Raw genomic sequence first — 57,250 nt, 5'->3', positions numbered from 1 at the left:
GTAGCGTTTGGCAATGAACATGCTGCTCGCGACCGTGAGCACAAGTGTCACGCCCATCAGGATGAAGGAGAGCGTCGCGCCGAACGGCCAGTTGGCCTTGCCGAGAACCTCGTCGACCACCATCGGCGCCATCATGTGGAAGGACGGACCGCCAAGCAGGACGGGCGTCGCATAGGCGTTCATTGTCAGGATGAAGGAAAGCACGAAAGCGGCAAGGATGCCGGGCATGGCCAGCGGGACCGTGACCAGTCGGAAGGTCTCGAACGGGCCGGCGCCGAGGCTGAGCGATGCGTCCTTGGTATTCTGGTCAAGGCCCTCGAGCACGCTCTGGAGGGTGAGGACAACATAGGGAAGATTGACGGAGATGATGCCGACGAAAACTGCCGTCGGCGTGTACATCAAGGTCAGCGGGGCATTGATCAGCCCGGTGCTGGTGAGGAAATAGTTGACGACGCCGTTCTGGCCGAACGCGACCATCCAGCCGGCAGCGCGTACGGCATTGCTGACGAAGAGCGGCAGGATGATCATCATCAGCAGGAGCGTCTTCATATGCCCTTTCTGGCGGGCGATGAACCCGGCGAGCGGCAGGCCGAGCAGGATGCAGGCGACCGTGACGCCGAAGGCCATCAGGATCGTCGTCTGCAGGCCGGAAAGATAGTAACTGTCCGACAGAAGAGAGGTGTAGTTCTCGGTCGTCATGCCCGGCACCATGAATTCGCCGGGGACATAGCGGTTGAAGCTGTAGCGCAGCAGCAGCAGCATGGGCAGCACGAGGAAGACCACCACCATCAGCGTGGCGGGCGTCAGCAATGCGGCTGCCGTCGTACCCTTCTTGATCATCTTGTCTGCCGCTCCCTTAAGGCGCCCGAACGGGGCGTCGGATTGAAGTGCCGGCCGGGATAACCCGGCCGGTATCGATCGGTTATATGCCGTGCCCCGGCATCAGCCCTTGAAGGACTTGTTCCACCAGTCCTGCAGCGAGGCGTCCGTCTTGGCCAGATATTCCATGTTCTGGGTCAGGAAGCCCTTCTGCTGCTCTTCCGTGTAGTCGACCAGCTTGGCGAGATCCGGATCAAGCTTCACCGTCGTGTTGGTCGGGGCGTAGCCCATCGTCGCGGCAAAGGCCTTCTGCGGGCCGGGTTCCATCATGGCGTTCAGATAGGCGTAGGCGGCTTCCTTGTTGGGCGCATTCTTCGGCACGCACATGTCGGAAACATAGAGAACCAGGCCTTCCTTCGGCACGGCGATCTCGACCGGAATACCGGCCTTCTTCCACATGTAGCCGCGGGCGTTCCACATGATGCACATGACGCATTCTTCCGTCTGCATCGCCTGTGCCATGGCTTCGTTGGTCGGATAGATCTTGACGCCCTGCTTCTTCAGTTCCAGCAGCTTTTCCTTGCCGGGCTCGTAATTGTCGAGGCCGCCGCCGGAGATCATCGCAGCCGATTCGATCGTGGTCTGGTACTGGATGTCGATCACGCCGATCTTGCCGGCATATTGCGGGTCCCAGAGGTCTGCATAGGAGGTCGGCGGCGTTTTGACGAATTTCGGATTATAGAGGATCACGCGGCCGGTATAGATATGCGGCGCGCTGTAATTGTTGCGTAGCGCTTCGGGAACGAACTTGAGGTTCGGGACCTTTTTCTCGTCCAGTTCCTCGAGAAGGCCGTTCTTGTTCATTTCATATGCGCCCTGGCCGGTCAGGCAGGCAATGTCCATCGATCCGCGCGGCAGACGGCGTTCGGCAAGCATCTTGGTCTTGCGCACCGTGTCGTTGGCAGTGTCGAAGACGACGTTGATGCCGCTATCCTTCAGAAGCGCATCGACGATGAACTGCTGCTGCAGGTTCTGGTAGTCGCCGCCCCAGGTGCCGACGACGACGCGGCCGGTGGCTGCTGCGCGGGCGGTGGTCGAAAGCGCGGTGCTTGCCACCAGCGCGCCGGCCATCAGGCCGAACTGTCTTCTGTTGATGCCATTCGTCATGTTGTTCCCTTTCTCGATTGTTTCGTCATTCACATCAGGACTGCGGATTCAGGCGTGAAGGAGAGGTGGAGGCGACTGCCGGCTTCCGCCGAAAGGCCTTTGTCCTTCAGGTGCTTGACGGTGGTAATCACGGTGACGGTGTCGCCGCCGGGAAGTGTCGCGACAATCTCGATATTGCCGCCGAGGAAGACGCTGCTGGCAATCTCGGCGTCGAAGCAGTTGGCTTCGCCGGTCGGCGCAGACGACAGCTCGATCATTTCCGGCCGTACCATCAGTTCGGTATGGCTCTGCGATGCGATCTCGGTCTTGATCGCCAGCCCGGTCTTCGTGGTGAAGGTGTTTTGGCCGGCCGCGATTTCGCCCTCGACAAAATTGGTGCGGCCGATGAAGGAGGCTACGAAGCGGTTGGCGGGATGGTTATAGAGTTCGGTCGGGCTGCCGATCTGCTGGATCTTGCCTTCCTGCATCACGACCAGCCGATCGCCGACATACATCGCCTCGTCCTGGTCGTGGGTGACCATGACCGTGGTGATCCCGAGCTTCTGCTGCAGTGCCTTCAACTCGTCGCGCACCTGCAGGCGCAGCTTGGCGTCGAGGTTGGAAAGCGGCTCGTCGAGCAGCAGGATATCCGGGCGGATGGCAAGCGCGCGGGCAATCGCGACGCGCTGCTGCTGGCCGCCAGACATCTGCTTGGGATAGCGATCCTCCAGATGGCCGAGGCGTACCAGTTCCAGCGCTTCGGCCACCCGCGTCTTGATCTCTGCCTCCGGCAGCTTGCGGCGGCGAAGGCCGAAGGCGACGTTTTCATAGATCGTCAGATGCGGGAAGAGCGCGTAGTTCTGGAATACGAGGCCGATATTGCGGCGATAGGGCGGCTCGGTGGTGATGTCGCGCCCACCTATCCCGAGCTTGCCACTGTTGGGTTCGACGAAGCCGGCAAGCATGCGCAGCGTCGTCGTCTTGCCGCAGCCGGAGGGCCCGAGCAGGATCAGGAACTCGCCGTCCTTGACGTCCAGGTTCATGTTGTCGACGGCAACAAAATCACCATAGACCTTGCGCAGGTTTTCGATCGTGACTGTTGCCATATTCAGATCATCCTGGAGAGATTGACGAAACGATTTGTGATAACGAGCGCGAGCCCGATGATCGCGACCTGCATGACCGAGGCCGCGGCAATGGTTGGGTCGATCTTCCATTGCAGATATTGGAGGATCGCGACCGGAAGAGTGACCTCACCGGGCGTCGACAGGAACATCGACACTTCGAGATTGCCGAAGGACACGACGAAGCTGAAGATTGCGGCCGCAACGATGCCGGGACGGATCAGCGGCAGCGTGACCTTCCAGATGACGGTGAAGGGGGCGGCACCAAGGCTTGCTGCGGCCTCTTCGACGACTTCGTTGAGGCCGGCGAGGTTGGCCGTGAGCAACCTCACGCACCACGGGATGGTGAGAAGCACGTGGCCGGCAACGAAGCCGATGGTGGAGCCCGTCGCCGGAATGCCGGTCCTGATCTCAAGCTCGACCAGCGACATGTAGAGCGATGCCCCAATGACGATGGCCGGCACGATCAGCGGCGACATCAGCAACTGCATGATTGCCTTGCGTCCGATGAAGCGCTTGCGCACCAGAACGATCGACGCCGGAATGGTCACCAGCATGCCGATGACCGTGGCGCCGATCGCCACCATGGCGCTCAGGTAAAAGCCGTCGATGAACTGCGGCTGGCGCCAGACCTCAGCAAACCAGCGCAGCGAATATCCTTCCGCCGGAAGCGAAAGGATGTTGTTGGAGATGACCGACAGCCAGAACACCAGGATCAGAGGCAGGACGGTGACCGCCAGCGCGACGAAGTTGAGAAAGCCGACCGAGAACCGGCCCAGGCGTTCGGAAAAAGTCTTGCCCTCGACCATGGCGCGTTCCTCCGCGATCAGGCCGCCAGTTCGTTCTTGTAGAACTGGCCGCCCTTCATGATTGCCTTCAGCTTGCTGTGATCCTCAAGCACGCCGATATTGTCGAGCGGGTTGCCGTCGACGACGATCAGGTCGGCGAACGCGCCCGGCGAAAGCTCGCCGATCTTGCCTTCCATGCGGCACAGCTTTGCCGAAATCAGCGTGGCGGACTGAATGATGTCGGCGGCCGGCAGCACCTTATTGCGGGTGGTGAATTCGATCGACTGGTATTTGTGAAGCTGGCCGAGAAGGTCGGAACCGTAAGCCATCGGTACGCCCGCGTCGTGCAGGATCTTCAGCGAGCGCAGGCCGCCGGTGCGAACCGTTTCGATCTTGGCAACGGAATCGGGCTTCAGGCCGAAGGCTTCGCCTTCCATGGCAAGGCCTTCATAGGCCGCAAGCGTCGGGCAGGCGATGGCGCCGGACTTGGCGGCGAGTTCTGCCGTTTCCTTTTCGATCAGGTTGCAGTGTTCCAGCGAATGGACACCGCATTCGACCGCACGCCGGATCGCAGCATCCGTATAGACGTGAGCCGAGACATAGGTGCCGACATTGTTGGCCTCCTCGACCACGGCGATGATCTCTTCGCGAGAGAATTGCAGCACATGGATCGGATCGGTCGGCGAGGCAACACCTCCATTGGCCATGATCTTGATGAATTCCGCGCCGTTGCGGATTTCTTCGCGGGCGGCTGTGCGGACTTCATCGATGCCGTTGCAGATGCGGCCAAGAGCGCCGAGGCTTGCTTCATGCAGCGGGCGGTTGTCGAAACGGGTGCGGTAGTCAGTATGACCGCCGGTCTGGCCAAGGGCCTTGCCGCAGATGACGAGGCGCGGGCCGTCGATCAGGCCTTCCTCGACGGCGAGCTTGAGGCCGAGATCGGCGCCGGCAAGGTCACGCACGGTGGTGAAGCCGCGCATCAGCATGCCGTTCATGATCTTCGACGTTCGTAGCGCTACAAGAGAAGACGGCAGTTCGGCGTTGGCGGCGAGGTCGACGAGGGTTGCGACGACATGCACATGGGCATCGACGAGGCCCGGCATCAGGGTCTTGCCCTTCAGATCGATCCTTTCGGCCGACGATGCGGTGATCGGCTTGTCGGAAACTTCACGCACGACGTCATCCTCGATCAGAACCTCGACGCCGCCGATAAGCGCCTTCTTCTTCACATCGAGAAATTGGCCGCCGGTGAAAATAGTCTGTGTCATCGAAAACTCCCAGGTCAAAAGCGTTGTAGCCACCGCCGGACCGGCGGAAAGCAAGAGTGGGCAAAGCTCCGCCTTTGCCGGAATCCGCCATTTGCGGCCGCCAGCCTCAATCGGTGCCTTGTCGATTTGCGATGCCGTTGACCGTACCAGTTAGCGTGCGGTTCGACCTCGTTCCCCTGCTTATTATTGGGTTGATAATACAAACTGTCGACATGACCGCAATAGGCTTTTTCACGATCATGAATTTTCGTTTGGAGATTGCAGGCAGACAAGTCTGTCTACCCTGGCGGATATCGGCCGGTAAGCAATCCATTGCCGCTTGGGTAAGTGGCGCTACCAGACCGAGCTCGGAAGCGCATCGAGCGGGATCTTCAGATAGCGTCGGCCATGGTCATCGGCGGGCGGCAGTTCGCCGCCGCGAATATTGACCTGTAAAGCAAAAAGGATCAGCCGAGGCATGGGCAAGGTCCTGTCCCGCGTCTCCCTCAGATGGATGAACTCTGCACGGGACTTCCCGCTGACATGCGGGTTGAGTGCCTTCTGCTCGGCGACCGTGCTTTGCCAAAGTGCTTCTCGGCCGTCAGGCCGGTAGTCGTGGCCGGTAAAGAGGCGGGTCTCGGCCGGTAGCGCAAGGATTGCCTCGATCGAAGTGCAAAGATCGGACGCGCTGCCTCCGGGAAAATCCGCCCGTGCCGACCCGCTGTCGGGCATGAACAGCGTGTCGTGAATGAAGGCTGCGTCACCGACCACATAGGTGATGGAGGCAAGCGTGTGGCCGGGCGAATGCATCACGCGGGCTTCAAGCTCGCCGATGCGGAACGTCTCGCCATCGGAAAACAGCCGATCCCATTGGGAGCCGTCACAGGCGAAGTCAGGCCAGTCGTAAATTTCCTTCCAGATTTTCTGGACATCCCGCACATGTTCGCCGATCGCTGTCGGCGCACCCGTCTTCGCTTTAAGATAGCGCGCGGCGGAAAAATGGTCCGCATGCGGGTGGGTATCAAGGATCCACTCAATCGTCAGATCGCGTTCGCGAATGTAGTCGAGGATGGCATCCGCATTCACCGTAGATGTCGAGCCTGACTTTTCGTCAAAATCGAGAACCGGGTCGATGATGCCGCATTTGCCCGTGGCAGGGTCGGAAACGACATATTGGATGCTGCCCGTACGGGCGTCGTAAAAACCTTTGACCTCAGGCAGGTTCATGGACAGCGTTTTCCGTTTTGCTGCGGGGTGAAAAGATGGCGCGCGCCGTGTCGGCTTCGTAGTCTGGCTCATATTCTACGGCATCCGCTGCGAGCTGGGCAATGGATGCGATGATAAACTCCACCTTCTCGTCGGTCAGCAGGACGCTGAAATTGAGGCGTGTGAAACCGGGCTTCCGGATCTCGTCTCCGGCCAGGATTGCCTGTCGCATGGCTTCCGACTGTTCTTCATCGATATCGAGAAGGCGATGGACGTAAGGACCGGCACAGGCACAGCCGCCGCGGGCCTGAATGCCGAACCGGTCGCTCAGCATGCGGGTGACGAGCTGCTGGTGGACGTAGCCGCCTTTTCCGTTGCGAATACGGAAAGAGAAGATCGGCAGGCGCTCCACATCACAGAGGCCGAGAAGCTCCAGTCGGGGGACATTCTTCCAGGCCGCGAACGCTCGTTGGGCAAGCGCACGGTTGCGACTTGCCATCTCATCTAGCCCAATCGCATGCTTGACGATAAAGGCGAGCGCAGCGCGGATGTCGCCGACCACATTCGGAGTGCCGGCTTCTTCGCGCGATTCGATGCTGGCGCTGTAATCATGGGTCGAAGGCGAGACGAATTTCACCGTGCCGCCGCCCGGCCAGGACGGCTTGTTCGTGGCGAGGCTGTCCTTGCGGACGATCATGATGCCGGAAGCGCCGGGGCCGCCGATGAACTTGTGTGGGGAAGCGACGATCGCATCGATCTGCGCATCGATGCCGGGAGACATGCTGATGGGCAGATAGGGGCCGGCGCCGGCATAGTCCCATATCATCTTTGCCCCCGCAGCCTTGGCCATCCGGGTGATTTGGGCGACGTCGCTGCCGATGCCGGTGATGTTGGAGGCGGCGGAAAAACTGCAGATGACGAGATCCGCATCGGTCTTCTCAAGGGCAGCAGCAAGGTCGGCAAGATTAGGGCCGCCGCAGCCGGCTTCGGCGATCTCGATGATCTCCGCACCGCTTTCGCGCCAGGGGAGGATGTTGGAATGATGCTCATAGGGGCCGATGATGACGCGCACTCTGCCGCCGCGGGCAATCGTCTCTGCCACGCCGAAAAGCTTGACAAGCCGGTTGATGCCCGACGTGGCGCCCGAACCGGTGAAGACAACGGCATGCCGATCGTCGGCACCGCAATATTCGGCAGTGAGGGCGCGGGCCTCGCGGCGCATGCGCGTCATGTAGCCGCCGCAGAACGAGGCCTCCGTGTGGCTGTTGGCATAATAGGGAAGCACTTCTTCGAGAATAAAGTCCTCGATCTGTCGGAGCGCGCGGCCCGAGGCGACGTAATCTGCATAAACCAATGTCTTGACCCCGTAAGGTCCCGAAAGCGTGGCGCGAGAACCGATCAAGCCCTCCCGCAGCGTGGCAATGACATCGCCCATTTCAAGGTTTGCCCGGAAACGGGAAAGCGGTGTTATGGCCTGTTGATCGAGCGTCCGGGCGGCTTGCAAGGCGGGGTCTCCTGTCGAATGGGGTGTTGACAGAGATTCTAGTTGGATTAGAGGCTGAGTTTCTCACCTTTATTTTGATTTATCAGGAGCGTGATGGATCGTATGATCGATAAAACGGAAAAAATCGATGATTTTGATATAAAGATCCTGACTGCGTTGCAACGCGACGCCGGCCTGTCGCAGCGCGATCTCGCCGAAAAGGTTGGCCTATCCCAGAATGCCTGCTGGCGGCGATTGCAACGGCTTCATGCCATCGGCATGATCCGCGGTTCGCAGAGCCATATCGACCTTTCTGCGCTGGGCCTTGATCTGACGGTTTTCGTGATGATCCGCACACGGTCTCATTCGAAGGAATGGAGCGAGGCATTTCGCGATCATGTCGAACGGTTGCCGGAAGTCATCGATTTCTATCGGATCGGCGGCGAATGGGACTATCTGATCAAGGTCGTCACCCGTGGCATGTCGGGCTATGACGCCTTCTACCGCAAGCTGATCACCAATTTCGATCTGGCAACCGTAACCGGCTATTTCTCCATGGAAACGATGATCGACAATCGCCCTCTGGATCTCGGCAGACTTAGATAGGGCCGAAGTATTTAAAAGAGGCGCGGCAGAGACGATCTAACGGCTATCTGCCCATCGTCAGCGGCGGCCGTGCCTGTGCGATTTGTGATGGGCGATGGGCGATGGAAGCGATTGGCAAACGCCTCAAGATCGTTCATCAGGAGGATCGATCGGGCCATATGATCGGATATCCGGAAAGCTTGGCCATTGATGCATTGAGGACCATCGAGAATGACGAAGCCAACTCCCGAAGAAGCCATCCATCTACGGGACCTCTTTGAAGATATTGTCGGGGCCGCATGGTTCAACCGCAACGCCATGACGGAAAGAGAGTTGCTTATTCTCATCCTCGAAAGGCATCGCGATAGCGGCGGTGACATCGAAAAGCTGAAGGATGGATGTGTCGCCACTGCGCGTGAGCGGTTTTCGCGGCTTCGATAGGCGGGAATTCTCGCCACTCATCAACCGAACGGCGGCACTGCTTCGCGCCTCGCTCTCCTCCCTTTTGCGATTTGCGAATTATTCAATTTAGACAAATTCTAAAACATCGACATTGACCCATAAGGCCCTCTCTCGGAAATAGATGACTTAATTAGTCAGGTATTTGCGGGGGCAAAATGCGATACAATGGAACCGCCGTTCGACATCAGAGAGCGATCGGATATTTCTCGGCGACTGCTTTGGGACTGCTTGTCAGCCTTGGGGCGACCTCCGTCGGGGCACAGGATGCAAGCGTTACGACAACCGACGAAACGGAGCTGAAGCCGATCGTCCTGACGGCCGACCAGCAGTTGAAGCAGGCGCCCGGGGTCTCTACCATCACCGCGGATGACATTGCCAAGACGCCACCCGCAAACGACATTTCCGATATTATCCGGCGCATGCCGGGTGCCAATCTCACCGGCACGACGGCATCGGGCCAGCGTGGCAACCAGCGGCAGATCGAGCTGCGTGGCATGGGGCCTGAAAACACGCTGATTCTGATCGATGGCAAGCCGGTATTGTCACGTAACTCCGTACGCATGGGGCGTGCGGGCGAGCGCGATTCGCGCGGCGACACGAACTGGGTTCCAGCCGATGCGATCGAGCGCATCGAGGTGATACGCGGCCCGGCGGCGGCCAGATACGGTTCCGGGGCTGCGGGCGGCGTGGTCAACATCATCACCAAGCGACCGGAAAAGCTGTCGGGGTCGGTGACGACCTATCTCAGTGTCCCACAGCATTCCGCCGAAGGCGGCACGCGACGCGGCAGCTTTATCGTCGGCGGCCCGATCACAGACACGATGTCCTTCCGTCTCACGGGCGGCATTGCCCGCACCGATCCGGATGATTCCGACATCAATGCTGAAGCGAATGTCGACCCGACCAGTGTTGCTGCTGCTGGCCACGAAGGGGTCGTCAACAAGGATATCCGCGGGCTTCTAACTTTCGAGCCGACCGGTGATCATGCTATTGATCTGGAGGCAGCCTTCAGCCGTCAGGGCAACATCTTTGCCGGCGATCGTCAGCTGTCGCAGACCAACGATGTGCTGGACTCGATGATTGGCAAGGAAACCAACATCATGAAGCGTGGTACCCTGTCGCTGACGCATCGGGGAACCTACGACTTCGGCGACTCGATGAGCTACATCCAGTGGGAGCGGACCCTCAACAAGCGCCTTCTCGAAGGGCTTGCCGGCAGCCCAGAAGGCTCGATCAACTCGACGGAATTCGGCACGATCCGGCTCGACAACCTGACGGCCAAGAGCGAATGGGACCTGCCGCTCGACGTCATAGTACCGCAAACCATGACGCTGGGCGCCGAATTCCGCGGAGAATGGATGGACGACGCGGTCTCGAACCGGCAGGTGCTGAACGGCGGCGCAGTCATTCCCGGAACCGAAGCCGATCCGGCAAGCCGCGATCCCAAGACCGACGCGTGGATGATCGGTCTCTATGCCGAAGACAATATCGAGGTCACCGATCGGCTGATGCTGACGCCGGGTGTTCGTTTCGATCACCACAGCGAGTTTGGTCCCAACTGGAGCCCGAGCCTCAACGCGTCATATGACTTGACAGAGACCGTCTCGGTAAAAGCCGGCATTGCGCGCGCCTTCAAGGCGCCGAACCTCTATCAGCTGAACCCGAACTACGTGTATTACACCAGAGGCAACGGCTGCCCGATCGATTATCCGAACATGGGAGGCGGCTGCTACGTCGTCGGCAATCCGGATCTGAAGCCGGAAGTCTCGATCAACAAGGAAATCGGCGTCAATTATCACGACGACCTAGGCTGGAATGCCGGCCTGACTTATTTCCACAACGATTACAAGGATCGGATTGCTTCCGGCCTGGTGCCTGAAGGATCGTCAACCGTAACGGGTGGAACCGCCCAGTATTTCCAATGGTACAACGTTCCCGAGGCGGTCGTTTCCGGCCTGGAGGCCAACCTCACCGTTCCGATCAACGATGTTCTGACCTGGACGACCAACGCGACCTATATGATTGAATCGAAAGACAAGCGGAACGGCCAGCCGCTGTCACTGGTACCCGAATATACGGTCAATACATGGCTCGAATGGCAGGCCAAGGAAGATCTATCCTTCATCCTGTCGGCAACCCGCTATGGGAAGACTGAGAGCCCGACCGTGACCGCGACGACCGGCGGGACGGTTGAAAACCCCGAAACGCGAGCGGCTTATACGCTGGTGAACGTGGCGGTGAATTACGAGCTCAACGAGCATTTCCATCTCGGTGCCGGCGTCAATAACGTCTTCGACAAGCGACTGTTCCGCGAGGGCAGCGGCAACGCGGCCGGCGCCAACACCTATAATGAACCCGGCCGAACATTCTATGTGTCGCTGACGGCCAAGTTCTGAAGCATCACCATCGTATTACTTGAGGCCGCCCTTCCGGGCGGTTTCTTCGTTTCAGGCAAAGCCTGCTCTAGCTAGATGCCACATCGATGGGTAGTGTGGGTGTTCGCTACTGCAGCAGCTTCAGCGCCCGATCCGATGAGGCGGCAAAGCCCTCGAGATCCGCATGGAAGACGATCTCGTCCCTGGCGTCGGCGCTTGCGGTGATCAGGTGCACCTTACTGCCAGTCCGCATCCCGTTCAGAAAGGCATTCTGTATGACCGCGACGGCGTGGCAACCGTACTCGCTGCATCCCTGGAGCGGAAGAGGCGCACTGGGCTTCCCATCATCGACCGCCAGCCTGACACCTCGAGCAAGGTCCACCGTGAACGGCAATGTGATGATCGCCTGAGACCGGCCGCCATCTATCGGGGTGATTTCGATCGATGCATCGCCATGGCCGGCATTCTCCCGCGCCAAAGGCTGGGCCATCACGCAGAGTTTGCGCATGTTGTTGACACCACAGGTCAAACGCCAGCCACCATGCATTTCGCTCAGCGCATTGCTTCCGTCGAAGGCGCCAAGCCCCTTCGGCCGATCGCCCTTCTGTTGCGCATCGGCGAGATCGGGCAGTGCGCCGAGCAGCAGGATGGAGAGCGCGATGACGAACGGCCTGATACGGTTGCCGGATGCATTCCGGGTTGCCGTTCGAGACATGCGGGTGGGGTTCCGCCTTGCCCAGAGATCGGCTGCTCTGGCCAGGCAATCCTCGAAACGGGCCTCGACGCGCCCGCTCAGGGCAAGCAGCGCTGTCGCCGCGGTATGAAGGATGACCGCCTCGGCCTTGCGATCGCGGGCGGCTCCCGACCATACGGCTCGCCAGTATTCGCGTTGGCTCAGCATGCCTGTCGTATCGGCTCGGCCCGTACGGCACGCGGGTACCACTGTGTCCACGGCTTCTCCGCCGGCAAGGCGGAAGATCTTCACCGGCTTGTCCGGGGTCAACTCGGCGATGTCGCGGGTTGAGCCGATCACCGCGATGTTTTCGATGTCGAGTTCCTTCGCTGCGTCACGGTAGAGGTCGCGCCGAGACGCTTGCGCAGCACCGACGATCGATGCCGGAGCCGAGAGCGGATTGATAAGGTTGACCGCGGCATTGACCGGATTGCGCATTTCAAACAGCGGGTAAAGCCCAAGCAGGCTCTGCGCCTGCGGCGCGATTGCTCCAATCGGCATATAGGCGACATTGCCGTCCTGGAAGGCAGCCTCGACCTCATCGATGGAAAGGCATGTCGGGATGTCGGCATCTCGTGCAGCGGCCTCCAGCTTGCCACTGTCTGCGCCGCCACCGAAATGTCCGTGCATCAGCACCTTGTAACCGGCCATGCCGACCAGCCTTGCCGAGTGGATGAACCATGGCAATGTCTGCACGCGCGGCGAGACATAGGCCGGCCAGTCTAGATCAGGACGAATCGTGTGCCTTGAAGCGCCGCGCATCGAGTTTCGGATGGCGTCGGCAAAACCAGCCAGCTCTCCCGCTGTTGGGCCACGATAATGCATGGCTGTGAGGAGCGCACCGACCTGGATCGGATCGGCCTGAGATTCGATGATGATGGTCAGGGCATCGCGTGCCTCGCTGACAGTCAGTGGCCTGCTTCGACCGGGACCGGGAGCCGTTGTCGCGATATAGCGGGCAAGCCTTCGGTGCGGGTCTGCATTGTCGCCTATGGCGGCAAGCCGCCTTGCTGTGCCGTTGGGCGTCGGTGCCGCATCCAACTGATCGGCGCGTGAGACCGCGAGCGGCAGCGGCATGGCGCGAGCCTTGCCATGCCAGTCGTCGTGGCCCGATGATACAGGCGTGATCTTGCCGTCTTGCGCAGAAGAGAGCAGCGCCTCGGTCTCGACGCTGAAGGCGCGCACCCTGAGGCGAAGGGTTTCAGCAAACGGTGTCGGCCTCATGCCGCGGCCGGTGCGCACAAGGATCGGGTCACCATAGTGGTCCCGCAACTCCCCGAGCATACGGCTGACCGCAGATACCTGAAGGCCGAGGCTCGCTGCGGCGGCGCTGACGCTTCCTTCGCGCAACAAGGCATCGAGGGCGAGCAGCAATTTTATCTGCGCCATGCTGGATGTGGTCCCGATATCCCTCTGCTCCCGGGTAACGTCACCCTTCATGCCCATTGCCCGCCCTTCGCATTCGAGGTCCATTTTGCTCAAAAAGCAAAATGGAATTGTTCTAAAATAACCTCGTTGACCGCTAAGACCTGTCTACATAACTGTACTATAACGCTCAACTTAAATAAGCAGATCACGACATTTGTGAATGTCGCAATCTGACAAAGGATCCAATATGCCTGTGTTTTCTCGCCGGGTCGCTGTCACGACCTTTCTGGCCGGTGTTGCGTCGCTCATGGTTCTTGCAGGACCGGCCGATGCCGCAGATATCACCTTCAGGCATGCCAGCGGCGAAACGACGTTCAGCAAGCAGCCGGTCAAGGTACTCACCTTCGACATTGCGACCCTCGATACGCTGACCGCGCTTGGTGTGGATGTCGCTGGCGTGCCCAAGGGACACAAGCCTGACTACCTGTCCAAATACGATGGCGGAAATGTACTGACGATCGGTACGGTGTTCGAGCCCGACTACGAGGCTGTCGCCGCTGCCCACCCGGACCTGATCGTCGTCGCCGGCCGCTCGCGCGCCAAATATGCAGACCTTGCCAAGATCGCACCAACGATTGACATGACCGTCAACTCCGAGAAATTCCTTTCCGAGGCGGAAGAGAATGTCCGCAAGCTCGGCACGCTGTTCGGCAAACAGGACCAGGCTGAAGCGTTAATCGCCAAGCTCAACGCTTCGACGGCAGAGCTGAAGCAGAAGTCGGCCCATGCGGGCAAGTCCATGCTGATCCTCACCACGGGCGGCAAGATGAGCAGCTTCGGGCCCGGTTCACGGTTCGGCATGCTGTTCTCCGACTATGGTTTCCAGCCGGCAGAATCCACGGGTGCCAAAGGTATGCACGGCAATCCCGCATCCTACGAATACATCCTGAAGGAAAATCCCGATTGGCTGTTCGTCATCGACCGCGATGCCGCGATCGGCCGTGAAGGTGCAGCAAAGAAAATGCTCGACAACGAACTCGTAGCCCAGACGACCGCAGCGAAGGCAGGCCATATCGTCTATCTCGATCCGACATCCTGGTATGTCGTCGGCGGCGGCATCACCGCGATGCAGAAGACCGTCGACCAGTTGACTGCCGCCGTCGATAAGAAGTGATCTGCAGCGTCAATATCCTGCTTATCGATAGGACCGCGCGAAAGCGCGGTTCTTGCTGTTGATAGAGTCATCGTCTCGTGAAGTATCTGATCTCCGCATCGCTGCTGATCATCTGTCTGGCCGCCGTCAGCCTGTTCGTCGGGGTCAGTGACGTATCGCTGGCGCGTATTATCGACGGTACGGCGGATCAGCGGCAGATCATGGTCCTTGCGGTAAGCCGCATCCCGCGGACGATCGCTCTATTGCTCGCCGGCTCCGGCATGGCCATTGCCGGCACGATCCTGCAAATGCTGGCACGCAACCGGTTTGTTGAGCCATCGACGACCGGAACGGTGGAATCGGCCGGGCTCGGCATGCTGGTCGTGCTTCTGGTGGCGCCAGACCTGCCGGTCATGGCCAAGATGCTGGTAGCCGCGGTCTTCGCGCTGGCAGGCACTGGCCTGTTTCTTGCGGTTTTGCGCGCCATGCCTCTGCGCTCGATCCTGATGGTGCCTCTGGTCGGCATCATGCTGGGGGGGATGATCAGTGCCGTCACGACATTTTTCGCCTATCGTTTCGATCTCCTGCAATCGATGGGCGCCTGGGCCAATGGTGACTTTTCAGCCGTCCTGCGTGGCCGTTACGAAACACTGTGGGTAGCATTCGCCTTGACGATCGCAGCCTATATCGCCGCCGACCGCTTCACTGTCGCCGGCATGGGTGAGGAATTCTCCACCAATCTGGGGCTCAACTATCAGCGTATCATGGCGATCGGGCTGGTCATCGTCTCGATGGTGACGGCCAGCGTTGTCGTCACGGCGGGCGTCGTGCCCTTTCTCGGGCTGATCGTACCCAATCTGGTGAGCATGGCGATGGGCGACAATCTGCGGCGCAGCCTGCCGTGGATCGGCCTGTGCGGTGCCGGCCTTATCCTTGTCTGTGACATTATCGGGCGTACGATAAACGCGCCTTTCGAGATTCCGGTCGGTACGGTTCTCGGCGTTATCGGCAGCCTGTTCTTCCTCTACCTTCTACTGAGGAGGCCGAGCCGTGTCGCCTGAAGACGTACGCCGGCGATCTCTGATTGTCCTGGCTCTGCTCACCGCCCTTGCATTGGCTTGCATGGTATCTTTCATGACGATTGGTGCGAAGGGAAGCTGGTCCTTCGTCTTCAGCTTTCGCGGCACCCGGCTTGCCTCCATGCTGATCGTTGCCTATGCGATCGCGGTGTCGACGGTGCTTTTCCAGACCATTACGGGTAACCGCATCCTGACCCCGGCGCTGATGGGTTTCGATGCGCTTTATATCCTGCTGCAGACGGCTATCGTGTTTCTGTTCGGCGCTTCGACATTGACGGGGCTCGATCCGAGGCTGATGTTCGTGGTGGAGGTCGGCCTGATGGTCGCCTTTTCGCTTGCCCTCTACCGTTTCCTGTTCAGTTCGGGACGACACAACGTGCATCTCGTCGTCCTGATAGGAATTGTGCTGGGTGGCCTGTTCCGCAGTCTTTCCGGTTTCCTGCAGCGGATCATCAATCCGGATGACTTCGTCGTGTTGCAGGACCGGCTCTTCGCCAGTTTCAATGTCACGGATTTAACGCTGGTCGGCGTGTGTGTAATCCTGATCGCCCTTGTCACGTTCGCCATCTGGCGGATGTTTCACACATTCGACGTGGTGATGCTCGGACGGGACACGGCCATATCGCTCGGTCTTGACCACAAGGCGGTCACGATGAAGATCCTCGTCGCCATCTCGGTTCTGGTCTCGATCTCGACTGCCCTCGTCGGTCCGGTGACCTTTTTCGGACTGCTGGTTGCAAACCTTGCCTATGTCCTCATGCCGGCAGCCAAGCATCGCTTCACGCTGCCCGCCGCGGTGCTGGTGGCGATCATCTGCCTCGTCGGCGGCCAAACCGTTCTGGAGCGTGTCTTTGCTTTCGATACGGCGCTTTCGATCATCATCGAATTTGCCGGTGGCTTGTTCTTCATTCTTTTCCTGCTCAAGGGGCGCGTGCGATGATCGATGTTACCGGTGTCAGCAAATCCTATGGCCAGGCGATCGTCGTCAATAATGTCAGCCTCTCCCTGCCGAAGGGGGGCCTCACATCCATCATCGGGCCAAACGGCGCCGGCAAATCGACGCTGATGTCGATGATCGCAAGGCTCGTGCCGATCGATCAGGGTACGATCATGATCGACGGGCTAGATGTCACACATACGCCCGGTGATCTACTGGCAACGCGCCTGTCTATCCTCCGGCAGGACAATCATCTTGCAGCGCGGCTGAGCGTTCTCGATCTCGTATCCTTTGGCCGCTACCCCTATACCAAAGGGCGTCTTACCCTTGAAGACCGAGGTCATATCGAGCGGTCGCTCGACTATCTCGGGCTCGATGATCTTAAGCACCGGTTTCTTGATGAACTCTCCGGAGGCCAGCGCCAGCGTGCTTTCGTTGCCATGGTACTGTCTCAGGACACCGACTACATGCTGTTCGACGAGCCGCTCAACAATCTCGACATTCGTCATTCGGTGGCGATGATGAAACTCCTGCGCAGCGCTGCCAGGGACCTGGGCAAAACCGTGGTGGTGGTCCTGCACGACATCAACTTCGCCTCCTGCTATTCCGACCATATCGTGGTGATGCGGGATGGCAGGCTGTTCAGGCAGGGGAGCCCGGAGGAAATCATCCGGGAAGACGTGTTGGCCGAGACATATGAGACGGCTTTCAAGGTACGCGAAATGGACGGCAACCGGATCGCCACATTTTACTGATCGGGAACGGACTCACCGATTTCTGCTTGCGGGGGACGCGGTAGATCGGCGAATGATCAGCGGCGATTCGACGACGCGAAACTCCCTGGCGCCGTCCGGCTCGGCGAGCAGACCATCCATCAGTTCGACGGCTGCGGCCGCATGAGATCCCGCATCCTGCCGAACCGTGGTCAGGGATATGGTTTCTGTGCCCGAGGCTGGGATATCGTCGAAGCCGATAACCGAGATGTCCTGCGGGACGCTTGTTCCTCGACGTCTCAGTTCGTTGATTGCTCCGATCGCGGTGAGGTCGTTATCGGCAAAGATGGCAGTCGGCAGATCGCCGTTGTCCAGCAGCGCGGCGACGCCACGGCGGCCTGAATCGATGTCATGCTCGCCCGAAACCTCGATGATTGGCAGATCTGCTTGTGCCATGGCACGCTGATAGCCGCGCTTTCGTTCGATCGCACCCGGCTTGCTGCCGCCTTCGATATGGGCGATGCGGCGATGGCCCAAATCTATCAGGTGCTCGATGGCGCGAGCGCTCGCATCCTCGTCATCGGCGCTGACGGATGAGACGTTGAGATCCTGCAACTGCCGGCCCATGAAGACGCTCGGAAGCGCATTGGCCAGCGCCGCTATCGCCTCATCGCTTTCCGGCGTCGAGATCAGGAACACTCCCTGAGCTCGCATGGAAAGAAGCCTGTCGCTTTCACGCAGCACCGCTTGGTCATTGATCGCCCGCAGCGACACGATCGAATCGAAACCGTTTGCCGCCAGCCGCTCATCGAGTGCCTGGGCAAGAAGCATATGAAACGGATTGAGCGGCTCACCGATGACGATGCCGACACTTCTTGACTGTGCCGATGCCAGCGTCCGGGCGGCCAAATTAGGCCGATAGCCAAGTCGACGGGCAGCCGTCTCGGCCATTTCCCGTGTTGCCGGAGTGACACCGGGATCGCCTCGGAGCGCACGCGAGACTTGCGCGCGCGAAAGGCCGGCCGCGCGGGCGACATCCTCAAGGGTGACCGAGCCCTTTTTCATCGATACCTCCATATCCCCTTATCTTTCTTAGGGAAAATCGTCGGTTCGGGCAATGTGGCCGATCATGCGACGACACTAATTGACGCTGCGGCGAAACGTCTCTATATCGAGTAATGAGAGCGCTCTCATTATTCTCCGATTTTCGCCTTGGCAAGCATGCACAGCTTTCGAACGGCGATACGGCCCCGCCAACTCGTTCCCAACCCTGGGAAATTACCTGGATCTTAAAATGGCCCACTGTCCCAAAGTCGAAGCCTCTCCGGGCGCTGCCGTCAGCAGACGCAGCTTGTTGAAGACTCTTTCCTTTTCCGTGCCGGCCGCATGGTTGTTGACTGGCAGCATGTCGGCATCGGGTGCGCTTGCGCAGGTTGTGCCGACGGCCAAGGCACCTGCCGATTTCATGCAGGTTTCGCGCCTTCTCACCGGGCATCCGGAAATCGAGGATACGCTGGCGGATATGGCGTGGTCCGCCTTGACCCGTCGGGAGGAGCATTTCGAAGCCGGCTACAAGGCGCTCGTCGATGCAATCAAGTCCAGCGGGTTGTCCGACTTTGCCGCACTCGAACAATCTCCCGTAATGACGGATGCCGCACTCAAGGCAACCGCCGTCTCGCTTGTTTCCGCCTGGTATCTTGGGCGCGTCGGCGAAGTGCTCGACCGCGGCGAGCCCGGCCCGGACTTCATCACCTATACCGGCGCCCTGATGTGGCGCCCGACCATCGACGTTACCGTCTTGCCCACCTATGCGCGCGGCGGCCCCGGTTACTGGGCAACGCCCCCGGCAACGCTCGCGACCGACTGATTTTCCCCATCCTCCCCATCAGGTAATCCAATGGCCAACACAGAATTTGACGCCGACGTCATCGTCGTCGGCTCTGGAGCCATGGGCGGTCTTGCCGCCCAGAAGCTCGCAGAAGCCGGAAAATCCGTAATCATCCTGGAAGCCGGTCCGCGCGTCCCGCGCTGGAAGATCGTCGACAGTTTCCGCTCCAGCGGCAACGTTTCGTCGAACGGTGGCAACCGCAACCAGCCCTATCCGAACGAGCCCTGGGCGCCGACTTCCTTCGTGCCGGGCTATGTCGAGAATACCGGACCGGTTTCCTATGTCGCCGGCATGCTGAAGCTCGTCGGCGGCACCACTTGGCACTGGGGTGGCGCCTGCTGGCGCAACCTGCCGAACGATTTCAAGCTGAAATCCACCTATGGCGTAGGTCGCGACTGGCCGATCGGTTACGACGATCTCGAGCCCTTCTACTATGAAGCCGAGACGCGGATGGGTGTTTCGGGCGACGATCATGCGGACTATTCCGGCAAGGGCGGCCAGCCTTATCCGCCGCGCAAGCAACCTTTCCCCATTCGTCCGCAGGAACTGTCCTATTTTTCCAAGCGCTTCGCCGAAAAGGTCGCGCCCGGCGGCTATAATTACACCTACCAGCCAAACGGCCGCGCAACCGACCCCTATGGCGGACGTCCCGCCTGCGTCGGCAACAATAACTGTTCGCCGATCTGTCCGATTGGTGCACAATATTCCGGCGACCGGAACGTGACGTTTGCAGAGCAGGCCGGCGCCAAGCTGATTGAGAATGCGGCCGTCTACAAGCTGGAAAAGTCTCCCGACGGCAAGAAGATCGCTGCGGTTCACTATCACGACAGCCAGGGCAACAGTCACGCGCTCACCTCGCGATATGTCATCGTCGCAGCGCATGCGATCGAGACGCCGCGTCTGCTCCTGCTGTCCGATGTGGCGAATTCCTCCGACATGGTTGGCCGCAACCTGATGGACCATAATGCTTTCGGCGCCTCCTTCCTCTCGGACGAGCCGATGTGGTCGGGACGCGGACCGGTCCAGCAGGGCGATATCCTGAATTGGCGCGATGGGCCGTGGCGCTCCGAGCATGGCTGCATTCGTTACGAGATCGGCAATTTCGTCGGCAACGTGCCGATCACCGAATATCTGATGAGCCAGGGCGTCATCGGACCGGAGCTCGACAAGCAGCTCCGCCACATGGCCGCCCGCTTCACGCCGGTCTCGTCGAATATCGAATCGCTGCCGCATCCGACCAACCGGGTGACACTATCGTCGACCAACAAGGACAAGTTCGGCCTGCCGCTGAATTCCATTCATTACGATGTCGATGACTATGTCCGCCGTGCCGGCGAAGTGGTGAAGCAGGACTTCGACAAGTTCCAGTCTCTGCTCGGCGCCACCGTGTTCAGCAAGAACACGACAGTCTGGGAAAACCGCGACCACCCGATGGGCACGGTCATCATGGGCGAAGATCCGAAGGATTCGGTCGTGAACGGCGAATGCCGCACCCACGATCACGAGAACCTTTTCCTCGCGACGTCCGGCGTCATGCCCGCTTCGGCAGCCAACAACCCGACCATGACCGGATGCGCGCTATCGCTGCGGTCCGCCGGCATTATCGCAAGGGAGATCTGAACATGATGCGTCTTGCGACAATTGCCGCGATTGCCCTGTCAGCCTCTGCCATCGGTGGAGCCGCCATGGCCCAGGACAATGACAGTGATCTGGTGAAACGCGGCCAGTATCTGGCGACGGCAGGCGATTGTGCCGCCTGCCATACAGCCCCGAAAGGCGGCAAGCCCTTTGCCGGTGGTTATCCGATTGCGTCGCCGATGGGAACGATCTGGTCGACGAACATCACGCCATCGAAACAGAACGGTATCGGCAACTGGACTGAAGAACAGTTCGCCCGTGCCGTCCGCGAGGGCGTGGCACCGTCCGGCAATCTCTATCCGGCGATGCCATACGATTCCTACTCCTTGATGACCGATGACGACATCAAGGCGCTTTACGCCTATTTCCAGAAAGGGGTCACCCCGGTTGACAACGCTCCGGCCCACAAGACCGAGCTCGCGTTTCCGTTCAACCAGCGTTTCCTGATGGCCGGCTGGAATCTCCTCAATCTCAGTTCCGCACGGTTTGCGCCGAAGCCCGGCGAGAGCGCGCAGGTCGCACGCGGCCGTTACCTCTCCGAAGGTCTCGCCCACTGCGCCACCTGCCACACGCCGCGCGACGTGACCATGGCCATGGACCGTGGCGCCAATCTGAGTGGTGGCTTTGTCGGGGCATGGGAGGCGCCGAACATCACCTCGGACAAGGTCTCCGGTATTGGCGACTGGACGGATGCAGAAATAGCCCAATACCTGAAGCAGGGCCATGTTCCCGGCAAGGGCGTTGCTGCAGGCCCTATGGCGGAAGCCGTAGAGCTTAGTCTCTCGAAGCTGAGCGACGACGATATCGCTGCGATCACGGCCTATCTTCGTACGGTTCCGGCCGTGAAGGACAAGGCGGAAGCAGGTTCGCCAGCTGGCTTCGGCACGCCGGTGAAGGATCATTACGATTTCGACAGCGACCAGTCCCGCAAGGTGTTGCAGGCTGCCGATGCCGGGCGCGCTGCCAATTCCGAGATCTACAAGGATGCCACGCGAGGCAACTTCCTTGGGCTCAACGATGGTGCCGTGCTTTACGATTCGGCCTGTGCGAGCTGCCATCAGCCGAACGGCTCCGGCAGCAGCGATGGCTATTATCCGTCGCTCTATCACAGCACGGCAACCGGCTCCGCACGTCCGAACAATCTGGTCATGACGATCCTCGAAGGCGTACACCGCACGGGCACGAGCGGCCCGACGCTCATGCCGCCCTTCGAGCGCGACATGAGCGACCGTCAGGTTGCCGCCGTCGCCAATTTCGTCGCCCAGAACTTCGGCAATCCGGCGATGAAGGTCACTCCGGAACAGGTTGCCGAACTGCGCGCCGGTGGCTCGACACCGCTGCTCGCCAGGCTCGGTGCATGGCTTGTGGTGATACCGGCGATTATTGGAGTGGTGATCATCGTATTGATTGCGGCCCTGCTTGTCTCGCGACGTAATCGCCGAACGCTGGCTACCGCCTGACGGATACGTCTTCGATGGATACTCTCGTCGCCAAGCCGTGGCGACGAGAGGTTGGACGCAGGATATGCAGCCACTGATTCAGACCGAACGCGGCCTAATCAGTCGAAGCGCGAAAGAAATTCCGAGACGGTCTTCAGGCAGAGCGCCTTTTCTTCAACATGCGGCATGTGGCTCGAATTTTCGAAGAGCACCCACTCGCAGTTCTTCACATGGTCGACATAGGGTTTGACGACGAGCGGTGTCGCTTCGTCGTACTTGCCCGAGATTTTAAGGGTCGGTGCTTGGATGAGATGCAGGCGCTCTTCGATCGTCCAGTCCTTCATCGTGCCGATGACATGGAATTCGGTCGGGCCGTTCATGTTGCGATAGACGGTGTTGTCCTCGTCCATGATCGCAAAGGTACGGGCGACCTCCGGCGGCCAGGGCGAAACCCGGCAGACATGGCGATCATAGAACACGCGCGATGCGGCAATGTAATCGGGATCGGTGATGGTGCCCGCCTGCTCGTGTTTCAGCAGTGTGTCCTGCACATCCTGAGGAAGCTCCTCGCGCAGGCGGTTTGCCTCCGAGACCCAGGTATGCATGTTGGCCGGTGAGTTGGCGATGACCAGCGCCTTCAGGCCCTGCGGCTGGCGTACCGCGTGCTCAGCGCCGAGCATACCACCCCAGGATTGGCCGAGAAACGCGTAGCGTTCCTGGATGCCGAGATGGTTGAGAAGCGCATCCAGTTCTTCGAGGAACAGCGCGGGGGTCCAGAAATCCGGCCCTTTTTCGGGCAGGCGGGTGGAATTGCCATTTCCGAGCTGGTCGTAATGGATCACGGCACGGCCGTCGATCTCTGTTATACCCTTGAAGCTGTCGACATAGTCATGGGTGCAGCCCGGCCCGCCATGAGCGACGACGAGAGGCAGCTTGCCGGTGTCGAGAGAACCTGTGATCCGATACCATGTCTGGTATTCGCGAAACGGCAGAAAGGCTTCTTTCGACGCAATTGCGGGCACGTTCATCTCCATGTCGTGACGATCCATGGAAAAGCATAACGTGGCCGCGGGACGCGCGGCAGCTATCACAAGTTATAGGATGGGCGGTCGTCGAGAAGCCGGTAATGGGTGGCGCGCACCACGGCCTGCGTCCGGTTCTTGGCGCCGAGTTTCTTGGCCGCTGCATTGAGGTGCATGACGACGGTCGGTACCGATCGGTCGATGATGCGCGAGATCTCCTTGGCGGAAAGCCCCTCGGCGGAATAGCGCAGGCATTCGCGCTCGCGCTCGGTCAGCCTAGCCGTTCCCGAACGGAATGTCTGCGCATCAAACAGCGAATAGGCCGTCTCGTGAAAGACATGGGCGAGCAGATTGAAGTCGGCGATATAGCGCAATGCATGGCGCTCGAATTCCTGGTTGCCGCCGAAGCGTATGCCGGTCACCGTCGCATAATCACCGCGCGGCATGTGCACGGGCACTGTGACGCCCGTCGACATGTCCCTCTCGCTGAGGTAGCGCGCGACAGGCGCGGTATCCTCCGTCATGAAGCGGCGGATAAGGGTGTCCGCGTCCGCATCGTAATTCCAGAAAAACGGTGCCGACGTGCGCAGGGCGACCTGTTGCACGGGATCGATGCGGAAATAGCCGCGGTCGAACCAGTAATCATGCATATCCTCTGAAATATTGCGCAGTTTCAGAAGCGACGGGACCATGATTTCGCCGTCCAGATCGTAGGGAACAGGCGTGTAGTCATATATCAGGGCTTCGAAACCGATCGTTTTCATTGCGTCGAAGATCTGGTCGATCCGGCCGTCCAGCGTCGTGCGGTCCATGAACTGTCGTCTGATCGTGCCGATCTCGTCAATCATCACTGGCTCCCAGCCCCCCTGTACCACCGATCCTATCACTTCTTATAGCTGGCGCCTAATGGGGTTTGCGGTAAAAATTAGCCCTGCTCAAATATTGAGCAAGCGATTTTTTTACCGGAGTAGTCAATGTGGCGTGAGATCGAGCCCGATGCCCGACATGAGGTCGATGTCGATGGCCACAAGGTCATCGCCTACAGCTTCGGTGACGGTGCCGAGACCGTGTTCTGCCTGAATGGCGGACCGGGCCTGCCCTGCGACTACCTGCGCGAGGCGCATTCTTGTCTCATCGACAAAGGGTTTCGGGTCGTCGCCTTCGACCAGCTTGGAACCGGCGCATCGGACAGGCCGACGGACAACTCTCTGTGGACGATCGGCCGTTATGTCGAGGAAACGGAAACGGTGCGCAAAGCGCTCGGCCTCGGCAAGGTCCATATGCTTGGCCATTCCTGGGGTGGGTGGCTGGCGATCGACTACGCGCTGACCTATCCGGAAAACCTGCAGACGCTGATCCTCGAAGACACCGTTGCAGATATGCCGCACCTGATCTCGGAGCTGGAACGGCTGCGCGCGGCGCTCGGGCCGGAGACGGTTGCGATGATGCAGAGGCACGAGGCGCAGGGTACCTACGATCACCCCGAATATCTCGCTGCCGTCACTATCCTGAATTATCGCCATGTCTGCCGGCTTGCGGAATGGCCGGCTCCGGTCAATCGTTCTCTCTGCGATTGGAACATGGGGCCATACGGCACGATGCAGGGACCGAACGAATTTCTCTATATCGGCAACCTGAAGGACTGGAACCGCATTCCCGATCTGCCGCGCATGACGGTGCCGACGCTGATCACCTGCGGTGAGCATGACGAGTTGACGCCCGCCTGTGCCCTTAAGATGAAGCTCGCTATTCCGAATGCCGAACTAAAGGTCTTCGCCAATGCGAGCCACATGCCCTTCTACGAAAACCCCGCGGATTATTATCCGGCCCTTCTCGATTTTCTGGCACGCAACAGGGCGAATTGATGCATAGACCCGCACACCAGATGATCGAACGAGGGGAGATCCATGCATCGCTATAGGTTCGTCTTGCTGCGGCCGCTGCAGTTCCTGCCGGTCATTTTCGGGATCAGCGTCATCACCTTCATCCTGGTCAGGTTGATTCCGGGCGATCCGGCACGCGTGCTTCTCGGTACGCGGGCGACCCCGACAGCAATCGCCAATATTCGTGCGCAATTCGGCCTCGATGAACCGATCTGGCTGCAATATCTGTATTTCCTGAAGAACCTGGGCAACGGTGAGATGGGCAAGTCGCTCCTCTACAAGATCGACGTCCTCAATCTGATATCGACCCGCATCGAACCGACTGTCGCGCTGGTTTTGTCGAGCGTGATCCTGTCGATCCTGATTGCCGTGCCGATGGCGTCGGTTGCTGCCCGCAATGCGGGCAGGGCACCGGATCATGCGGTGCGTATCGTCTCCACTTTCGGCATCGGCTTCCCGCCCTTCTGGCTAGGCCTAATGCTGATCATCCTGTTCAGCGTCAAGCTCGATCTTCTGCCGGTTTCCGGCTACGGCTCGACGCTTGGCGAGAAGGCTTCGCATCTGATTCTGCCCAGTCTCACCATCGCCCTGTCGCTCTCCACCGTATTGACGCGAAGCCTGAGGGCGGCGATGGTCGAGGGGCTGAAGTCCGACATCGCGACCGCCGCCCGTGCGCGCGGCATGCCGGAGGGAATTGTCTTCTGGCGCCATGTCCTACCGAACTCGCTGGTGCCGACCATCAATCTCCTCGCCGTCAACATGGGCTGGCTGATCGGCGGCACGGTGGTGATCGAGAGCGTGTTTGCGCTCCCGGGCATGGGCCAACTGCTGGTGCGCGCCATTTTCTCGCGCGACTATATGGTCGTACAGGGGGTCGCCATGGTGTTTGCCTGCGCCACCGTCATGATCAATTTCCTTGCCGACATCGCCACCGTCGCGGTCGATCCGAGGGTGAAGCTATGAGCGCCGGAACCCTCGCCCTTCCCGTCGCAGGGTGGAAGACATTCCTTGGCAGGCGCACGATGCTGGCGGCCGGCGCTTCCGTTCTGCTGTTCTTCCTGCTTATGGCGATCGCAGCCCCGCTGATCGCGCCTTACGATCCGATCCTGCAGGATGGGACGGTCAGATTGCTGCCGCCGTCGCTTTTGCACCCGTTCGGCACCGACAATTTCGGCCGCGATGTCCTCTCGCGCATCATCTGGGGCGCGCGTATCGACCTGCAGATCGCAGTGATCGGCGTCGTCTTCCCGTTCCTGATCGGCACGGTCGTCGGCACGATCGCTGGCTTCTTCGGCGGTATCGTCGATGCCGTCTTCATGCGGATCGTCGATATCATTCTCGCATTCCCGTTCCTGGTGCTGATGCTGTCGATCATCACCATCCTGGGGCCGGGACTTGGCAGCTTCTACATTGCCATGGCCCTCGTCGGATGGGTTTCCTATGCGCGGCTGATCCGGGCGCAGATCCTGGTTCTGAAAAACAGCGACTATGCCGTCGCCGCCGTCAGCCTCGGCTTTGGCAGGCTCCGGATCATGTTTCGCCACCTCTTGCCCAATGCGATTGCCGGATCGATCGTGTTTTCGATGTCCGACGCAGTATTGGTGCTGCTCAGCGGTGCGGCGGTCAGCTATCTGGGCCTGGGCGTCCAGCCGCCCCTGGCCGAATGGGGTGTGATGGTTGCCGAAGGGCAGAGCTTCATTACCACGGCCTGGTGGATCACCCTGTTTCCCGGCCTGTCCATCGTCCTGCTAGCCTTCGGCTTCAGCCTGTTGGGCGATGCGCTCGGCGAACTGCTCGGAGTGCACGAATGAGCGCTCCAATCCTTTCTGTCCGCAATCTCACGGTCAAGGCGCATCTCGATGTCGGAACGCGCACCTTGCTGGACGACGTTTCGCTGGATCTCAACAAGGGCGAAATCCTCGGCCTCGTCGGTGAAAGCGGCTCCGGCAAGAGCCTGTTTTGCCGGTCCCTGATCCGTCTTCTGCCGTCCTCAAGGCTGGCGATCGAGGATGGCGTGGTGCTTCTCGAAGGACGTGACCTGATATCGGTCAGCGATGACGAGATGCTGAAGGTGAGGGGAGGCGAGATCGGCATGATCTTCCAGAATCCCACCAGCCATCTCGATCCCGTCATGCGTATCGGCGATCAGATTTGCGAAGGTATTCGCTATCATCAGGGGCATGATGCCCGGGCGGCGCGGACGGCTGCAATCGAGATCCTCGCGCAGGTCGGCTTTCCCGACCCCATCCGCCAGTTTGACAGCTATCCGCACGAGTTTTCCGGCGGCATGCGTCAGCGGGCGATGATCGCGGTGGCACTGTCCTGCAATCCCAAGGTCCTGATTGCAGACGAACCGACGACGGCGCTGGACGTCACCATCCAGGCGCAGATTCTCCAGCTGCTGATGGAGCTTCGCGATAAACGCGGCCTGTCGATCATCATGATCACCCACGATCTCGGCATCGTCGCGCAGACCTGTGACCGCATCGCCGTCATGCGTGGCGGACGGCTGCTGGAACAGGGGCCGAAGCGACAGATCCTCTCTGCACCTCAGGATCCCTATACGGTCCGGCTGATCAACAGCCATCCGTCCATGCCTGAGGCTCAGGCGGCAACCAAAGCTGTTCTGCCGCCAACTGCAAAACCGTCGAAGCCGATCCTGGAGATCGACGATCTGCATGTGCGCTTCCCGGTGGGCGGAAGCTTCTTTCGCGGCAGCGCGGCGAAAAGCGTGTCCGCCGTCGATGGCATCAGCTTGCAGATCATGCCCGGCGAGACCGTCGGCATTGTCGGGGAATCCGGCAGCGGCAAGAGCACGCTTGCCCGCGCATTGCTGGGACTGACGCCGATATCGTCCGGCCATATCAGTTTCGAAGGCGTCGACCTTGCCTTGCAGAAGGACGTCGCACTGGCACGCCTCAGACGAGAGGCCGCGATGGTGTTCCAGGACCCGTTCAATGCGCTCAACCCGCGCATGACCATCGGCCAGACGATCGGCGAGGTCCTCGCCGTGCAGGGTAAGGTCGCCAGAACCGATATTCCCGCACGTATCGGGGAACTACTCGATCTGGTCGGGCTGGAGCGCGAATTTGCCAACCGCAAGCCGCGCTCCATGAGCGGCGGACAATGCCAGCGCGCCGGGATAGCCCGCGCACTTGCCGTCGACCCGAAGCTGATCATTGCCGACGAATGCGTTGCCGCACTCGACGTCACCATCCAGGCGCAGATCATCGACCTGTTCCGTGATCTGGCGGCAAAGATGAACCTGACGCTGCTGTTCATCGCCCATGACCTGGCGATCGTGCGCAATCTCTGTACCCGCACCATCGTCATGTATCGCGGTCAGGTGGTCGAGGATGGCCCGTCCGAGCAAGTCTTCTCCAACCCCAAACATGCCTACACCGCAGCGCTCGTCGCGGCGATCCCCGACATCGATCCCGACAAGCCGCTGATCGGCCACAATGGATCGCCGCCGGAATTTTCAAAATCAATCAAACGAATGCCATAACAACGAAGGGAACGACATCATGAACAGGAAGTGGAAATCGATCGGGCTGGCAGCCATTGCCGCGGCCCTCAGCCTGAGCGCCAGCTTCGCCGAAGCCGCAGGAGTACTGACCATCGGACGACGCGAGGATTCGACGACGTTCGATCCGATCAAGTCTGCTCAGAACGTCGACAACTGGGTATTTTCCAACGTCTTCGACGTGCTTATCCGCGTCGACAGCACAGGCACCAAGCTCGAGCCCGGCCTTGCCGAAAGCTGGACCATCTCGGATGACGGCCTGACATACACGTTCAAGATCCGCGACGCGAAATTCTCCGACGGCTCGCCGATCACCGCCGAGGACGCCGCCTTCAGCCTGCTGCGCATCCGTGACAATCCGGGATCGCTGTGGAGCGACAGCTACAAGATCGTCGACACCGCCGTGGCAACAGATCCGAAGACGTTGACCGTCAAGCTGACACACCCATCGGCGCCGTTCCTTTCGCAGCTGGCGCTGCCCAACGTTTCTGTCCTGTCGAAGAAGGCTGTCGAAGCAGGTGAAGACGCCTTTGCCGAGCATCCGACTGCATCGTCCGGTGCCTTCACCGTCAAGGAGTGGCGGCGCGGTGACCGTGTCATCCTCGAAAAGAACCCGAATTTCTGGCAGGCGGACCGGGTGAAGCTCGACGGTGTCGAGTGGATCTCGGTGCCTGACGATAACACGCGCATGCTTGACGTACAGGCCGGTCAGCTCGACACGGCCATCTTCGTGCCCTTCTCCCGCGTGGAAGAACTGAAGAAGGATCCGAACCTGAACGTGCTGACCGATACCTCGACGCGCGAGGATCACCTCCTGATCAATCATCAGCATGGGGCTCTCGCCAAGAAGGAAGTTCGTCAGGCTCTCGATATGGCGATCGACAAGAAGTCGATTGTCGACGCGGTGACTTTCGGTATCGGCACCGTGGCGAATTCCTACATTCCGAAGGGATCGCTCTATCACTACGACGCCAATTACCAGTATCCCTATGATCCGGAAAAGGCCAAGGCGATGCTGGCAGAAGCCGGGGCATCTGGCCTGACGCTCAATTATGTCGTCAATGCCGGCAACGAGGTCGACGAACAGATCGCGGTTCTCCTGCAGCAGCAGCTTGCAAAGGCCGGTGTCACCGCCAACCTGCAGAAGGTCGATCCCAGCCAGAGCTGGAACATGCTGGTCGATGGCGACTACGACATTTCGGTCATGTACTGGACGAACGATATTCTCGATCCCGACCAGAAGACGACCTTCGTACTCGGCGACGATTCCAACATGAATTACATGACCCGCTACAAGAACGAGAAAGTGAAGGACCTTGTGGCGGCGGCGCGGCTGGAACTCGACCCTAAGAAGCGCGAGGCGATGTATATCGAGATCCAGAAGCTGGCCAAGGACGACGTTCACTGGATCGACCTGTATTACAGCCCCTACATCAACGTCGCCCGCAAGAATATCGAGAATTTCCACCAGAACCCGCTCGGTCGTTTCTCGCTCGAAGACACCGTGAAGAACTGATGCAGTCTGGCGGGGCGCATGTGCGCCCTGCCTCTCGCTGCCCGCCCGGCGCTGTTACGTGCCGCGTCTCCATCGGCCTATCAAGGGGCCGCTGATAGCTTCCTTCCGTAGCGCTGGGGCGATGATTATCATCGCTCCGGCGTTTTTCCTTTTTCGGCAGGTGACCGGTTGTCAGCCCGAAAACATTCCTGCTGGCTATATCTAAATGAAAATAATGAAATTGATTTCATTGATCTGGATCATAGAAATAAAAAACCGCGCGGAGGAGCCGGTGCAAAATTCTCGAACCATCTGAGACGATGTGCTCTCGCTCCACGCCGTGCCACTGCCGATGGCGCTGAAGGAGCACCGCTTCCGCAGCCGGGTCGGCGACAGGGAGTGCAGAGATTTGTCTTATACGATTTTCGTGACCGCGCCTTCGCTTCATCCGGACGGGGTGGCCATTCTCCAGGAAGCCGGTTGCCGGCTGATCTTCCTCGACAAGGGAGCCGACGAGGCTGATGTCGATAGCATCATGGCCGGCAATCCGGTCGATGCCATCATTTCCCGTACCGTGAACCTGTCTGCAAAGGCTATTGCGGATTGCCCAACATTGAAGGTGATCAGCAAGCATGGCGTAGGTGTCAGCAACATCGACGTCGAGGCTGCTTCCGCCCGCGGCATTCCTGTCTTCGTCACACCGGGAGCCAATGCCCAGTCGGTTGCCGAGATGGCGCTCGGATTGCTGCTCGCTGGTGCCCGCAGGATTTCCTGGATGGATGCAGAACTCAAGGCAGGCCGCTGGTCGCGGGCGCAGGACGGATTGGAACTGTCCGGCAAGACGCTCGGTCTCATCGGCTTTGGTCAGATAGGCCAGAAGCTCGCGCGTGCCTGCCTTGCCATCGGCATGAAGGTGCAGGCCTTCGATCCCGGCATCGGCATGGCCTCTCCCGTCGAAGGCGTGACGATGATCGCCTCTCCGGCTGAAATGCTGCCATCAAGCAATGTGTTGAGCCTGCATGTTCCGCTCAATGCCCATACCCGTGGAATGATCGACGCTGCAGCATTGGCCGCACTGCCGGACAAGGCGATCCTCATCAACACTGCCCGTGGTGAAGTAGTCGACGAGGCAGCACTGATTTCCGCGCTGGAAAGCGGCAAGCTCTATTCCGCCGGTCTCGATACGACTGCGGAAGAGCCGATTTCGCCGGACAGTCCCTTGCTGAAACTGCCCAATGTCGTGCTGACGCCGCATGTGGGGGGATCGACGCCTGCAGCTCTCGCCGGCATGGCCACAGGCGCGGCGCGAAACGTCCTTGGTTTCCTCTCCGGCAACACCCCGCCGGTCAGCGCTTGCGTCAACCCGATCACATTGGAATCAAAGGAGTAAGACCATGAGCGACCAGAACCAGAAGGACCTTGTGTGGCCTGCCGGTTACCGCATCAATCCTCGCCACGAAAGCCTGCCGCAGGATCTTCTCGAGGCGTTCGGAAAGATCCCTGTTGCGGTCGCGGGTGACTGCATGGGTCGATCGATCGGTACGATGGGGTTGAGTTCCTATCATGGCAGCAAGATCATGTGTGGCCAGGCCGTCACGGTGCGCATCCGTCCGGGTGACAATCTCATGGTTCACAAGGCGATGATGATGGCGGGCGCTGGCGATGTCATCGTCATCGATGGTGGTGGAGACCTGACCCAGGCGGTCATCGGCGGCCTCATCCGCACGACGGCAATGACCAAGAAGCTCGGCGGGTTTGTCATCGACGGCGCCATCCGCGATCTGGCCGAATGGGCCGAAGGTGAAATGCCGGTGTTCGCGCGTGGCCATACCCATCGCGGTCCGAGCAAGGAAGGTCCGGGCGAAATCAACGTTCCCGTCTCCGTCGGCGGCATGGTCGTTCAGCCGGGCGATCTCGTTCTCGGAGACCTCGACGGCGTTATCGCGATCCCGGCCTGCGACGCTGCTGCATTGCTGCCGAAGACCCTGGCTCATCTCGATCGCGAGGCAAAAATTCGCGAGACGAATATCAAGGGTACATCCGATCCGGAGCGTTTCGACGCGATCCTGAGGGCAAAAGGCCTGCCCGTCTGAGTTCCGCGATCTCCGGTTCCAGAGGGGCCGGAGATCGCGGCGGAGCGGCGTCTTGGGAGGCGCCCTCCTGCATCCGACTGATCTTTCAGTGGAATAGGCGTTCCACACAATCGTGGAATAAACATAAAACGACGTGGCTCGCGGGCTGGCGGCCCGTGGGAGGAGGATTATTGCAATGCTTGTAGCGCTCAGCTTCGCAATGTTTGTGTGCTTCATATACCTGTTGATCAGCAGTCGCATGTCGGCGATGGCGGTGCTCATTCTTGTGCCGACAGTCTTTGCTCTGATCGGTGGATTTGGCCCGGATATGGGCGACATGGTCGTCAAGGGTATCAAGACGATCGCCAGCACCGGTGTCCTACTCATCTTTGCGATGCTGTATTTCATGGTGATGACCGATGCAGGCATGTTCGATCCGATCGTCAAGCGGATCGTCTCAGCCGTCGGTGGTGACCCGGTCAAGATCTTCATGGGCACCGTAGCACTGGGATATCTCGTCGCCCTCGATGGTGATGGCGCTACCGTTTACATGATCACGCTTTCGGCCTTCATGCCGCTTTATCGGCGTCTCGGCCTCTCGCTTCCGATGGTCGCCTGTTTGCTGCTGCAGTGTACCGGCATCGGCAATCTCCTGCCCTGGGGTGGTCCGACGGCGCGTGCTGCCGCCTCGATGAAGGTGGAGATGACGGATGTCTTCACGCCGCTCATCCTGCCGCTTCTCGCCTGTGTCGTCTGGGCTTTCGTCATGGCCTGGATCTTCGGCATGCGTGAACGCAAGCGGATCGGCCCTATCGACTTCGATTCCAGCCAGTTGATCGAGCATCGCGGCTCTGCGACCTGGCGCCTTTATTTCAACTGGGCGCTGACCATCGTGCTGATGGCCTCGCTCGTCCTGGAATTGCTGCCGCTGTCCTACATGTTCATGATCGGCGCCGCGATTGCCGTCACCGTCAACTTCCCTCGTTACGAACGGCAGCAGGAAGTTATCGCCTCCCATGCATCCGCTATCCTGTCGGTCGCGGTGATGCTGTTTTCGGCGAGCGTCTTCATCGGCATCCTCAACGAGACCGGTATGGCCAACGCACTTGCCCAGTCGATCGTCGCGATCATTCCGGACGCCGTCGGTCCCTATATGGCGGTCATCACGGCGCTGATCAGCATCCCGGTTACCTGGCTCGTATCGAACGACGTGTTCTATTTCGGCATGCTGCCAATTCTGGCCGAAGCCGCCAGCCATTACGGGATCACCGGTGCGGAAATGGCACGAGCGTCACTGGTGGGTCAGCCGGTTCACATTCTCAGCCCGCTGGTTGCCTCGACCTATCTTCTCGTCAGCCGCCTCGATCTGAACTATGGCGAGACCCAGAAATATACCATCCGCTGGTCGCTGGTCGGATGCCTGATCATGCTTGTCATGGCGATCCTGATCGGCGTTATCCCGCTTTATCGGTAAAAAGCTGTACCGGCAGCGCGTGTGCCGTGCTGCCGGTGTTCCCTTCAGAACATCCTCTCCGGGACAGGACCTTCGGCGTCAATGAGTTCCGATGTCTTCCCGCTGGCAATCCTCACGAGTAACCGTGCTGCGGGCGTGAAATAAGCTTCACGCAGCCGGATGATGCCGAACTCGCGGCGCATTCTCGTCTCGGCCAAGGGAATTTCGCGCAATTGCGAGCCGACGGCGCCGGGCGCCAGATTGCGCAGCGAAATGAAGCTTAAAAGCTTGGTTTCGGCGATCAGCCTCGGCAGCAGCGAGATGGAGCTGGTCTCCATCTGTACTTTCGGTCCTTCGAGACCCAGTGATCGGAACTTGTTTTCCAGCCATTGCCGGGTTGCCACTGCCCGGCCGGAAAGAACCCATTTGTATTTGACCAGATCGTCAACCGCTACCGGTCTGTCGAAGATCGGGTGATCATGGCTGGCGACGGCGACCACATCGTCATCCACGAGCGGAAAGGTTTCGAAGCGCTCCGTGTCGCGGGTAAATTGCGTCAGCGGACCAAAGACCAGATCGAGGTTCTTTTCGACCAGCGCCCGCACCAGCACGTCGTTCATGCCAACCGTCAGCTCCAGAGTGACGGCGGGTGCCTGCGCGATCAATTCCGCAGTGAGCGGTGGCAGCATGTATTCGGCGGCCGTCGCAGCACTGCCGATCCGCACCAGCCCGGCAATTCCCGTCCCGAGATCGGAGATTTCGCGCCGGACTTCGGACGCATAGGAGAGCAGGTTGCGCATGCGCGCGTAAAAGACGTTGCCGGCTTCCGTCAGTGCCAGCCGCCGTCCTTCGTGTCGGAACAGCTCGGTGCGGAGATCTTCCTCCAGGCGTTGGATGCATTTCGTCAGCGCTGGCTGCGTGCGACCGAGCTTTTCGGCGGCGAGAGCAAGATTGCCCGCTTCGGCGATCGCGACGAAATAGGTCGCGTCCCTGAGATCGATCATCGACTATGCCTCCATGCCTCGCCTTCTGCATGGTATTCCACATTGCCGCATATGTTTTCAACGGGATCGGTGCCCGAGAGCCGGGTTGATCGCGACCGCGGCGAGGGCAAGCGGAATTGCCGGATCATTTTCGTTTGCTGGCAGCCATGATCACCGAAACGCCAACGAGGATGAGCGCTATGCCGAACAAGGAAAACAGTCCGGGCTTCTCCCCGAGCAGGCCCCAGCCAAGTGCTACACCGACAAGCGGGTTTACATAGGCGAAAGTTGAGGCGACCGCCGGAGGATAGATCTTCATCACTGTTATATAGGCCAGCAGGCTGATCGCAGAGCCGAATATCACCAGGTAGAAAAAGGCGGTCAGTTGGAACGGCGCGAGATCGGCCGGCGGAATAATCGCGGTCCCGCTCGTCCAGCACACGCCGGTCAGAACGATGGCGGCAGCCAGTGTCTGAAGCCCGCCGGCCCAAAAAGGTGACATGGCGGCCAGAAGCGGCTTTTGGATGAGGCTGCCGATCGCCCATGTGAGACCTGCCGCGCAGAGGACGAGAGCGAGCCAGACGGCGTATCCGCTTTCGACGGAGGAGGAGCCGGCGAAGACTATGGGAGGTCCCACAATGAGGGACAGGCCAATGAGCCCGATGGCGAGCCCCGCAACGACACCGCGCGACGGCCGGGTGCGATCGGCAAGACCTGCGATCAGCGTCGTCCAGATCGGGATCATCCCCATTGCCATGACGATGAAACCCGAGGCCGCATGCCGTGATGCCAAGGTCGCGAGCCCGTTGCCCATCACCCACATCAGAACACCCGAGATGGCGCAGATTGCAAGCTGTCGTGCGGAAAGGGCGGGAAGGCGCCTTGTCCTTATAAAGCCGAGCGCAATCAGCACTGCCGATGCAGCCCACATTCTCCAGGTCTGCAATTGCAGCGGCGCGATGGCCGGCGGACCGGTGACGGCGATCTTGACGGCAAAATAGGTGCTGCCCCAGACGAGGTAGACGACGAGCAGGTTTCCGATGCCGCTCCAGGATGCATTGCGCGGCAATTTCGTTTCGTCGATCGCCGACATCGTCAGGCTTCCCGCATGAAGATGCGGGCAAGGCCGAGCTTCATCGTTTCCATGGCGTCGGTAGCACTGATCTTGATATGCTCGCCCATGATCCGGGAGGCAGTCTTGCCATCCCGCTTCAGCATCGCCTCGGCAATATTGTTATGTTCGGTGTAGGTGGTGGAGAGGCGCCGATGTTTTTCCACCTCGATCTGCCGGACGAAATGAATGCGGGTATTGATCCCTTCGATCATCTTGGCGAGCTCGGGATTGCCGGAAAGCCGGGCAATGCGCATATGGAATTCCTCGTCCTTGGCGGTCAGGTCCGCACTCGACAGTGAATCTGCCATGGCCGAAGTCCTGTGCCACCAGTCGGCCAGCATTTGCAGGTCCCGGTCCGACGCCTGTGCCGATGCCATCTGCACCGCCCGCTCTTCCAGGAGGATGCGGACATCGGTGAGGTTGAGGATTTCCTCGACGTCAAAACCTCGGCAGAAGAAGCCGCGATTGACCTGGAACGTGATCAGCCCTTCGGTGACCAGACGCTGCAAGGCCTCACGGATCGGGCTGCGGCTGACCTGCATCCTGGCTGCAAGTTCCAGTTCGTTGATCCGTTCGTTCGGCTTGAACCGGTATTCCATCGCCATACGGCGGATCTCCTCATATACACGAGGTCCGGTTTTTGCAGGTTTCGGTGCCAACACGCCTTGATCCTTGGGGTTGTGACGATGAGACGGGCGGACCATTGCGCTCATGCCATGCAGCCTGTCAATTAAAACCGATGCGGCCATGCGGCTACGGCCGCATCGGTAGGTTTCAAATGCCGGCGATAACAGCGATTTCCACGGTAAACTGTGGTGCGGCAAGCTTCGATTCCACGCAGGCGCGCGCCGGTGTGTTGCCCGGAGCGACCCAGGCATCCCAGACCGTGTTCATTTCGTTGAACGTTTCGATATCCGTCAGCCAGATCGATGCGGAAAGAAGCTTGCTCTTGTCGGATCCGGCTTCGGCAAGAAGCTCGTCCGTCCTGGCGAGGATATCGGCAGTCTGATCGGCAACCGAGGCGCCCGGCGCACGCAGTGCAACCTGGCCGGCCAGAAAAACGAGGTTTCCATAGGTGACGGCCTGCGACATGCGTGGACCGGTGCCAAATCGGGTGATCTGGTTCATATTATTTCCTTTCGAGGTGGGGTGGAACGCGCCTGCCCTCAGGCTGCAGCGCGAGGAAGGGTGTCGAGATCGACCGGAGAAGCTCGTCCGGCGATGAGGTCGGCGATGATGCGGGCGGAGCCGTGCGACATCGTCCAGCCGATATGACCATGGCCCGTATTGAGCCACAGGTTGCCGATGTTACGGCGTCCGAGAATTGGCAGATTGTCGGGGGTCATCGGTCTCAGGCCCGCCCACATATGCGCGCGGTCGTAAGCGATGCCCTTCGGAAACAGCGATCGCGTCACATCCATCATGAAGGCGAAGTCGGATGGCTTGTGCGACCGGTCATAGCCGGCAAATTCGGCCGTTGCGGTGACGCGAATGGCGTCGCCCATCGGCGTGATCGCGACGAGATTGTGCTCGTCGAGAACCGGAACCTTTGGGGCTAGATCCGGGTTGGTGATCGGGATCGTCAGGGAGTATCCCTTGATCGGGTAGACAGGCAGCGACAATCCGATCTTGCGGGCCACGAGGGGGCTCTCGCTACCGAGGCTCAGCACATAATTGTCGGCAGTGAACTCCCCCTGGCTGGTGACGACACGCGTGATCCTGTCACCGCTGCGCTCAAGTTTGAGAATTCGCGTGCCGGTGAGAATGCGGCCGCCGCGGTTGCGCACGATATCCGCCAGCGCCTTGGTGAATTTCGACGAGCTACCGGTTTCGTCGGTCGGGCAAAGTATTCCGCCGGCCATGAGATTGCGGGAGCCGAGCAAGGCCGGCTCGCGGCGCACGATCTCGTCGGGGTCTATGACGCGGATTTCCTGACCGTCGCTCTCCAGCAGGCGCATGTTGCGGACGCCGGTTTCCAACGCCGCCTTGTTCCGGTGGAAATAAATGATGCCGGATGCAGTCTGGTCATAACGGATGCCTTCGCGGGCGACGACATCACGCAGCACGGATTGGGAGTGGGCCGCAAGGCGGTGCTTGCGAAGCGTATTCAACCTTGCCTTTTCTGCGGTGCATTCCATCAGGAAGCGCAGCGACCAGCTGTAGAGATGCGGATCTGCCGACAGGCGAAACCTCAGGGCCTGATCTTTCAGGAACAACGATTTCAGCAGAATCTTCGGCGCCGCGGGCGATGACCAGACGAAGGAATGGCCGGGCGCGATCATGCCGGCATTGCCCCAGCTTGTGCTTTCCGCGACCTCACTTTCCTGTTCCAGCACGGTCACGTCGTGCCCGTCCTGAAGGAGCTGATAAGCTGTGGTGATGCCGACGACGCCGCCGCCGAGGATCAAGGCATGCATGGCAAGTTCCCCTTTTGTCGAATTTATTGTCGACAATTATTGTGCATGCGATGCCGCTGTCAACGTTCTTTTGCATCGCAGCGAAATTCGATGCGGAATGGCCTGTAATAGCGAAAATTGATGCATCGCAAAAAAAATATTGCGCCGCATCTTGACGGGAAAATTTATTGTCGTTTCTATTGTCGACAATAAATTCCAACAAGAGGGGTATGACATGAAACGCATTTTGTTGAGCAGCGTGTTGGTTCTCGGGCTTGCCATGTCGGCGCATGCGCAGGAGGCGGTCATCGGCGCCATCCTGCCACTATCCGGTTCCAGCGCGACGCAGGGTGAGGATCAGCGGCGCGGTATGGAACTGGCGCTGGAAAAGATCAATGCGGATGGCGGTGTCCTCGGCCACCCGCTCAAGATCGTCACAGAAGATTCCGCCGGGCGGACAGCGACAGCGCTGGATGCGGCCAAGAAGCTGGTGAGCGTCGACAAAGTGCCTGTCGTGCTCGGCGAGTTCTCGTCGGGCATCACCATACCGATCGCACAATATCTGCTTCAGCAGCAGAGGATAAACATCAATATCGGCAGTTCCAGCACGCAGATCCGCTCGCTCGGCAAAGGTGAGTTCAGTGTCCTTGGGCTGGACGATGTTTCCGGCGCGTTTGCCGCACAGGATGTCTTTTCCAGCGGAGCCAAGAAGGTTGCGGTCATCGCGCCGAACAACGCCTACGGGCAAGGCATTGCGGAAGCCTTTGCGGCAAAATTCAAGTCGCTCGGCGGTGCCATCACCTCCACCGTGCTTTATACCGAAGGGCAGACGACCTATCGCCGCGAATTGCAGCAGCTCGCGGCCGGTGAGCCGGATCTGTATGTCTATACGGCATATGGCAAGGAATCGGCGACCATCAACCGCGAGAGCTTCGAGCTCGGTCTCAACGAGAAGAAGTGGTACGGCCTTTATCTGACGATGTGTACTGCCGACAGCGATCCGCAGTATGTCGAGGGCCAGATCGGTATGGATCTCAACTATATCGGCGGCAATGGCGCCGATTATCAGAAGGCCTATGAAGCCAAATACAAGAGTGGCTTCACGTCGACATTCAACGGTTTCGCTTATGACGGCGTCATGCTGGTCGCTGCTGCCATCAACAAGGCGAATTCGCTCGATCCACAGAAGATCGAAACAGCAATTACCGAGATTGGTAAGAATTACGAAGGGGCTACAGGACCGATCGTGTTCGATGCGGACGGTCAACGCAGTGCGCAGCCCTATCTGCGTCTGACGATTGCAAGCGGCAAGGCCGTCGCCACGCAGTGATTGCCGGGGCGCTAGCCGGCAAACGCCCGCTGGCGCCTTCCGACCTAACGCTGATCGCAACGGACGGACATCATGTTTCAATTCCTTGTCGACACACTCATGCGCGCCTGTGACCTCGTTCTCGTGGCGATCGGGATGAGTGCCGTTTATTCGCTGATGAAGTTTCCCAATATCGCTCTGGTCCAATATGCGGCGATGGGGGGTATGCTGGCGATCGTGCTGCAGAAGGCCGGCGTGCCGATCGGTGCAGCCATCGTTTTCTCGGTTCTCCTGACCGGCCTGCTCGCCGTGCTTCTCAATGAGTTCCTGTTCAACCGCATGCTGAAGATCGGCTCATCCACGGCGATGATCGGGTCGCTTGCCGTCGGCATGATCTTCTCGGCCGCCTTTCTGGTCACCATGGGGCCCAATCCCAGTCGCTTCGCCCTGCCGATCTCCCGCCCCTTGCGCATTCTCGGTGCCCTCGTGACCGAGCCTCAGCTTGTCAGTTTCGTCATAGTGCTTGCCGCGATCGCTGCCTTCGCTCTGCTTTACTTCAAAACCGACCTCGGTCGCTGCATGCGGGCGACATCGACCAATGAAGTTCTTGCTGACGCGACCGGCATCAATACCGCTCGAATGAAAACCGTCATCGTGCTGATCAGCGGCATGATGGCGGCACTCGGCGGCGTGTCGATCGCGCTGAAGGGCGAGGTTGATATTCAGGTGGGCATGGACCTGCTTCTGCCGGTCTTTGCCTCGGCCATATTGGGTGGGCTCGGTAATCCCTTCGGGGCCATTGCCGGAGCGCTGCTGATCTCGATTGCCGAAACCGCTGTCACCACCATCAATTTCGGGCCGCTTATGGGACAGGTCGTCGTCTTCCTCCCGGTCGCCTATGCCAGCGCGATCTCCTTCCTTCTTCTCGTTGCGGCACTGCTCTGGCGTCCGCGCGGCCTTTTTGTCAGCGAGGTGAAGCGTGTCTGATTTCATCATTCATGTTGCCATCATGTCAGGCTTTTACGCACTGCTGGCGCTGAGCCTCAATCTTCAGGCAGGGTTTGGCGGACTGATGAATTTCGGCCAGATCGCTCTTTTCGCCTGTGGTGCCTATGCTTCTGCTCTCGCTTTCCGCTTCGATCTCGGTGTGGTTTCCGGTTTCGTCCTGGCCATGGTTGCAGCCGGCATCCTGGGCTGGGCGTTTGCAAGCGTCGGCCGCAATCTCCAGGCCGACTACTGGGGTATCGTCACTCTCGCTCTGGCCGAGGTCATCCGCATCGTCGCCACGAACGAGGACTGGCTGACTGGTGGAGCCCAAGGCATCGGCGGCATCCCACCGCTTTATCCGGGCCTGGATAATCAGTTGCGCCAGATCGCAATCCTCGTGACGGTGGCATTGCTTGTCATTGCGGCGGGACTGTTGTGCCGGCATTTGATGGGAGGCCGATATGGGCTAGCCATCAAGATGATGCGTGAGGAACCCCAGCTTGCCGCGTCTCTCGGCTACGACACGATTGCCATCAAGCGTCAATTGACAGTCATTGCCGCACTTCTGGCTGCGGTGTCCGGTTTCCTGTTCGCCCGCTATGTCAGCTTTGTCGGGCCCGAACAAATCGACAGTTCCGAAACATTCCTGATCTGGGCGATGATCGTCGTCGGTGGTCTCGGCAACAATGCCGGTGCTATCGTGGGGGCCTTCCTGCTGCAGTTCACCTTCGCCTTCATTCCGTTCGTCAAGGATTGGATCGGCCTGCCGACCGAATATGTCGCGGCCGGTCGACTGTTCCTGACCGGGGGAGGGCTGATTGCCTTCATCGTCTGGAGACAGTCCGGCATCGTGCCGGAGCGCGTCGGGGGAGGCCGCTATGTCTGATATCGTTCTCACCGTCGATGGCGTTGCCAAATCCTTCGGCGCCAACCAGGTTCTCGCAAATGTCGGCTTCAGGATAGGGCAGGGAGAGATCGTCGGCCTGCTCGGGCCGAATGGCTGTGGCAAGTCGACCCTGCTCAATCTCATTTCCGGCGTGTTGTCCGCCGATGCCGGAACGATCACCTTCAATGGTGAGAATATCGGCGGCAAGGGCATGGACCGGATTGCCGGGCGTGGCCTTGTCCGCACCTTTCAGCTTCCCTCCATGCCGAAAAGAATGACGGTGGCTGAACTGCTTTATGCCGCCTCCGCAAGCAGGGCCGGTTTCGGCAGCCTGTTCCGGCGTGATGTCGATGACAGGGCCGAGGTCGAAAGACTGCTGGCAGATCTGGCTCTCTCGAATGTCAGGCACTTGCCGGCGGCATCCTTGTCGGGCGGCCAGAAGAAACTTCTGTCGATCGCGCTGGCCTTGCGGACATCGCCCAAGATGATCTGCCTGGACGAGCCGACGGCCGGTGTTCATCCCAACCTGCGCCATCACATGGTCGGGCTTCTCAGGCGCATCAACGCCGCCGGCATTACCCTGCTGATCGTCGAGCACGACATGCATTTCATCCGTGAACTCTGCACCCGTTGCGTGGTGATGGATCGTGGTGCGGTGATTGCCGACTGCCGGCCCTCGGAACTCACATCCAACGAGCAGGTGGTCGAGGCCTATCTCGGCAACGCCAGGCAGAAGAAGGTGATGGCATGATCGAAGTCACGGAGGTCAGAGCCGGGTATGGAGACGGACCCGATATCCTCAACGGTATTTCGCTGAAGGCCGAACCGGGCAGGATTGTCACGATCCTCGGCCCCAACGGCTGTGGCAAGTCGACACTGCTGAAATGCATCGCCGGGTTTGTCAGGCCGAGGGCAGGCAGCGTGCGCATGTCGGGGGAGGCGGTCACCGATATCCCGACCTATCAGAAGGTACGCCATCACCGGGTCGGCTTCGTGCCCCAGACCGACAATGTCTTTGCCACCATGACCGTAGCGGAAAATATCCTGATCGGCGGCCGGCTGATGGACAAGAAGGATCGCGGCCGGCGTTTCGACGAGCTGCTCCACCAATATCCGAGCCTCGCGGCGAAGAAGAACAGGAGAGCTTCGGCGCTATCCGGTGGGGAAAGGCAGTTGCTTTCGCTGGCCCGCGCGCTGATTTCCGAACCTTCGATCCTGCTCCTTGATGAACCTTCCGCCGGTCTTTCCCCGCGCATGATGCACGATGTCTTCGAGGCAATCGCCGACGTCAAGCGCCGCGAGGGGCCCTCCATCCTGATGGTCGAGCAAAATGCCTTCGAGGCGCTGCATGTGTCGGACACGGCCTATGTCCTGTCGCTCGGCAGCGTAGCGATCGAGGGCGATGCATCCGACTTGCTCGCCGATCCGGCGATGCGATCGCTTTATCTCGGCGGTGACGGCCACTAACACGCATCCTGCGCTATCGGAGACCAAACATGACTATACACTCCCCCCAGAATACGCCGCCGCTTGCCGTCAACAGGGAAGGGTTGGCCTTCGAGATCGACGATGGCATCGGCACGCTTGCCAATCTCGGTCTGCTTGTACTGAGAACCGACCAGACGATCGAAGACGAGTTCCGATTTGCGCTGCCATCTTCGGGCGTGGCTCTCTACGAGGCTAGGCTCTACAGCGATGTCGAGATCACACCCTCCAATCTGATGAAAATGTCGGACGAAATTCCCGGTACGGTCGGGCTGTTGCCGGACGTGACATTCGATGTCGTGGGGTTTGCCTGTACGTCGGGATCGCTGGTCATCGGTGAGGAGCGGATCGCGGAGCGTGTTCATGAGCGGATGCCGGGCGTGAAAGTGACCAACCCGGTCACGGCCGCCCGAGCCGCGGTCGCGGCCCTCGGTGCACGGCGTGTTGCCTTGCTGACACCCTATATGCCGGAGATCAACCATTCGCTGCGTGCCTCGCTGATGGCGAGAGGCATGGACATCCCGGTCATGGGATCTTTCCACGAACCCGACGACAACCGTGTTGCGCGCATCACGCCGGCATCTATCGAGCAGGCCATTCTGGATCTCGGCAGTTCCGACGAATGCGATGCCGTGTTCGTTTCCTGCACCAGCATGCGGGTTGCGCGTATCGTGGCCGACGTGGAGGCAAAGCTCGGCAAGCCGGTCACCTCCAGCAATCACGCGCTGGCATGGCACATGCTGCGACTTGCCGGCTACAGCCAGCCGCTGGAGGGCCTCGGACGATTGTTCAGCCTTGGCATCGCCTGACCGGCACTGATATCGACACTTGTTGAAAAGGGGCGGAGCAGCGTTTTGCTCCGCCCTCACGCATCTTACTTCTTGATCCAGGTATCGCGGAGCGAGTTGCTGAGGCCTGTGCTGGTCGTCACGAGATCCTGGACCTTGCAGTTGTAGATGGTCGGAAATGCGAGTTCCGTCAGCCACGCAACTGGAACATCCTTCCGCAAGATCTCCTGAGCGCGATCGTAGAGAGCCTGCCGGTTTTGCGCCGGAAAGGCGAGTGCCGCCTTTTCGAAGATGCCGTCCAGCTCCGGGTTGGAATAGCCTTCGACATTGTTCCAGGGCGAGCCCTTCAGGATCTGATCGGTCTTGTAGTTGCGGTCGACACCGATTGCCGGATCGCCGTTCTGATAAAGATAGGTAAAGGCCATGTCGTAGTCCCAGTTGGCGACACGCTGGTTCCAGCCGGCAACGTCGGTCGCCTCGATCTCGACCGGAATGCCGACCTCCGCGAGGTTCTGCTTCACCGCTTCGGCCCAGCGTTGCCAGGTTTCACCATAGGGAAGCGGCAGCAGGCGCAACGGCTTTCCGTCATAACCGATTTCCTTCAGGAGCGCCTTGGCCTTGGCCGGATCATGTGGATATTGCGGTCCGCCATCGCTGTGGAAAGGCAGTTTGGACGAAAAGGGACCGTCCGCGACCCTGCCCATGCCATTCCAGAGCACATCCTTGGCGAACTCGCGATCCATCGCATACATGATCGCCTGACGGAATTTCGGATTGTCCATCGGCTTGGTGCGGTTGTTGAGCCACAGCCAGGACATCGGCGCGTAATATTCCCAGCCCTTGTCGGTCACGCATGTGTGGGGAAGCGCCGAGACGCGGGGGATGTCGAAATTCTCCACCGTGCCGCCCGGAAGAACGTCGATCGCGCCCGATTCGAATGCCACGGCGCGCGCGGCGGCGTCCGGAATGATCTGGTAATAGATCTCGTCCAGATACGGCTTGCCCTTGATGTAATAATCTGGGTTCTTGACGAGCTTGATATAGCTTCCCTTCTTCCACTCGGCGAATTTGAAGGGGCCGGTACCGATCGGCTTTTCGTTGTTCGGGTTGGTGGCGTAATCCGTTCCCTCATAGAGATGCTTGGGAATGATCGGCATCGCACCGAAATCCATGGCGCGGATGAAGGGTTCGAACGGAGCCTTGAGCTTGAAGACGATGGTCTTGTCGTCAGGTGCCGTGACGGACGCGACGCGGGTCATCGTATTGCGGTGCTTGGAAAGCGTCTTCGGCAGGAATTCGTTGACGGAAAACAGCACATCGGCGGCCGTCATCGGTACGCCGTCGTGGAACTTCACATTGTCCTGCAGATGGAATGTGTAGGTGAGGCCATCCGCCGAAATCTCCCAGCTCTTGGCCAGCGACGGCTGGGGCTGGAGCTTGTCGTCATATCTGAGAAGGCTTTCGTATATCTGGCCTGCGACCAGCGAGGCCGGGCCGTTCTGAACGATGCCGAGCATCAAACCCGGTGGCTCAGGCTGCACGATCAAGTTCAAGCGCCCGCCATCCTCGGCGGCAAATGTGAAGCTTGCGCCCGAAAGCAGCAATGTGGCGGCCAGTAAAAATCTTCTCATGCTTGTTCCCATTTTATGATTATAGCGATGCGGTGATTTTCGAGGTGGAAGCGTTTCAGATTGGATCTTGATTGCCTCACAAACGGCGCCACACTGCGCGCTGGATAGTGCTTGCAACGGCAGATCAAGGTCCTTCTGATGCAATATGTAATCGATTGCATTGAGCTTGACATAGGGTGTAAGCCTTTACAATAGCCTATCTGGCCTGCCGCGGTTTTATCGTTCCGCGCGCTGTCGAGGCCGGAATGGGAGGAAACGGTGCGAAAGCCCACTGTTCGAATAAAAGATGTCGCGCTTGCTGCGGGTGTGTCTACCGCGACGGTGAGCAGGGCCTTGTCGAACCCCGACAAGGTGAGCGATGAAACCCGTAAAAATGTTCTGGCAGCGGTGGACAAGACCGGTTACGTGCTCGATGAGGCGGCGAGCAATTTTCGCCGGCAACGTACCGGTTCGATCGTCGCGCTTCTGCCCAACATCGCCAATCCCTATTATTCCACTATCCTGTCTGCAATTTCCGAGGCGCTTGCCGGCACGGGCTATAATCTGCTCGTGGTCGACACGAATTACGGCCGCCGTGCGGATGATGCAGCGCTTCAATATTTCACGAGGCGCCGCACGGATGGCGTCATCGTTCTGTTGGGCAGCCTGCCGGCAGATACTCTTCGAACGGCCCTTGCTGGGCCATCCGTTCCACCGGTCATCCAGGTTGGCGAATGGCCGGAAGCTCCCGAGACGCCGCGTGTCACGATCGACAACCGCGAGGCTGGAAGGCTGGCTGCCAGGCATCTGATCGATCTAGGCCACCGCGATATCGGCTTCGCCAGCGGTCCTCGTGGCAACTTTACCACAGAAACACGGTTGCAGGGATTGCGGGATGTGCTGGAGGAGGCCGGGCTCTTTCTGCGGGAAGACTGCATACTGCCGGGGGAATTCTCGCTGGCATCAGGACGAGCGGCTGCGCAGGTCTGGCTCGATATGAGCGAGCGGCCGACGGCGGTATTCTGCGATTCCGATGAAATAGCCTGTGGCTTTATCGGCCACGTGACGCGGGCGGGCATCAAGGTGCCCGATCAGGTCTCTGTCGTCGGCTTCGACGACATCGAGATCTGCGCTCATATCTATCCGGCATTGACGACGATCCATCAGCCGCGGCGGGCGATCGGTACTACGGTTGCCCGGATGATGCTCGATGTGATCGAGGAAAAGCCCATTGAAAGAGAAAACGTGATGCTGGACGTCGATCTCGTGTTGCGCGACAGCACCGCTCCTCCGGCGTCTGCCCGCTGATAGCGGGTAGACTGCCTTTGATGGCAGATTGCCTCGCTCAGACGGTCCGCGCCTCGATGCAGATCGCTTCGAGGTCCTCGGGTTGAATCGGCACACCGGGAAACTCCGCGATGCTGACCATCGGGGAGGCCCGCACGGAGTTTTTCCCCACCTCGTCCGACAGCAGATCACTGATCCGTCCCTTCAGTCCGCCGCGTGCGTCAAACAGTGATCGCAGGCGCTGGCCGGCAACCGGATGATCCAGCCACTCGCCGAATGTCGACCATGTCGTCAGCGGCGCAGTAACGGGATCGCCCGGCAGGCTGACTGTCTCGCTCAGGCGAAGATCGCGGGACGATGAGCCCACATGTATCGTCACCGTGCCGCCACCAAAGATCCAGGCGTTGAGACTGCTGCTCCAATGCTCCAGGCGTGAACGGGGCACGGCAATCTCGACCGTTTCGGTGGCGCCGGGGTCCAGCTCGATCTTGTGCCATCCCCTCAGTTCGATCGGAGGCGTGATGACGATATCGTCATGATCATGGACGTAGAGCTGGACCACCTCTGCGCCGCGGCGCGTGCCGGTGTTGCGGATCAAGAGACGGGCGGTGACGGCGATTTCGTCCGATAGAGGGCGAACATCGATCTCAAGTGCGGAATAATCGAACGTCGTGTAGGAAAGGCCGTGGCCGAACGGGTGATCGACATCTTGTCGGCGCGCGTCGTAGGACCTGTAGCCGACATAAATGCCCTCGCCATAGGTGACGTTCTGGTGTTCACCGGGGAAGTTCAGATAGGCGGGGGTATCCTCCAGCCGCAGGGGGATGGTTTCGGAAAGTTTGCCGCTTGGGTTGACGTCGCCGAACAGAATGTCGGCGATGGCTTCTCCATGGGCTTGCCCCGTCAGCCAAAATTCGACGATGGCGTTGACCGAGTGACGCCAGGATGCGGTTGTTACGGCCGATCCATTGCTCATGGCGACGATCGTTTTTGGGGCTGCCGCCTGCAGCGCCTTCAGAAGTTCGAGCTGGTTGGCCGGTAGCTCGATTGAATTGCGGTCGCTGCCCTCCGCCTCATAACTGTCCGGCAGGCCGAGAAACAGGATAGTCACATCCGAGCGCTTGGCTGCGGCAACCGCGTCCTCGATCAGCGTTGTGGATTGGGCAACCTTGTCAAGCGCGTAGCCGCGGGAAAACTCCAATGAACCGCCAGCCATCTCGACGCGCGCGGCAAGCGCCTCAAGGCCGTTCGTAACCTTGATCGCATTGACGCGGGAACTGCCGGCTCCCTGATATCGCGGCTTGCGGGCCAGTTCGCCGATCACGGCCACACGCAGGCCGGGGGATATTGACACGGGCAGCGCCCCGTCATTCGTGAGCAGTACGGATGATTTCGCGGCTACTTCCCTGACCAGGGCGTGGTGTTTGTGATAGTCCGGTTCAGCGGACGCATCCTGCGGCGCCGTTCTTTCCGCCAGCAGCTGCATGCGCCGGGCGGTTTCCGTGATTACCCCGATATCCAGCTTATCCTGCGCAAAGGCTCTACGCACCCGCTCATCGCCGGGTCTGCCCGGCATGCGCAGATCGAGGCCAACCTTTAGCGAGCCGACCGGATCGTGGACCGCGCCCCAGTCGGAAACGACGACGCCGTCGTAACCCCATTCGTCACGCAGCACGGTCTTGAGCAGCCAGGAATTCTCCGATGCGTAGGTTCCGTTGATGCGGTTGTAGGACGTCATGATCGTCCAGGCATTGGACTGCTCGATAGCGATCTGGAAGGCGCGAAGATAGATTTCCCGCAAGGCGCGCTCGTCGACATTGGCGCTGACCCGCAGCCGATCGGTCTCCTGGTTGTTGACGGCAAAATGCTTGAGGCAGGCAGCAACGCCCTGAGACTGCAATCCGCGGGCTATCGCTCCCGCCAGCATACCGGCAAGCAGAGGATCCTCTGAGTAATATTCGAAGTTGCGGCCACAAAGCGGGCTGCGCTTGATGTTGAGGCCTGGCCCCAGCACGACATCGACGCCCGCCGCTCTCGCTTCCACCGCCAGAGCCTGACCAACGCGTTCGATGAGATCGACATCCCAGGAAGAGGCCAGCGTGACCGCCGGGGGGAAGCAAGTCGCAGGATGACTGCGCTCCAGGCCCAAATGGTCGGGGTTCTCGTCATTCTGCACACGCAGGCCGTGCGGACCGTCAGCGAGCCGGACAGAGCGTATCCCGAGACCGGGCGCGGCGGGCGTCGTCCAGTAGTCCGCACCAGTCGTCAATGCCAGCGCTTCGTCGGCGAATGCCAGAATGTTCTGCTCGATTGTATCCTCGGTCATTTCTGCCTCATGGAAAAACAATTCAGACTCAATCTCTCGACGGATCCTTAATGTAATCGATTACATGCGCAACTATCATTCAATGAAATCGATTGCAATTCGAGTTGGGCGGCGGCCGTCCATGAGGGACTGGATATGTCATGGATGACGATGCGTGGCCACGCTGGCATCGGGGCTTTTGCCGGCGATCGGAAATCAGGCTGCGGTCGGCTCCAGCATGCCGAAACAGGCGACGAGCGCGACGACCGTTATCGCCAAGCCGAATTCGGTGACTGTTGCCACCTTCACGGCCGATTCCGCCGACCGCGACGATGTGATCCTCGGCACGATGTAATAGCGATTGACGATCGCGATGACGATCATCAGTCCAACCAGCATGATCTTTGCGGCGAGAAGCAACTGGTATGGCTGCGACCAGTCGAGCGGAAATCCGCCTAGGATAAGGATTGTGTTTACGGCCCCGGAAAGGACGACGACGATGACGGCGATATGGCCGGCATTGGAAAATCGCATGAGTGCGCGCCTAGCGTGATCGACAAGAGGAGGCTTGCGCATCAGGCCGAGAATGATGGCTACCGGCAGCAGAGAGCCCAGCCAAGCTCCCGCGGCCAACATATGGGTGGTGTCGTTCACTTGCTGAAACGTGCCGATCCAGCCGGAATTCATGGCGGCATGACCGATCATCGTCAACCCGGCAATCAGAAAGGCCGACACCAAGGCGGTCACGAAGATCGCTGCATTGCCGGTTGCGAATACCGAACAGGCAAACAGCGCCACGGCCCCGACAAGCTGGTACAGCCATGCGCTGCCGATGCTCGTCGCGGCGACGATGTCCATGATCGTCTGCGGATCAATTGCGTCCTGCCATCCATTGCCGAGCATTGCCGATCGGACCGGCAGGGTAAGAATTGCCGCCACCAGCACCGCAAAGACGGAGGCAATGCGAGCCCATCTGATCCTCGACCAGATTTGCGCGCGAAGGTCGCTCTGCACAAGAAATCGCAGATAGGCGGCGCTGCCCCATAGAAACAGCACCGCCAGGTCGAAAGCGAAACGGATAACGACGAAAACCGTGTCCGGCGTGATCACGGCTTCACGGTGAAACTGTAAGCGCCGTTGGTCTTGTGACCATCGGTCGAGAGAACATGCCATTCGACCTTGTAGGTGCCTTGGGAAAGCGGGGCTGAGACGGGAACGACAAGCGTCTTGTCGCCTTCGCTGAGCTTGCTCTCACCCAGACCAACCGTCTTTCCATCTCCATCGGTCACTGTGATGCCGCTGAACTTGAGGTTCAGTCCCTCGGTGAACGTAAGGTCGAGTTCGGACGGGGATGTGACTGAAGCCTTGTCGGCCGGATTTGAGGTCTTCAGATGCGCATGGGCAAAGGCCTGGCTGGAAACGGCGGCGGCGGCGGTGAGAGCGAATAGGGTGATCTTGATAGAGCGAAACATGTCATCTGTCCTTGCTGATTTTGATAGACCGTTGTCTTGCTGCTCGAAATGAGGCGGATGTCGACCGCGTCATTTCCCTGAATTGGCCTGACAGTGATGCTTCGATGCAGGTGTCATTCTCTTATGCCTTTCGATCAGATCGTCGCAGTTGTCCGGCGGCCTAGATGCACCAGCCGGCCGCGGCCGCTCTTCCGCGCATGTCGAGCCCGTGGCCGTTACGGGCGGATGCATCGCTCCAATGTCTGGCGATCGTCTACCAACCCAAGATTGCAGATTCTCCCGTCAAGCATGAGGTGTCAATCCATGAGGATACAACATCAAATCAAGCGATACGGATGCTGCAACTGCTGTGGCCCCAACCCTGAGGGTTGGGGCCGTCCAGGAGAGAGCGTGTGCCCGTCAATTCATCTGGGGATCGCAGATTGGAACCGGCTTCGGCGGCGGAGCCGGGTGGTCCTTCTTGTATTGGGCGATGAGCGGTTCGAGGGTTTCCTTGTTCCAGAATCGCGGCGTGCCGATTTCCTTGAGGCAATCCGAGTTCCAGTAGACACCGGCATGACTGCCCGGCCGGCCCGATGCGAGTGCCTTGGACATGGCTGCGATATCTCGCGACTCGGGGTAGATATAGACCGTGGTCGGATTGTCCTTCACTGTGGACAGGACCATCGGGGCCTCTGCTGGTGACCAGCTCGTGCAGCCGTCGCTGCGACCACCGGCATAGTTCACCAGTTTGCCGAGCGGAACGTATCCATCGCGGTTTGCATAGGGGCTCTCCGGTTTCTTCTGCATGCAGATACCGGAAACCAGTGCTGCGGCATGTCCGCCTATGGCGCGCTGCCGTGCATTCGCCGTCTCGCCGACGCCGTCGAATTGCACGAAGGATCGCGTCAACAGGGCCTGTCCGCCCGAACCGGTCCGGTAATAGCCCTTGAACGACGTCTTGATCTCGCTGGTGAGATAGGCACCTCCAGCGGTCAGATTGGAGTCCAGAGCGTTGCCGAAATTCCTTGCGCATGCACGGTCATTGGAGAAATCCACCACGCCGGGCAGTTTGCGGCCGCTGCCATGGCCTGAAGAAATCACGCTGAACGTCTGACTGGCTTCGCAGATCGTGTAGAATCGCCCGCCTGCCTTGCCATCGGTCAGGTCGTTCGGGCGTGTCGCGTCCATGGCGAAGTAGCAGGGATTTTTCACCTTGCCCTCGGCGACCTTGCTGAAATAGAGCGCCCGGGCCCGCTCGAAGACCGTGGGTGCAATCTGTCCATCGCCTTCTCCGATATGTCCTTTGAGCCACTCGGGGGCAGGCGGCAGATGCTGTGCGCTTGCTGCCTGCGCAGACACAGCCGTGAGCAGCGCGGCTGCAAGAATTTTGATCGTGAAATCAAGCCTGAAAGAGGAAGGCAACGGAATTGCTCCTGAAGTGGTCAATGGTCGGCGCCATGGCAATCGTCCGGTGCTGCCGAATATCTGGCGGACAGGGCAGATAGGCATCATCATGGTTACCAAAAGCTTAACGAGGAAAGGCTATGTGAAACTCTCGTCAGTAGAGGGTTCATGCCAGCCATCCTCGCCATCCAGATAACCTGATCCTGCCGTTGCCATGCCGAACCGGGCTTACCGTCGCGATATTATCTCACTCGATGCCACTAAGCGACCAGCGTCGCCCATCACTTGTCAGTGTTGTCTTGCCCGGAAAGCCGATATCGATCTTCCAGAATGCGTCTGCCGGTGCACCCAACGCACTGACGATCATTGCCCGGCAGACGGCGCGATGCGTGATGGCGACGATCTTTCCGCCTCGCTGCAGATTTCCGTCCAGCCACGCCTGTGAGCGCTGGATCAGGTGGACGATACTCTCTCCTTCGGGAGGCGAGAAATCAGGCTCGGTCATCCATTCTTTCAACGCCTCCGGCTCACTGCGCGCAACGTCTTCCAGAGATCGCCCCGACCAGAGGCCATGATCGAGATCGGCCAACCGATGGTCGACTTCGTATGACGAGGAGATCGCTTCGGCGATCTGGACTGTGGATCGCGCCGGCGAGCAGACCAGGTAGGCTTCACGCAACAGATCGGGGGGTATGAACGCATGAATCGTATCGATGTCGCCATCGACGAGCGGCTCATCATGCGGAAACGTCGCGTTGCGAGCGGCGGTCGTCGGGCCATGACAGATCAAGAACAGGCGGGTCGATCGTGACATGCTCGGAGCCTTTCCTACTGTCGGCTGGCGCGCGGCCCCTAAATGCGTTTGACTTACGGGAACGCGCACTGATACACGTTTGTCTTATTGCATTCGGGAAGACAGTGAAATCCTGTCGCGGTCGCGCCACTGTAATCGATCCGTCGAGAGCCAGACCCTGTTGCAATAGGACGATCCCTTTGAACGCGCAATTCACGGAAGAACGCCATGGCCAACGCCACTTACGCTCCCGAAATCACAGTCACCCCGATTCCCGTCGGACAATTGCTTCCATGGGCCGTGTTCGGCGGCCTGCTCATGCTGATGGCGATCTATTTCGTCGGTGCCGAAGAAGGCGCGACCTCGCTGATCTCCGGCATGGAAGTGCACGAATTCGTGCATGACGGCCGTCATCTCCTCGGCTTTCCCTGCCACTAAGGGGCTCTGACATGATTGGAAACTTGTTGTTGAGAGGCATGATTGCCGGTCTCATCGCGGGACTGCTTGCCTTCGGTTTCGCTCGCACTTTTGGTGAGCCTCTGGTCGATCGTGCGATCGCCTTCGAAGAGCAGGAAGCCGCCGCGGCCAATGAGCCGGCGGAGCCGGAACTCGTTTCGCGCAAGACCCAGGCCGGTATCGGCCTTTTGACGGGCGTGGTCTGCTATAGTGTCGCCATCGGCGGCATCTTTGCGCTGGTCTTCGCCGGGCTCTATGGCAGAACCGGCCGCATCAGCCCGCGTGGGCTTTCCGCGATCCTCGGTGTGCTTGCCTTCCTGGCGATCATCGTCGTGCCCGATCTCAAATACCCGCCAAATCCGCCAGCTGTCGGAAATCCCGATACGATCGGTATCAGGACGGGGCTGTTCTTCATCATGATGGTCGTGTCGATTGCGGCAATGGTGGTGGCGTATCTGATCCGCTCTGCGCTGGTGGCCCGGATGGGAGGCTGGAACGCTTCGATCGTGGCCGGCCTGTGCTACATCGCCTTTATCGCCGCGGTGCAATTCCTGCTGCCTGCGATCAACGAAGTACCGGAAAACTTCTCGGCCGTGACCTTGTACAACTTCCGCATCGCGAGCGTCGGTATCCAGGCGATCGTCTGGGCAGGCACGGCCCTGATCTTCGGCGTGATGGCCGAGGCCCTGATGAAGAACTCCGGTCACTACCGGAATGCCATCGCAGCACGGTAGAACTGGGCTCGTCAAGTTAGCGCCGACTAATGTGAATACCACTCCGATCCCAGGAGGATGGGAGTGGCTTCAAAATTTATACGTCTCGATCGTTTGACAGGACTTCATAGCATGAGACGGCTTGCTCTTTTCAGTCTCATCCTGCCGGTCTTCTTTGCCGGTGAGGCTCTCGCTCATAGCGGCCGGCTGCCCTCCAATCAGACGGGATTGCCGATACCTGCCGTCACGCATGGCGAAATGGCGATCCTGACGCATTATCGCTCCGCAATCGTCGCCCTGGCACATCGGGCTGTAGTCACCGATCCGCGCTTTCGCGTGCTCCTCAACTACACGGAAATCCAGCATGCGCTGTGCCTCTGGACCGCTGTTCCTGGAACGGTCGGAGACGAAACCAGCCCGTTCAACGAATGCGCGCATGCCGATCTGGCTGCCGCCAAGGCGCTGCTTCTCCACATGAGAGCAATGCCGGATATCGGGCCGGCCGCAAATGAGCTGAATTCCCAGTTCGAGAACGAGGCGATCCTCAGCGGTGCCGAACTCGTCGGCTGTCAATATTCCGATGAAGGATACAATTCTGCTGAGTTTATCATGCCGGACTGGATGGGTGCCCTGTCGCATGGACCAAGCCTGGCAAGCGCCGGCGTCGTTCTGGCCTTCGTCGGTGTGCCATTCGCGGCGTGGCGGTCGCGATCCGGCAGGAAAAGACATTCCGCTGCATAGCATTGTCGCGCGCCAACGCTGATGAAGAAACGGGCGGCCGCACGACTTGCCGCCCGAGAATCAATATCCGTCAGTAGACATCGCGAAGGTAGCGCTTGTCCCGCTTGAGGTTTGCCAGATAATCCGCTGCCTTCTCGGGCGTCATCCCGCCATGTTCGGCGATGATCTCGCCAAGCGCCGTATCGACATCGCGCGCCATGCGCGTCGCATCACCGCAGACATAGAAGGATGCACCATCCTCCAGCCAGGAGAACAATGCCTTGCCGTTTTCCTTCATGCGGGTCTGTACATAGATCTTGGCATCCTGGTCACGCGAGAAGGCGAGGTCGAGGCGCGTCAGCAGACCGTCACGGCTCATGGTGGAGAGCTCGTCTTCGTAGATGAAGTCGCTTTCGCGGCGCTGGTCGCCGAAGAACAGCCAGTTGCGGCCCTTGGCGCCACGCCCGCGGCGTTCCTGCAGGAATGCGCGGAAGGGCGCGATGCCCGTGCCGGGGCCGACCATGATCATCGGTGCATCGTCATTGCCGGGAACGCGGAAGGATTTGTTCTGCGACACGAATATCCCGGCTGTCGCGCCCTCGGCCACGCGGTCGGCCATATGGGTGGAGCAGACCCCGCCACGATGGCGACCTGCTGCGTGGTAGCGGACGCTTGCGACGGTGAGATGCACCCGGCTTTCGGCCTCCTTCGGGCTCGAAGAAATCGAATAGGCGCGGTGCTGCAGCGGCTTCAACAGGCCGACGAACTCTGCTGCGTTGAGAACGCCCTGCGGGATCAGCGAGATGAGGTCGAGGCTGTCTTTGCTCCACAGGAAGGCCTCCAGCGCCTCCTTGTCGCCATTGCGCATCACGCGGGTCAGTTCCTCGTGGCCGGCCCGGCGCTCGACTTCGGCAATCAGGTCGCGTGATGGCGTCGAGATCTCGTAATGCGCCGAAAGCAGCTGGCCGAGCGGCGCCCCTTGGACTTCGGTGTCTGCGGTTGCCCCGAGCCTTGCAACGAGGAGATCGACCAGTGCCGGGTCGTTGACGGGCATCACGCCCAGCGCATCCCCGGCTTCGTAGGTAAGCCCGCTATCGGCGAGATCGAATTCGTAGTGGCGGATTTCCTTGGTCGAGGACGACCCCGACAGGCGGCGATTGACGGCAAGTGTCGCGGCGTAAGGATTCTTGCGGCCCCAGCCGGTCACCTCGCGTATCGGGGCCGCAACGACGGCGACCGGTGTCCCGGCTTCAGGCACCTCAGATGCAAGCGGCAGGGTCTCGCCAAGCCATTCGGCGGCGGCATCCTCGAAATCGATATCGCAGTCGCGCCGGGTGGCGATGCGGGTTGCGCCGAGTTGTTCCAACCGGGTGTCGATCAGCTTTCCGGCCTGGCAGAACCCGTCATAGCCGGTGTCGCCCAGCGCCAGCACGGCAAATTTCAGGCCCTCGAGACGCGGAGCCGTGTCCGCCGACAATGCCTCCCAGAACAGCTGGGCATTGTCCGGCATCTCGCCCTCGCCATAGGTGGAGGTTACCACGACGACATGGCGCATGGCGCCGAGCGCGGTCATGTCGATGTCGTCGAGGCCCTTGACCTCCGGCGCCATGCCGAGCGCGCGTGCCGCGGTGGCCGCGTCCATCGCCACCTGTTCGGCATTGCCGGTCTGGGTGCCGTAGAGGATGTGGATCGGTTGAGCAGCGCCGGTTGCCGATGCGCTAGCCGTGCTTTCCCCGGCGACAAGGCGCGAGTTCAGACCGGCCATGAAGCCGGCTAGCCATGCGCGCTGGTCGCTGTTGAACGGGGCGTCCTCGGGAATATGCGGGATCATCATCGTCCGGTTCTCATTCTTACGGTCGGGCAGGAGCAAGGTTGCCGATAGCCTTGGCGGCGAAGAGTTCCTCGAAACTCGGGATACGGCCGATCCGGTCGCGGTTGCTTTCCGTCTGCTGGATGATCCAGCCATAGGTGCCGGGGCAATCGATCGACAACGTGTTGCGTCCCGCCAGGGCCCGGCGATAGTCGGAAAGCCGCTTTTCGGAAACCAGCACGGCAAGGCCCTGGTCGTCGTAATCGGCCACCGCCTCGCGGGCGTAACGGGAGATCTTCTGCATCAGAGCGAAGTCTTCCGTCAGGATCAGATTGCGCACCGCCTTCTCGACAGCCGGCTCCGAGGGGCCGAGCGCGTTCGGCACGCGTGCCATGGCCAGCGACTGGGCCATGGAAAGAACCGTGTAGTTGTTGAGAAGCGTGAACATCTCTTCGCTGTCGGTCTCGCCGTGACCGGGCGCCTTGCCATTGAGGATCGGCTTGCGGTCGCGATAGGCGAGCTTGAACTTGCGCACCTGATGGGCGGCAAGTGCCGTCGACAGCTCCTCGATCAGGTCCTTTCGGCTCTTCGCCTTGAGAATGGCGTCGGTATCCTGATAGAGCAGCAGCGCCCGCGGCAGGCCATAGACGAAGTTCTGTCTTTCGCTCTCGAAGTTCTCGATGAGCCAGCGGGCCTTTTCCGACCCGGTCGCCTCGACATGCCATTCCAGCATCATGCGGATCGCATCCGCATGGAAGGCGGCATGGGGATCCGCCGGATCGGCGATCGAGCCGATGATGACTGAGTCGTGGCTCGCATTCTTCGGCAGGTCCCCATAGGGATCATACTGATAGAAGAAACCGCCGCTCATGCCGTTGCCGACGCCCTTGCCGAAGGCTCCGAGGTTAAGCACCGCACCATTGGTCATGTATTCGCAGCAGAAATCGCCGACGCCCTCGACGACTGCAGTCGAACCGGAATTGCGCACGGCAAAGCGGTCACCTGCCTGGCCTTCGACGAACAGCCGTCCACCGGTAGCGCCGAACAGCGCGAAGTTGCCGATCAGCACGTTGCCGCCGGCCTCAGCAGAGCCGCCGCCCGGCGAGCGCACCGAAA

52 protein-coding genes (2 of these 52 running past the window's edge) are annotated in these 57,250 nt (G+C 59.8%); 28 read left to right on the top strand and 24 right to left on the bottom strand.

Annotated elements, in window-relative coordinates:
* From NCHU2750_RS25700 to NCHU2750_RS25670, 7 genes are all read right to left on the bottom strand, one after another.
* Positions 1 to 840, bottom strand: partial view of an ABC transporter permease gene (locus tag NCHU2750_RS25700; protein ID WP_119944625.1) — the 5' portion only. 15 nt of this gene lie to the left of the window's left edge; the window shows 840 of its 855 coding nt (coding positions 1-840); the start codon lies at positions 838 to 840; its stop codon lies off the left edge, out of view.
* A gap of 102 nt (positions 841 to 942) precedes the next feature.
* A complete protein-coding gene (locus NCHU2750_RS25695) occupies positions 943 to 1,986 on the bottom strand; it encodes an ABC transporter substrate-binding protein (RefSeq protein WP_119944624.1) in 1,044 nt (347 codons plus the stop codon).
* Between the two features lie 29 nt (positions 1,987 to 2,015).
* Positions 2,016 to 3,071 (bottom strand): ABC transporter ATP-binding protein, encoded by a 1,056-nt coding sequence (locus tag NCHU2750_RS25690; RefSeq protein ID WP_119944623.1) that lies wholly within the window; start codon positions 3,069 to 3,071, stop codon positions 2,016 to 2,018.
* Between the two features lie 2 nt (positions 3,072 to 3,073).
* On the bottom strand, positions 3,074 to 3,898 hold the full coding sequence (locus NCHU2750_RS25685) for an ABC transporter permease (protein WP_245480496.1): 825 nt from the start codon (positions 3,896 to 3,898) through the stop codon (positions 3,074 to 3,076).
* Between the two features lie 17 nt (positions 3,899 to 3,915).
* Positions 3,916 to 5,145, bottom strand: a complete 1,230-nt coding sequence (locus NCHU2750_RS25680) for a metal-dependent hydrolase family protein (RefSeq protein WP_119944738.1) — start codon at positions 5,143 to 5,145, stop codon at positions 3,916 to 3,918.
* Between the two features lie 333 nt (positions 5,146 to 5,478).
* Complete coding sequence (locus NCHU2750_RS25675; RefSeq protein ID WP_119944622.1) at positions 5,479 to 6,351, bottom strand: MBL fold metallo-hydrolase; 873 nt, start codon at positions 6,349 to 6,351, stop codon at positions 5,479 to 5,481.
* Positions 6,338 to 7,834 carry an aminotransferase class V-fold PLP-dependent enzyme gene (locus NCHU2750_RS25670; protein WP_502703876.1) on the bottom strand — a complete coding sequence of 499 codons (1,497 nt, stop codon included), beginning with the start codon at positions 7,832 to 7,834 and terminating at the stop codon, positions 6,338 to 6,340. The genes NCHU2750_RS25675 and NCHU2750_RS25670 overlap by 14 nt, the downstream gene beginning before the upstream one ends.
* A 102-nt stretch (positions 7,835 to 7,936) precedes the next feature.
* On the opposite strand from NCHU2750_RS25670, the gene NCHU2750_RS25665 reads away from it, so the two are divergent.
* From NCHU2750_RS25665 to NCHU2750_RS25655, 3 genes are all read left to right on the top strand, one after another.
* On the top strand, positions 7,937 to 8,419 hold the full coding sequence (locus NCHU2750_RS25665) for an Lrp/AsnC family transcriptional regulator (RefSeq protein WP_119944737.1): 483 nt from the start codon (positions 7,937 to 7,939) through the stop codon (positions 8,417 to 8,419).
* A gap of 210 nt (positions 8,420 to 8,629) precedes the next feature.
* Positions 8,630 to 8,839 (top strand): hypothetical protein, encoded by a 210-nt coding sequence (locus tag NCHU2750_RS25660; protein ID WP_119944620.1) that lies wholly within the window; start codon positions 8,630 to 8,632, stop codon positions 8,837 to 8,839.
* A 176-nt stretch (positions 8,840 to 9,015) separates the two neighbouring features.
* A complete protein-coding gene (locus NCHU2750_RS25655; protein WP_119944619.1) occupies positions 9,016 to 11,256 on the top strand; it encodes a TonB-dependent siderophore receptor in 2,241 nt (746 codons plus the stop codon).
* Positions 11,257 to 11,362: 106 nt separating this feature from the next.
* Here NCHU2750_RS25655 and NCHU2750_RS25650 read toward each other — a convergent pair whose 3' ends face one another.
* Complete coding sequence (locus NCHU2750_RS25650; RefSeq protein ID WP_162939795.1) at positions 11,363 to 13,408, bottom strand: glycosyl transferase family protein; 2,046 nt, start codon at positions 13,406 to 13,408, stop codon at positions 11,363 to 11,365.
* 175 nt (positions 13,409 to 13,583) lie between these two features.
* On the opposite strand from NCHU2750_RS25650, the gene NCHU2750_RS25645 reads away from it, so the two are divergent.
* The 4 genes from NCHU2750_RS25645 to NCHU2750_RS25630 all read left to right on the top strand — a co-directional run bounded on the left by NCHU2750_RS25645 (position 13,584) and on the right by NCHU2750_RS25630 (position 17,260).
* A complete protein-coding gene (locus NCHU2750_RS25645; RefSeq protein WP_245480494.1) occupies positions 13,584 to 14,510 on the top strand; it encodes a siderophore ABC transporter substrate-binding protein in 927 nt (308 codons plus the stop codon).
* A gap of 77 nt (positions 14,511 to 14,587) precedes the next feature.
* Positions 14,588 to 15,550 carry an ABC transporter permease gene (locus NCHU2750_RS25640; RefSeq protein WP_119944616.1) on the top strand — a complete coding sequence of 321 codons (963 nt, stop codon included), beginning with the start codon at positions 14,588 to 14,590 and terminating at the stop codon, positions 15,548 to 15,550.
* A gap of 61 nt (positions 15,551 to 15,611) precedes the next feature.
* Positions 15,612 to 16,508, top strand: coding sequence for an iron chelate uptake ABC transporter family permease subunit (locus NCHU2750_RS25635; RefSeq protein ID WP_119944736.1), 897 nt, complete (start codon positions 15,612 to 15,614; stop codon positions 16,506 to 16,508).
* Positions 16,505 to 17,260: an iron ABC transporter ATP-binding protein gene (locus NCHU2750_RS25630; protein WP_119944615.1), complete on the top strand. Its 756-nt coding sequence runs from the start codon at positions 16,505 to 16,507 to the stop codon at positions 17,258 to 17,260. Before NCHU2750_RS25635 ends, NCHU2750_RS25630 begins: the two co-directional genes overlap by 4 nt.
* 12 nt (positions 17,261 to 17,272) lie before the next feature.
* On the opposite strand, the gene NCHU2750_RS25625 is transcribed toward NCHU2750_RS25630, so the two are convergent.
* The gene (locus NCHU2750_RS25625) at positions 17,273 to 18,283 is read right to left on the bottom strand and encodes a LacI family DNA-binding transcriptional regulator (RefSeq protein WP_162939794.1); all 1,011 of its coding nucleotides are present in this window, start codon (positions 18,281 to 18,283) and stop codon (positions 17,273 to 17,275) included.
* A 229-nt stretch (positions 18,284 to 18,512) separates the two neighbouring features.
* Between NCHU2750_RS25625 and NCHU2750_RS25620 the strand changes: the two genes are divergently transcribed.
* The 3 genes from NCHU2750_RS25620 to NCHU2750_RS25610 are packed head-to-tail and all read left to right on the top strand — an operon-like array spanning position 18,513 to position 22,204.
* Entirely contained in the window at positions 18,513 to 19,085 is a 573-nt protein-coding gene (locus NCHU2750_RS25620; RefSeq protein WP_119944613.1) for a sugar dehydrogenase complex small subunit, read from the top strand.
* 30 nt (positions 19,086 to 19,115) lie between these two features.
* Positions 19,116 to 20,726: a GMC family oxidoreductase gene (locus NCHU2750_RS25615; RefSeq protein WP_119944612.1), complete on the top strand. Its 1,611-nt coding sequence runs from the start codon at positions 19,116 to 19,118 to the stop codon at positions 20,724 to 20,726.
* A 5-nt stretch (positions 20,727 to 20,731) separates the two neighbouring features.
* Positions 20,732 to 22,204, top strand: a complete 1,473-nt coding sequence (locus NCHU2750_RS25610; protein WP_205583928.1) for a c-type cytochrome — start codon at positions 20,732 to 20,734, stop codon at positions 22,202 to 22,204.
* A gap of 98 nt (positions 22,205 to 22,302) precedes the next feature.
* Here the strand turns inward: NCHU2750_RS25610 and NCHU2750_RS25605 are convergent, their stop codons facing one another.
* Both NCHU2750_RS25605 and NCHU2750_RS25600 read right to left on the bottom strand, forming a co-directional pair.
* Entirely contained in the window at positions 22,303 to 23,217 is a 915-nt protein-coding gene (locus tag NCHU2750_RS25605) for a proline iminopeptidase-family hydrolase (protein ID WP_162939792.1), read from the bottom strand.
* Positions 23,218 to 23,270: 53 nt separating this feature from the next.
* Entirely contained in the window at positions 23,271 to 24,053 is a 783-nt protein-coding gene (locus NCHU2750_RS25600) for a LuxR family transcriptional regulator (RefSeq protein WP_119944610.1), read from the bottom strand.
* Positions 24,054 to 24,179: 126 nt separating this feature from the next.
* Here NCHU2750_RS25600 and NCHU2750_RS25595 point away from each other — a divergent pair, with 126 nt between their 5' ends.
* From NCHU2750_RS25595 to NCHU2750_RS25560, 8 genes are all read left to right on the top strand, one after another.
* Positions 24,180 to 25,070 (top strand): proline iminopeptidase-family hydrolase, encoded by an 891-nt coding sequence (locus NCHU2750_RS25595; protein WP_119944609.1) that lies wholly within the window; start codon positions 24,180 to 24,182, stop codon positions 25,068 to 25,070.
* 42 nt (positions 25,071 to 25,112) lie between these two features.
* Positions 25,113 to 26,051, top strand: a complete 939-nt coding sequence (locus tag NCHU2750_RS25590; protein WP_119944608.1) for an ABC transporter permease — start codon at positions 25,113 to 25,115, stop codon at positions 26,049 to 26,051.
* Complete coding sequence (locus NCHU2750_RS25585; protein WP_119944607.1) at positions 26,048 to 26,899, top strand: ABC transporter permease; 852 nt, start codon at positions 26,048 to 26,050, stop codon at positions 26,897 to 26,899. The genes NCHU2750_RS25590 and NCHU2750_RS25585 overlap by 4 nt, the downstream gene beginning before the upstream one ends.
* Positions 26,896 to 28,596 (top strand): dipeptide ABC transporter ATP-binding protein, encoded by a 1,701-nt coding sequence (locus tag NCHU2750_RS25580; protein ID WP_119944606.1) that lies wholly within the window; start codon positions 26,896 to 26,898, stop codon positions 28,594 to 28,596. The genes NCHU2750_RS25585 and NCHU2750_RS25580 overlap by 4 nt, the downstream gene beginning before the upstream one ends.
* A gap of 19 nt (positions 28,597 to 28,615) precedes the next feature.
* Positions 28,616 to 30,130 carry an ABC transporter substrate-binding protein gene (locus NCHU2750_RS25575; protein WP_119944605.1) on the top strand — a complete coding sequence of 505 codons (1,515 nt, stop codon included), beginning with the start codon at positions 28,616 to 28,618 and terminating at the stop codon, positions 30,128 to 30,130.
* 388 nt (positions 30,131 to 30,518) lie between these two features.
* Positions 30,519 to 31,499 carry a hydroxyacid dehydrogenase gene (locus NCHU2750_RS25570; protein WP_245480493.1) on the top strand — a complete coding sequence of 327 codons (981 nt, stop codon included), beginning with the start codon at positions 30,519 to 30,521 and terminating at the stop codon, positions 31,497 to 31,499.
* Positions 31,500 to 31,503: 4 nt separating this feature from the next.
* On the top strand, positions 31,504 to 32,202 hold the full coding sequence (locus tag NCHU2750_RS25565; RefSeq protein WP_119944604.1) for an RraA family protein: 699 nt from the start codon (positions 31,504 to 31,506) through the stop codon (positions 32,200 to 32,202).
* A gap of 175 nt (positions 32,203 to 32,377) precedes the next feature.
* Positions 32,378 to 33,655 (top strand): CitMHS family transporter, encoded by a 1,278-nt coding sequence (locus NCHU2750_RS25560; protein ID WP_119944603.1) that lies wholly within the window; start codon positions 32,378 to 32,380, stop codon positions 33,653 to 33,655.
* Between the two features lie 44 nt (positions 33,656 to 33,699).
* Here NCHU2750_RS25560 and NCHU2750_RS25555 read toward each other — a convergent pair whose 3' ends face one another.
* The 5 genes from NCHU2750_RS25555 to NCHU2750_RS25535 all read right to left on the bottom strand — a co-directional run bounded on the left by NCHU2750_RS25555 (position 33,700) and on the right by NCHU2750_RS25535 (position 38,148).
* Positions 33,700 to 34,638, bottom strand: a complete 939-nt coding sequence (locus NCHU2750_RS25555) for a LysR family transcriptional regulator (RefSeq protein WP_245480492.1) — start codon at positions 34,636 to 34,638, stop codon at positions 33,700 to 33,702.
* Positions 34,639 to 34,762: 124 nt separating this feature from the next.
* The gene (locus NCHU2750_RS25550; RefSeq protein ID WP_119944602.1) at positions 34,763 to 35,710 is read right to left on the bottom strand and encodes an EamA family transporter; all 948 of its coding nucleotides are present in this window, start codon (positions 35,708 to 35,710) and stop codon (positions 34,763 to 34,765) included.
* Positions 35,711 to 35,712: 2 nt separating this feature from the next.
* Positions 35,713 to 36,435, bottom strand: coding sequence for a GntR family transcriptional regulator (locus tag NCHU2750_RS25545; protein ID WP_119944732.1), 723 nt, complete (start codon positions 36,433 to 36,435; stop codon positions 35,713 to 35,715).
* 70 nt (positions 36,436 to 36,505) lie between these two features.
* Entirely contained in the window at positions 36,506 to 36,859 is a 354-nt protein-coding gene (locus NCHU2750_RS25540) for a RidA family protein (protein WP_119944601.1), read from the bottom strand.
* Between the two features lie 38 nt (positions 36,860 to 36,897).
* Positions 36,898 to 38,148: a D-amino acid dehydrogenase gene (locus tag NCHU2750_RS25535; protein WP_119944600.1), complete on the bottom strand. Its 1,251-nt coding sequence runs from the start codon at positions 38,146 to 38,148 to the stop codon at positions 36,898 to 36,900.
* Between the two features lie 214 nt (positions 38,149 to 38,362).
* Here NCHU2750_RS25535 and NCHU2750_RS25530 point away from each other — a divergent pair, with 214 nt between their 5' ends.
* From NCHU2750_RS25530 to NCHU2750_RS25505, 6 genes are all read left to right on the top strand, one after another.
* Positions 38,363 to 39,457: an ABC transporter substrate-binding protein gene (locus tag NCHU2750_RS25530; RefSeq protein WP_119944599.1), complete on the top strand. Its 1,095-nt coding sequence runs from the start codon at positions 38,363 to 38,365 to the stop codon at positions 39,455 to 39,457.
* A 72-nt stretch (positions 39,458 to 39,529) separates the two neighbouring features.
* Entirely contained in the window at positions 39,530 to 40,423 is an 894-nt protein-coding gene (locus tag NCHU2750_RS25525; protein ID WP_119944598.1) for a branched-chain amino acid ABC transporter permease, read from the top strand.
* On the top strand, positions 40,416 to 41,309 hold the full coding sequence (locus tag NCHU2750_RS25520) for a branched-chain amino acid ABC transporter permease (RefSeq protein ID WP_119944597.1): 894 nt from the start codon (positions 40,416 to 40,418) through the stop codon (positions 41,307 to 41,309). Before NCHU2750_RS25525 ends, NCHU2750_RS25520 begins: the two co-directional genes overlap by 8 nt.
* Positions 41,302 to 42,060 carry an ABC transporter ATP-binding protein gene (locus tag NCHU2750_RS25515; protein WP_119944596.1) on the top strand — a complete coding sequence of 253 codons (759 nt, stop codon included), beginning with the start codon at positions 41,302 to 41,304 and terminating at the stop codon, positions 42,058 to 42,060. The genes NCHU2750_RS25520 and NCHU2750_RS25515 overlap by 8 nt, the downstream gene beginning before the upstream one ends.
* Positions 42,057 to 42,776 (top strand): ABC transporter ATP-binding protein, encoded by a 720-nt coding sequence (locus NCHU2750_RS25510; RefSeq protein WP_119944595.1) that lies wholly within the window; start codon positions 42,057 to 42,059, stop codon positions 42,774 to 42,776. The genes NCHU2750_RS25515 and NCHU2750_RS25510 overlap by 4 nt, the downstream gene beginning before the upstream one ends.
* A 29-nt stretch (positions 42,777 to 42,805) precedes the next feature.
* The gene (locus NCHU2750_RS25505) at positions 42,806 to 43,603 is read left to right on the top strand and encodes a maleate cis-trans isomerase family protein (protein WP_119944594.1); all 798 of its coding nucleotides are present in this window, start codon (positions 42,806 to 42,808) and stop codon (positions 43,601 to 43,603) included.
* 65 nt (positions 43,604 to 43,668) lie between these two features.
* Here the strand turns inward: NCHU2750_RS25505 and NCHU2750_RS25500 are convergent, their stop codons facing one another.
* Positions 43,669 to 45,213 carry an ABC transporter substrate-binding protein gene (locus tag NCHU2750_RS25500; protein WP_119944593.1) on the bottom strand — a complete coding sequence of 515 codons (1,545 nt, stop codon included), beginning with the start codon at positions 45,211 to 45,213 and terminating at the stop codon, positions 43,669 to 43,671.
* Between the two features lie 258 nt (positions 45,214 to 45,471).
* Between NCHU2750_RS25500 and NCHU2750_RS25495 the strand changes: the two genes are divergently transcribed.
* Complete coding sequence (locus NCHU2750_RS25495) at positions 45,472 to 46,500, top strand: LacI family DNA-binding transcriptional regulator (protein WP_119944592.1); 1,029 nt, start codon at positions 45,472 to 45,474, stop codon at positions 46,498 to 46,500.
* Between the two features lie 37 nt (positions 46,501 to 46,537).
* On the opposite strand, the gene NCHU2750_RS25490 is transcribed toward NCHU2750_RS25495, so the two are convergent.
* The 5 genes from NCHU2750_RS25490 to NCHU2750_RS25470 all read right to left on the bottom strand — a co-directional run bounded on the left by NCHU2750_RS25490 (position 46,538) and on the right by NCHU2750_RS25470 (position 52,456).
* Positions 46,538 to 48,805 (bottom strand): beta-glucosidase family protein, encoded by a 2,268-nt coding sequence (locus NCHU2750_RS25490; protein WP_119944591.1) that lies wholly within the window; start codon positions 48,803 to 48,805, stop codon positions 46,538 to 46,540.
* Positions 48,806 to 49,000: 195 nt separating this feature from the next.
* Positions 49,001 to 49,894: a copper homeostasis membrane protein CopD gene (gene copD / locus NCHU2750_RS25485; RefSeq protein ID WP_162939791.1), complete on the bottom strand. Its 894-nt coding sequence runs from the start codon at positions 49,892 to 49,894 to the stop codon at positions 49,001 to 49,003.
* The gene (gene copC, locus NCHU2750_RS25480; RefSeq protein ID WP_119944731.1) at positions 49,891 to 50,256 is read right to left on the bottom strand and encodes a copper homeostasis periplasmic binding protein CopC; all 366 of its coding nucleotides are present in this window, start codon (positions 50,254 to 50,256) and stop codon (positions 49,891 to 49,893) included. Before copC ends, copD begins: the two co-directional genes overlap by 4 nt.
* Positions 50,257 to 50,655: 399 nt before the next feature.
* On the bottom strand, positions 50,656 to 51,609 hold the full coding sequence (locus NCHU2750_RS25475) for a murein L,D-transpeptidase catalytic domain family protein (RefSeq protein WP_245480519.1): 954 nt from the start codon (positions 51,607 to 51,609) through the stop codon (positions 50,656 to 50,658).
* Positions 51,610 to 51,889: 280 nt separating this feature from the next.
* Positions 51,890 to 52,456: a histidine phosphatase family protein gene (locus NCHU2750_RS25470; protein ID WP_119944588.1), complete on the bottom strand. Its 567-nt coding sequence runs from the start codon at positions 52,454 to 52,456 to the stop codon at positions 51,890 to 51,892.
* Positions 52,457 to 52,663: 207 nt separating this feature from the next.
* On the opposite strand from NCHU2750_RS25470, the gene NCHU2750_RS25465 reads away from it, so the two are divergent.
* From NCHU2750_RS25465 to NCHU2750_RS25455, 3 genes are all read left to right on the top strand, one after another.
* The gene (locus NCHU2750_RS25465) at positions 52,664 to 52,873 is read left to right on the top strand and encodes a CbtB domain-containing protein (protein ID WP_119944587.1); all 210 of its coding nucleotides are present in this window, start codon (positions 52,664 to 52,666) and stop codon (positions 52,871 to 52,873) included.
* A gap of 11 nt (positions 52,874 to 52,884) precedes the next feature.
* The gene (locus tag NCHU2750_RS25460; protein ID WP_119944586.1) at positions 52,885 to 53,625 is read left to right on the top strand and encodes a CbtA family protein; all 741 of its coding nucleotides are present in this window, start codon (positions 52,885 to 52,887) and stop codon (positions 53,623 to 53,625) included.
* Positions 53,626 to 53,736: 111 nt separating this feature from the next.
* Positions 53,737 to 54,345, top strand: coding sequence for a hypothetical protein (locus tag NCHU2750_RS25455; protein ID WP_119944585.1), 609 nt, complete (start codon positions 53,737 to 53,739; stop codon positions 54,343 to 54,345).
* 70 nt (positions 54,346 to 54,415) lie between these two features.
* Here NCHU2750_RS25455 and NCHU2750_RS25450 read toward each other — a convergent pair whose 3' ends face one another.
* The gene (locus tag NCHU2750_RS25450; RefSeq protein WP_119944584.1) at positions 54,416 to 56,158 is read right to left on the bottom strand and encodes a sulfite reductase subunit alpha; all 1,743 of its coding nucleotides are present in this window, start codon (positions 56,156 to 56,158) and stop codon (positions 54,416 to 54,418) included.
* A 16-nt stretch (positions 56,159 to 56,174) separates the two neighbouring features.
* On the bottom strand, positions 56,175 to 57,250 hold the end of the coding sequence (locus tag NCHU2750_RS25445) for a glutamate synthase-related protein (RefSeq protein ID WP_119944583.1). The gene runs 4,420 nt beyond the window's last position; 1,076 of the gene's 5,496 nt are visible here — the last part of the coding sequence; its start codon lies beyond the right edge, outside the window — the gene reads right to left on this strand; it ends in the stop codon at positions 56,175 to 56,177.

Origin of the sequence: Neorhizobium sp. NCHU2750, assembly GCF_003597675.1 — a bacterium.
GTDB lineage: Bacteria > Pseudomonadota > Alphaproteobacteria > Rhizobiales > Rhizobiaceae > Neorhizobium.
This window is presented reverse-complemented; position numbering and strand designations above follow the sequence as displayed.

Bases quoted from the DNA above. Each gene is read 5' to 3' on its own strand.
- NCHU2750_RS25695 (WP_119944624.1), bottom strand. From the start codon at position 1,986: ATGACGAATGGCATCAACAGAAGACAGTTCGGCCTGATGGCCGGCGCG.
- NCHU2750_RS25690 (WP_119944623.1), bottom strand. From the start codon at position 3,071: ATGGCAACAGTCACGATCGAAAACCTGCGCAAGGTCTATGGTGATTTT.
- NCHU2750_RS25685 (WP_245480496.1), bottom strand. From the start codon at position 3,898: ATGGTCGAGGGCAAGACTTTTTCCGAACGCCTGGGCCGGTTCTCGGTC.
- NCHU2750_RS25680 (WP_119944738.1), bottom strand. From the start codon at position 5,145: ATGACACAGACTATTTTCACCGGCGGCCAATTTCTCGATGTGAAGAAG.
- NCHU2750_RS25675 (WP_119944622.1), bottom strand. From the start codon at position 6,351: ATGAACCTGCCTGAGGTCAAAGGTTTTTACGACGCCCGTACGGGCAGC.
- NCHU2750_RS25665 (WP_119944737.1), top strand. From the start codon at position 7,937: ATGATCGATAAAACGGAAAAAATCGATGATTTTGATATAAAGATCCTG.
- NCHU2750_RS25660 (WP_119944620.1), top strand. From the start codon at position 8,630: ATGACGAAGCCAACTCCCGAAGAAGCCATCCATCTACGGGACCTCTTT.
- NCHU2750_RS25655 (WP_119944619.1), top strand. From the start codon at position 9,016: ATGCGATACAATGGAACCGCCGTTCGACATCAGAGAGCGATCGGATAT.
- NCHU2750_RS25650 (WP_162939795.1), bottom strand. From the start codon at position 13,408: ATGAAGGGTGACGTTACCCGGGAGCAGAGGGATATCGGGACCACATCC.
- NCHU2750_RS25645 (WP_245480494.1), top strand. From the start codon at position 13,584: ATGCCTGTGTTTTCTCGCCGGGTCGCTGTCACGACCTTTCTGGCCGGT.
- NCHU2750_RS25635 (WP_119944736.1), top strand. From the start codon at position 15,612: ATGGTATCTTTCATGACGATTGGTGCGAAGGGAAGCTGGTCCTTCGTC.
- NCHU2750_RS25630 (WP_119944615.1), top strand. From the start codon at position 16,505: ATGATCGATGTTACCGGTGTCAGCAAATCCTATGGCCAGGCGATCGTC.
- NCHU2750_RS25625 (WP_162939794.1), bottom strand. From the start codon at position 18,283: ATGAAAAAGGGCTCGGTCACCCTTGAGGATGTCGCCCGCGCGGCCGGC.
- NCHU2750_RS25620 (WP_119944613.1), top strand. From the start codon at position 18,513: ATGGCCCACTGTCCCAAAGTCGAAGCCTCTCCGGGCGCTGCCGTCAGC.
- NCHU2750_RS25615 (WP_119944612.1), top strand. From the start codon at position 19,116: ATGGCCAACACAGAATTTGACGCCGACGTCATCGTCGTCGGCTCTGGA.
- NCHU2750_RS25610 (WP_205583928.1), top strand. From the start codon at position 20,732: ATGCGTCTTGCGACAATTGCCGCGATTGCCCTGTCAGCCTCTGCCATC.
- NCHU2750_RS25605 (WP_162939792.1), bottom strand. From the start codon at position 23,217: ATGGAGATGAACGTGCCCGCAATTGCGTCGAAAGAAGCCTTTCTGCCG.
- NCHU2750_RS25600 (WP_119944610.1), bottom strand. From the start codon at position 24,053: ATGATTGACGAGATCGGCACGATCAGACGACAGTTCATGGACCGCACG.
- NCHU2750_RS25595 (WP_119944609.1), top strand. From the start codon at position 24,180: ATGTGGCGTGAGATCGAGCCCGATGCCCGACATGAGGTCGATGTCGAT.
- NCHU2750_RS25590 (WP_119944608.1), top strand. From the start codon at position 25,113: ATGCATCGCTATAGGTTCGTCTTGCTGCGGCCGCTGCAGTTCCTGCCG.
- NCHU2750_RS25585 (WP_119944607.1), top strand. From the start codon at position 26,048: ATGAGCGCCGGAACCCTCGCCCTTCCCGTCGCAGGGTGGAAGACATTC.
- NCHU2750_RS25580 (WP_119944606.1), top strand. From the start codon at position 26,896: ATGAGCGCTCCAATCCTTTCTGTCCGCAATCTCACGGTCAAGGCGCAT.
- NCHU2750_RS25575 (WP_119944605.1), top strand. From the start codon at position 28,616: ATGAACAGGAAGTGGAAATCGATCGGGCTGGCAGCCATTGCCGCGGCC.
- NCHU2750_RS25565 (WP_119944604.1), top strand. From the start codon at position 31,504: ATGAGCGACCAGAACCAGAAGGACCTTGTGTGGCCTGCCGGTTACCGC.
- NCHU2750_RS25560 (WP_119944603.1), top strand. From the start codon at position 32,378: ATGCTTGTAGCGCTCAGCTTCGCAATGTTTGTGTGCTTCATATACCTG.
- NCHU2750_RS25555 (WP_245480492.1), bottom strand. From the start codon at position 34,638: ATGATCGATCTCAGGGACGCGACCTATTTCGTCGCGATCGCCGAAGCG.
- NCHU2750_RS25550 (WP_119944602.1), bottom strand. From the start codon at position 35,710: ATGTCGGCGATCGACGAAACGAAATTGCCGCGCAATGCATCCTGGAGC.
- NCHU2750_RS25545 (WP_119944732.1), bottom strand. From the start codon at position 36,435: ATGGTCCGCCCGTCTCATCGTCACAACCCCAAGGATCAAGGCGTGTTG.
- NCHU2750_RS25540 (WP_119944601.1), bottom strand. From the start codon at position 36,859: ATGAACCAGATCACCCGATTTGGCACCGGTCCACGCATGTCGCAGGCC.
- NCHU2750_RS25535 (WP_119944600.1), bottom strand. From the start codon at position 38,148: ATGCATGCCTTGATCCTCGGCGGCGGCGTCGTCGGCATCACCACAGCT.
- NCHU2750_RS25530 (WP_119944599.1), top strand. From the start codon at position 38,363: ATGAAACGCATTTTGTTGAGCAGCGTGTTGGTTCTCGGGCTTGCCATG.
- NCHU2750_RS25525 (WP_119944598.1), top strand. From the start codon at position 39,530: ATGTTTCAATTCCTTGTCGACACACTCATGCGCGCCTGTGACCTCGTT.
- NCHU2750_RS25515 (WP_119944596.1), top strand. From the start codon at position 41,302: ATGTCTGATATCGTTCTCACCGTCGATGGCGTTGCCAAATCCTTCGGC.
- NCHU2750_RS25510 (WP_119944595.1), top strand. From the start codon at position 42,057: ATGATCGAAGTCACGGAGGTCAGAGCCGGGTATGGAGACGGACCCGAT.
- NCHU2750_RS25505 (WP_119944594.1), top strand. From the start codon at position 42,806: ATGACTATACACTCCCCCCAGAATACGCCGCCGCTTGCCGTCAACAGG.
- NCHU2750_RS25500 (WP_119944593.1), bottom strand. From the start codon at position 45,213: ATGAGAAGATTTTTACTGGCCGCCACATTGCTGCTTTCGGGCGCAAGC.
- NCHU2750_RS25490 (WP_119944591.1), bottom strand. From the start codon at position 48,805: ATGACCGAGGATACAATCGAGCAGAACATTCTGGCATTCGCCGACGAA.
- copC (WP_119944731.1), bottom strand. From the start codon at position 50,256: ATGTTTCGCTCTATCAAGATCACCCTATTCGCTCTCACCGCCGCCGCC.
- NCHU2750_RS25470 (WP_119944588.1), bottom strand. From the start codon at position 52,456: ATGTCACGATCGACCCGCCTGTTCTTGATCTGTCATGGCCCGACGACC.
- NCHU2750_RS25465 (WP_119944587.1), top strand. From the start codon at position 52,664: ATGGCCAACGCCACTTACGCTCCCGAAATCACAGTCACCCCGATTCCC.
- NCHU2750_RS25460 (WP_119944586.1), top strand. From the start codon at position 52,885: ATGATTGGAAACTTGTTGTTGAGAGGCATGATTGCCGGTCTCATCGCG.
- NCHU2750_RS25455 (WP_119944585.1), top strand. From the start codon at position 53,737: ATGAGACGGCTTGCTCTTTTCAGTCTCATCCTGCCGGTCTTCTTTGCC.
- NCHU2750_RS25450 (WP_119944584.1), bottom strand. From the start codon at position 56,158: ATGATGATCCCGCATATTCCCGAGGACGCCCCGTTCAACAGCGACCAG.